The 45,328-nt window shown below is 58.9% G+C and carries 39 protein-coding genes, 6 tRNA genes and 1 pseudogene; 24 read left to right on the top strand and 22 right to left on the bottom strand.

Annotated features, from left to right (window positions below; translation table 11 throughout):
- From BN1117_RS19240 to nfo, 5 genes and pseudogenes are all read left to right on the top strand, one after another.
- Nucleotides 1-203: pseudogene (locus tag BN1117_RS19240) on the top strand (DUF454 domain-containing protein); the annotation flags it as partial.
- Between the two features lie 132 nt (nt 204-335).
- Nucleotides 336-881 carry an adenine phosphoribosyltransferase gene (apt, locus tag BN1117_RS17630; protein ID WP_005352403.1) on the top strand — a complete coding sequence of 182 codons (546 nt, stop codon included), beginning with the start codon at nt 336-338 and terminating at the stop codon, nt 879-881.
- 172 nt (nt 882-1,053) lie between these two features.
- Nucleotides 1,054-3,615: a DNA polymerase III subunit gamma/tau gene (gene dnaX / locus BN1117_RS17625; protein ID WP_040099493.1), complete on the top strand. Its 2,562-nt coding sequence runs from the start codon at nt 1,054-1,056 to the stop codon at nt 3,613-3,615.
- A 114-nt stretch (nt 3,616-3,729) separates the two neighbouring features.
- Entirely contained in the window at nt 3,730-4,059 is a 330-nt protein-coding gene (locus tag BN1117_RS17620; RefSeq protein ID WP_005333445.1) for a YbaB/EbfC family nucleoid-associated protein, read from the top strand.
- Between the two features lie 319 nt (nt 4,060-4,378).
- Nucleotides 4,379-5,221 carry a deoxyribonuclease IV gene (nfo, locus tag BN1117_RS17610; protein WP_040099489.1) on the top strand — a complete coding sequence of 281 codons (843 nt, stop codon included), beginning with the start codon at nt 4,379-4,381 and terminating at the stop codon, nt 5,219-5,221.
- A gap of 102 nt (nt 5,222-5,323) precedes the next feature.
- Here nfo and BN1117_RS17605 read toward each other — a convergent pair whose 3' ends face one another.
- Complete coding sequence (locus tag BN1117_RS17605; protein WP_040099488.1) at nt 5,324-6,229, bottom strand: LysR substrate-binding domain-containing protein; 906 nt, start codon at nt 6,227-6,229, stop codon at nt 5,324-5,326.
- Nucleotides 6,230-6,331: 102 nt separating this feature from the next.
- Here BN1117_RS17605 and BN1117_RS17600 point away from each other — a divergent pair, with 102 nt between their 5' ends.
- The 4 genes from BN1117_RS17600 (at nt 6,332) to BN1117_RS17585 (ending at nt 10,768) form a co-directional block, all read left to right on the top strand.
- The gene (locus BN1117_RS17600; protein WP_040099486.1) at nt 6,332-7,324 is read left to right on the top strand and encodes a TDT family transporter; all 993 of its coding nucleotides are present in this window, start codon (nt 6,332-6,334) and stop codon (nt 7,322-7,324) included.
- 254 nt (nt 7,325-7,578) lie between these two features.
- Nucleotides 7,579-8,568, top strand: a complete 990-nt coding sequence (gene lpxM, locus BN1117_RS17595) for a lauroyl-Kdo(2)-lipid IV(A) myristoyltransferase (RefSeq protein ID WP_040099500.1) — start codon at nt 7,579-7,581, stop codon at nt 8,566-8,568.
- Nucleotides 8,569-8,718: 150 nt separating this feature from the next.
- The gene (locus BN1117_RS17590; RefSeq protein WP_040099484.1) at nt 8,719-9,714 is read left to right on the top strand and encodes an LpxL/LpxP family acyltransferase; all 996 of its coding nucleotides are present in this window, start codon (nt 8,719-8,721) and stop codon (nt 9,712-9,714) included.
- 193 nt (nt 9,715-9,907) lie between these two features.
- The gene (locus BN1117_RS17585) at nt 9,908-10,768 is read left to right on the top strand and encodes a PA4780 family RIO1-like protein kinase (RefSeq protein ID WP_040099482.1); all 861 of its coding nucleotides are present in this window, start codon (nt 9,908-9,910) and stop codon (nt 10,766-10,768) included.
- 60 nt (nt 10,769-10,828) lie between these two features.
- Here the strand turns inward: BN1117_RS17585 and BN1117_RS17580 are convergent, their stop codons facing one another.
- Together BN1117_RS17580 and BN1117_RS17575 are read right to left on the bottom strand one after the other, a co-directional pair.
- Entirely contained in the window at nt 10,829-11,362 is a 534-nt protein-coding gene (locus BN1117_RS17580) for a GNAT family N-acetyltransferase (protein ID WP_040099480.1), read from the bottom strand.
- Nucleotides 11,363-11,857 carry a prolyl-tRNA synthetase associated domain-containing protein gene (locus BN1117_RS17575; RefSeq protein ID WP_040099478.1) on the bottom strand — a complete coding sequence of 165 codons (495 nt, stop codon included), beginning with the start codon at nt 11,855-11,857 and terminating at the stop codon, nt 11,363-11,365.
- 165 nt (nt 11,858-12,022) lie between these two features.
- On the opposite strand from BN1117_RS17575, the gene BN1117_RS17570 reads away from it, so the two are divergent.
- Entirely contained in the window at nt 12,023-14,449 is a 2,427-nt protein-coding gene (locus BN1117_RS17570; protein WP_040099476.1) for a DNA polymerase II, read from the top strand.
- A gap of 87 nt (nt 14,450-14,536) precedes the next feature.
- Complete coding sequence (locus tag BN1117_RS17565; RefSeq protein WP_040099475.1) at nt 14,537-14,788, top strand: DinI family protein; 252 nt, start codon at nt 14,537-14,539, stop codon at nt 14,786-14,788.
- A 175-nt stretch (nt 14,789-14,963) separates the two neighbouring features.
- Here the strand turns inward: BN1117_RS17565 and BN1117_RS17560 are convergent, their stop codons facing one another.
- From BN1117_RS17560 to dcuC, 5 genes are all read right to left on the bottom strand, one after another.
- The gene (locus tag BN1117_RS17560; RefSeq protein ID WP_425283272.1) at nt 14,964-15,809 is read right to left on the bottom strand and encodes a DUF2927 domain-containing protein; all 846 of its coding nucleotides are present in this window, start codon (nt 15,807-15,809) and stop codon (nt 14,964-14,966) included.
- Nucleotides 15,810-15,835: 26 nt separating this feature from the next.
- Nucleotides 15,836-16,339, bottom strand: a complete 504-nt coding sequence (locus tag BN1117_RS17555; protein ID WP_040099473.1) for a M48 family metallopeptidase — start codon at nt 16,337-16,339, stop codon at nt 15,836-15,838.
- A 145-nt stretch (nt 16,340-16,484) separates the two neighbouring features.
- Nucleotides 16,485-18,128, bottom strand: coding sequence for a hypothetical protein (locus tag BN1117_RS17550; protein ID WP_040099471.1), 1,644 nt, complete (start codon nt 18,126-18,128; stop codon nt 16,485-16,487).
- A 190-nt stretch (nt 18,129-18,318) separates the two neighbouring features.
- Nucleotides 18,319-19,965 (bottom strand): bifunctional metallophosphatase/5'-nucleotidase, encoded by a 1,647-nt coding sequence (locus tag BN1117_RS17545; RefSeq protein WP_040099469.1) that lies wholly within the window; start codon nt 19,963-19,965, stop codon nt 18,319-18,321.
- A 90-nt stretch (nt 19,966-20,055) separates the two neighbouring features.
- Complete coding sequence (dcuC, locus tag BN1117_RS17540; RefSeq protein WP_040099468.1) at nt 20,056-21,408, bottom strand: anaerobic C4-dicarboxylate transporter DcuC; 1,353 nt, start codon at nt 21,406-21,408, stop codon at nt 20,056-20,058.
- A gap of 71 nt (nt 21,409-21,479) precedes the next feature.
- Between dcuC and BN1117_RS17535 the strand changes: the two genes are divergently transcribed.
- Both BN1117_RS17535 and BN1117_RS17530 read left to right on the top strand, forming a co-directional pair.
- Complete coding sequence (locus BN1117_RS17535) at nt 21,480-22,067, top strand: hypothetical protein (protein WP_244463563.1); 588 nt, start codon at nt 21,480-21,482, stop codon at nt 22,065-22,067.
- A 183-nt stretch (nt 22,068-22,250) separates the two neighbouring features.
- Entirely contained in the window at nt 22,251-22,844 is a 594-nt protein-coding gene (locus BN1117_RS17530; protein ID WP_040099464.1) for a DUF922 domain-containing protein, read from the top strand.
- Nucleotides 22,845-22,964: 120 nt separating this feature from the next.
- Here the strand turns inward: BN1117_RS17530 and mnmC are convergent, their stop codons facing one another.
- Entirely contained in the window at nt 22,965-24,983 is a 2,019-nt protein-coding gene (gene mnmC / locus BN1117_RS17525; protein WP_209435252.1) for a bifunctional tRNA (5-methylaminomethyl-2-thiouridine)(34)-methyltransferase MnmC2/FAD-dependent 5-carboxymethylaminomethyl-2-thiouridine(34) oxidoreductase MnmC1, read from the bottom strand.
- Between the two features lie 90 nt (nt 24,984-25,073).
- Between mnmC and fabB the strand changes: the two genes are divergently transcribed.
- Entirely contained in the window at nt 25,074-26,285 is a 1,212-nt protein-coding gene (gene fabB, locus BN1117_RS17520) for a beta-ketoacyl-ACP synthase I (RefSeq protein ID WP_040099460.1), read from the top strand.
- Nucleotides 26,286-26,556: 271 nt separating this feature from the next.
- Here fabB and BN1117_RS17515 read toward each other — a convergent pair whose 3' ends face one another.
- Nucleotides 26,557-28,242, bottom strand: a complete 1,686-nt coding sequence (locus tag BN1117_RS17515) for an aspartate:alanine antiporter (RefSeq protein WP_040099458.1) — start codon at nt 28,240-28,242, stop codon at nt 26,557-26,559.
- Nucleotides 28,243-29,015: 773 nt separating this feature from the next.
- Nucleotides 29,016-29,091, bottom strand: a tRNA-Asn gene (locus BN1117_RS17510).
- A gap of 134 nt (nt 29,092-29,225) precedes the next feature.
- Here BN1117_RS17510 and uvrB point away from each other — a divergent pair.
- From uvrB to BN1117_RS17495, 3 genes are all read left to right on the top strand, one after another.
- Complete coding sequence (gene uvrB, locus BN1117_RS17505) at nt 29,226-31,244, top strand: excinuclease ABC subunit UvrB (protein WP_040099456.1); 2,019 nt, start codon at nt 29,226-29,228, stop codon at nt 31,242-31,244.
- The gene (locus BN1117_RS17500) at nt 31,241-31,489 is read left to right on the top strand and encodes a YkvA family protein (protein ID WP_040099455.1); all 249 of its coding nucleotides are present in this window, start codon (nt 31,241-31,243) and stop codon (nt 31,487-31,489) included. The genes uvrB and BN1117_RS17500 overlap by 4 nt, the downstream gene beginning before the upstream one ends.
- 160 nt (nt 31,490-31,649) lie before the next feature.
- Nucleotides 31,650-32,297, top strand: coding sequence for a DedA family protein (locus BN1117_RS17495; RefSeq protein WP_040099453.1), 648 nt, complete (start codon nt 31,650-31,652; stop codon nt 32,295-32,297).
- Nucleotides 32,298-32,372: 75 nt separating this feature from the next.
- Here the strand turns inward: BN1117_RS17495 and dsbB are convergent, their stop codons facing one another.
- Complete coding sequence (gene dsbB, locus BN1117_RS17490; RefSeq protein WP_040099451.1) at nt 32,373-32,894, bottom strand: disulfide bond formation protein DsbB; 522 nt, start codon at nt 32,892-32,894, stop codon at nt 32,373-32,375.
- Between the two features lie 97 nt (nt 32,895-32,991).
- Nucleotides 32,992-34,572, bottom strand: a complete 1,581-nt coding sequence (gene nhaB, locus BN1117_RS17485; protein ID WP_040099449.1) for a sodium/proton antiporter NhaB — start codon at nt 34,570-34,572, stop codon at nt 32,992-32,994.
- 333 nt (nt 34,573-34,905) lie between these two features.
- On the opposite strand from nhaB, the gene fadR reads away from it, so the two are divergent.
- The 6 genes from fadR to BN1117_RS17460 all read left to right on the top strand — a co-directional run bounded on the left by fadR (nt 34,906) and on the right by BN1117_RS17460 (nt 40,278).
- On the top strand, nt 34,906-35,619 hold the full coding sequence (fadR, locus tag BN1117_RS17480) for a fatty acid metabolism transcriptional regulator FadR (protein ID WP_026034983.1): 714 nt from the start codon (nt 34,906-34,908) through the stop codon (nt 35,617-35,619).
- 264 nt (nt 35,620-35,883) lie between these two features.
- The gene (locus BN1117_RS19230; RefSeq protein ID WP_005345965.1) at nt 35,884-36,024 is read left to right on the top strand and encodes a TIGR02808 family protein; all 141 of its coding nucleotides are present in this window, start codon (nt 35,884-35,886) and stop codon (nt 36,022-36,024) included.
- A 189-nt stretch (nt 36,025-36,213) separates the two neighbouring features.
- A complete protein-coding gene (locus BN1117_RS17475) occupies nt 36,214-36,771 on the top strand; it encodes a YaeQ family protein (protein WP_040099447.1) in 558 nt (185 codons plus the stop codon).
- Nucleotides 36,772-36,782: 11 nt separating this feature from the next.
- Nucleotides 36,783-37,667, top strand: coding sequence for an AEC family transporter (locus BN1117_RS17470; RefSeq protein WP_040099445.1), 885 nt, complete (start codon nt 36,783-36,785; stop codon nt 37,665-37,667).
- Nucleotides 37,668-37,775: 108 nt separating this feature from the next.
- On the top strand, nt 37,776-38,216 hold the full coding sequence (locus tag BN1117_RS17465; RefSeq protein ID WP_040099443.1) for a hypothetical protein: 441 nt from the start codon (nt 37,776-37,778) through the stop codon (nt 38,214-38,216).
- A gap of 226 nt (nt 38,217-38,442) precedes the next feature.
- The gene (locus BN1117_RS17460) at nt 38,443-40,278 is read left to right on the top strand and encodes a sigma 54-interacting transcriptional regulator (protein ID WP_040099441.1); all 1,836 of its coding nucleotides are present in this window, start codon (nt 38,443-38,445) and stop codon (nt 40,276-40,278) included.
- 161 nt (nt 40,279-40,439) lie between these two features.
- On the opposite strand, the gene BN1117_RS17455 is transcribed toward BN1117_RS17460, so the two are convergent.
- The 8 genes from BN1117_RS17455 to BN1117_RS17420 all read right to left on the bottom strand — a co-directional run bounded on the left by BN1117_RS17455 (nt 40,440) and on the right by BN1117_RS17420 (nt 43,869).
- Nucleotides 40,440-40,516 (bottom strand) — tRNA-Val (locus BN1117_RS17455).
- Nucleotides 40,517-40,554: 38 nt separating this feature from the next.
- A tRNA-Val gene (locus BN1117_RS17450) sits at nt 40,555-40,631 on the bottom strand.
- A 118-nt stretch (nt 40,632-40,749) separates the two neighbouring features.
- Nucleotides 40,750-40,826: transfer RNA gene (locus BN1117_RS17445), tRNA-Val, on the bottom strand.
- A gap of 18 nt (nt 40,827-40,844) precedes the next feature.
- Nucleotides 40,845-40,921 (bottom strand) — tRNA-Val (locus BN1117_RS17440).
- A 13-nt stretch (nt 40,922-40,934) separates the two neighbouring features.
- A tRNA-Val gene (locus BN1117_RS17435) sits at nt 40,935-41,011 on the bottom strand.
- 118 nt (nt 41,012-41,129) lie between these two features.
- The gene (locus tag BN1117_RS17430) at nt 41,130-42,188 is read right to left on the bottom strand and encodes a DUF3080 family protein (RefSeq protein WP_082032624.1); all 1,059 of its coding nucleotides are present in this window, start codon (nt 42,186-42,188) and stop codon (nt 41,130-41,132) included.
- A complete protein-coding gene (locus BN1117_RS17425) occupies nt 42,163-43,515 on the bottom strand; it encodes an MATE family efflux transporter (protein WP_040099440.1) in 1,353 nt (450 codons plus the stop codon). Before BN1117_RS17425 ends, BN1117_RS17430 begins: the two co-directional genes overlap by 26 nt.
- Before the next feature lie 147 nt (nt 43,516-43,662).
- Nucleotides 43,663-43,869, bottom strand: coding sequence for a YaeP family protein (locus BN1117_RS17420; RefSeq protein ID WP_040099438.1), 207 nt, complete (start codon nt 43,867-43,869; stop codon nt 43,663-43,665).
- 133 nt (nt 43,870-44,002) lie between these two features.
- Here BN1117_RS17420 and BN1117_RS17415 point away from each other — a divergent pair, with 133 nt between their 5' ends.
- Nucleotides 44,003-44,620: a riboflavin synthase gene (locus BN1117_RS17415; protein ID WP_040099436.1), complete on the top strand. Its 618-nt coding sequence runs from the start codon at nt 44,003-44,005 to the stop codon at nt 44,618-44,620.
- Between the two features lie 205 nt (nt 44,621-44,825).
- Here BN1117_RS17415 and BN1117_RS17410 read toward each other — a convergent pair whose 3' ends face one another.
- The gene (locus tag BN1117_RS17410) at nt 44,826-45,029 is read right to left on the bottom strand and encodes a CPXCG motif-containing cysteine-rich protein (protein WP_040099434.1); all 204 of its coding nucleotides are present in this window, start codon (nt 45,027-45,029) and stop codon (nt 44,826-44,828) included.
- Nucleotides 45,030-45,328 lie beyond the last annotated feature (299 nt).

Below are 45,328 nucleotides of genomic sequence, written 5' to 3'. Positions count from 1 at the left end.
AAGGGGGTAGTCGGCAGCAGTATCGCGGTATTCGTCGTCAGGCCAGACGGCGCGCCATTATCTTCATTTTGCTCACTTTCTCGGTGTCGCTGGCGGTGGTGCCACTGCTCTGGGTAAAGGGATTGCTGGTGGTCATAATGGTGATCCTGCTCACCTGGTTAATGCGTCTGCCGGTGCTGGAGTCAGTTGCAATGGCGAAGTGAAGTCCCTAAGCTATTGCAGCAATAATGCTATGGAGTCGGCCTGTCATTTTTGCGTGACAGGCTTTTTTTATTTCCCGCAGACGGGAATTGAGAAAACTGGCCACCCTGGGTCAAAAAATAAGCGGTCAACACATGAATCCGGAAACCCTGAAATTTATCGAAGCAAGCATCAAGACCATTCCCGACTATCCAAAGCCGGGCATTCTGTTTCGTGACATCACCAGCCTGATCGAGAACGCCGAGGCCTTCAAGGCCACCATCGATCTGCTGGCCAATCACTATCGTGATCAAGGGATCACCAAGATTGTTGGTACCGAGGCTCGCGGCTTCATCTTTGGCGCGCCGGTTGCCTATGCCATGGGGCTGGGCTTCGTGCCGGTCCGCAAGCCGGGCAAGCTGCCGCGCGAAGTGATCGAGGAGTCCTATGCCCTCGAGTACGGCACCGATACCCTGCAACTGCACACCGATGCCATCGTGCCCGGTGACAAGGTGCTGGTAGTGGACGATCTGCTGGCAACCGGCGGTACCGTTGATGCGACCGTCAAGCTGATCCGCCGCGCCGGTGGTGAAGTTGCCGATGCGGCTTTTATCATCTCCCTGCCGTCTCTGGGCGGCGATGCCCGTCTGACTGCCGCTGGCATCAAGGTGGTCTCACTGGTCGAGCTGGCCGGCGAGTAATGCCTCTTCGGCCCGATCCTCTGCATCGGGCCTGCGTTGAACCGGTGCCCTTGCGGGCATCGGTTTGAAAAGCAAGCGATCCCTCCCGCTCTGACCGATAGCCGATACAGCCAGCCCGCCATTTGTGTTAGCATCCGGCCTCAATGCCCTGTCTTCCCTGCATGATGGATTTATGAGCTATCAGGTTCTGGCGCGTAAATGGCGCCCCCATACGTTTGAACAAGTGGTAGGCCAGCAACATGTGCTGACCGCCTTGACCAACGCCCTGGATCAGGGACGGCTGCATCACGCCTATCTGCTGAGCGGTACCCGCGGGGTCGGCAAGACCACCATCGCCCGTATTCTGGCCAAGAGCCTCAACTGCGAGCAGGGGATCAGCAGCCATCCGTGTGGCGTCTGCGATACCTGCCGCGAGATCGATCAGGGCAACTTTGTCGACCTGCTGGAGATTGACGCGGCGTCCCGCACCAAGGTGGAAGATACCCGCGAGCTGCTCGACAACGTGCAGTACCGCCCGGCCCGTGGCCGCTTCAAGGTCTACCTTATCGATGAAGTGCACATGTTGTCGCGCCACAGCTTCAACGCGCTGCTCAAAACCCTGGAAGAGCCGCCCCCCTATGTGAAGTTTCTGCTGGCCACCACGGATCCGCAGAAGCTGCCCATTACCATCCTCTCGCGCTGCCTGCAGTTTCATCTGAAGAGTCTGGATCAGAGCCAGATCGCCAAGCAGCTCGAATGGGTGCTGGATCAGGAGGGGCAGCCCTTCGAGCCACGCGCCCTGCTGGCTTTGGCCAAAGCCGCTGACGGCAGTATGCGCGATGCCCTGAGCCTGACCGATCAGGCGCTGGCCCACGGCAATGGTAGCGTGCGCCTTGAGAGCGTGCTGGCGATGCTGGGCACCCTCGATCACCATCATCTGCACCAGCTGCTGGAGGCCATCTTGCGGCAAGATGCCCCCGCGACCATGGCCAAGATCACCGAGATCGCTACCCTGGGCCCCGATTTTGATCAGCTCCACGCCGAGCTGGAAGGCTTGCTCCATCGCATCGCCATGGCGCAGCTGCTGCCTGCCAGTGTGCAGGAGCAGGGGGCGGATGCTGATTCCCTGCTGCAACTGGCCAAGGCGATGAGCCCGGAAGAGGTGCAGCTTTGCTACCAGATTGTGCTGGGTGGCCGTAAAGATCTGCCCTGGGCTCCCGATGGCCGCACCGCGCTGGAGATGACCTGCCTGCGGATGCTCGCCTTCTCCCCACGGCGCGATGCCCTGCATCCGGCCAGTCTCACCGTGTTGCCTCCGTCAATGACGAGCAGTGTGGCGAGCAGCGCCACGCCGGTTGGCACCTTGCCGGGAAAGCGCCCGGCCGCTGAATCGGCCGCAGTGGCACCGATCAGCGGCGCCGTGCCAGCGGTTGATGCCTCCCAGCCTGCGATGGTGGATGATACTGCTAACGCTGCCAACAGCGAGGAGGAGGCGCAAGCCGCCGAGCTGTTCAGCCAGCAGGATGAGTTGCTGCGCGAAGCTGCGGGTATGGGATATCAACCCGAGCCCGCGTTGACCCATGCGCAGCCCGATGTGTCTGCGCACTCAGCCGCACAGCCTGCGGATGATGGCAAGCATGCCGCGGTCGATAACGACTATGCCCGTGGTGAGCCGCAGACCGCCCCCTTCGAGCAGGCACTCGAAGCGACAGCAACGCCGGTTGCCGCGGCTGAGCCGGTATCAGCGGTATCGAGCATGCAGAGCCTGCTTGGCAAGCGAAACATGCTGCGCAGCCGCCAGCGTGGTCAGGATGCCCCGGCGGCGCCCGCACCGCGCGCGGTGCCGGTTGCGCCTGCTCGCCCTGTCGCGCCCGCAGCTGCACCGGTCGTCACCCAACAGCCAGCCTCGGTCAGCCAACCGGCCGGGCAGGGGATGGCGACGATGGGTCACTATGATGAACTGCCGCCACTGGATCTCTATGGCGACGGTTACGAGCTGCAGGGTGACAGCGGGGCATACGAAGAGTACCTCAATCAGGGCTTCGCGGATCCGGGCTTTGCCGAGCAGGCTCCGGCGATGAGTCACGCCCCCGTCACGGCACCGGCCCAGCCAACCGATCTGCCACCCTGGGATCTCGACGGGCAGCCGAGCTATCGACCCGGTGAGCGCAGCGCTGCGGCGCCTGCAGTGACGCCAGCACCTGCGACCCAGCCGCCCGTTGCCACCACGGCGGTGGCTGTGGCTCCCCTGATGCAGAGTGAACCTGCTCAGCCGGTGATGGAGACCATCGATTGGGATGAGCTCGAAAGCGATAACGAACCGCAAGAGGGAGAGGTGACCCGCCTTATCCCCTCCTCGCTGCTCAATGGTTGCGGCGATGCTTGGGCCGAGTTGATTGCCCACACCCAGGTGGGTGGCCGGTTGCGCCAGCTCGCCATCAACTCGGTGATGACGCGGGAAGGGGACAAGGTACTGTTGACCCTCAAGCCCGAGCAGCGCCATTTGGTGAGCGACAAGGCGCGCGCCGATCTGGCCGAGATCATCGGGCCAGCGTTGGGACAACCGGTGCAGGTCGAGGTAACGCTCGGTGTGGTGCCTGACAAGGAGACCCCCCTCGAGATCGAGCATCGCCTTTATCTCGGGGTGCGCGAGCAGGTGACCCGAGATCTGGAGCAGGATCCCAACGTGCAGTTTTTAGTTCAGCGGTTTGGTGCCGTGCTTCATCACGAGAGCATCGAGCCCCTCAACCGCTAAATTCCGTGGCCGGGAGCTCGCTTCCGGTTGAAAAGCAGTTTGGCTGTCCCCATCTAGGACAGACAAGCCCACAGCCCGGCGCTGGATGCCGGATTTCAAGACGAGAGACGACATATGTTTGGTAAAGGTGGAATGGGGAACCTGATGAAACAGGCCCAACAGATGCAAGAGCGTATGCAGAAGGCGCAGGAGCAGCTGGCTCAGATGGAAGTGACCGGTGAAGCCGGTGCTGGCATGGTCAAGGTCACCATGACCGGTAGCCACAGCGTCCGTCGCATCGAGATCGACCCCTCCCTGATGGAAGATGACAAGGAGCTGCTGGAAGATCTGGTTGCCGCCGCTTGCAACGATGCCGTGCGCCGTGTGGAAGAGCAGAACAAGGCCAAGATGGGCGAACTGACCGGTGGCATGCAACTGCCGCCAGGCTTCAAGATGCCGTTCTAAGGCGACTCTCCCCGCGCATTCTTGCTCCCTTGTCGCTAGCCATTCTGGCAAGGGCAAGGGGGACGGCCGAGAGAGCCAAAGACGCAGCCGTTATCGCTCAGGCGATACGCTGCGTTTTTTTTATGGGCGCCATGCTGGCGTGGACGAGCTCTAATCATCCCTTCTGGGGAGAGGTTGCTACTGCGCAGGCCGATTGCGCCATGAAACGCAGCACCTCGCTAAGGCGGCGTTATTTGTCGATACCCGCTATCGGATATCCCGGTTTGGCGTGGCCGGGCGGGAGCGGCATAATAGCCGCTTGCCGTATTGAGGAGATTGTATGAAATATATCGGAGCCCACGTCAGTGCGGCCGGCGGGGTGGAGAATACCATCGCCCGCGCCCAGGCCATCGGGGCCAACGCGTTTGCCCTCTTTACCAAGAATCAACGTCAGTGGCAGGCGGCCCCCTTGTCGGATGCCACCATCCGCGCCTTCAAGGCGGCCTGTGACAAGGCCGGTTTTCTGCCACAGCAGATCCTGCCCCACGACAGTTACCTCATCAATCTGGGCCACCCGGATCCCGACGGTTTGGCCAAATCCCGCGATGCGTTTCTCGACGAGATGAAGCGCTGCGAGCAGTTGGGGCTCTGTTATCTCAACTTCCACCCCGGTAGCCATCTCAAGCAAATACCCGAGGCGGCCAGCCTCAAGCTGGTGAGCGAGTCCATCAACTGGGCGCAGGAGCGCAGTCAAGGGGTGACGGCGGTCATTGAGAATACCGCCGGGCAGGGGACCAACCTCGGCTGGTCGTTCGAGCACCTCGCCACCATTATCGAGGGGGTGGAGGACAAGAGCCGGGTCGGGATCTGTTTCGATACCTGCCACGCCTTTGCCGCCGGCTACGATCTGCGCACCGCCGAGAGCTGCGCTGCCGTCTTTGCCGAGTTCGACCGCACGGTGGGTTTTCACTATCTCAAGGGGATGCATATCAACGGCGCCAAGTGCACCTTCGGTAGCCGGGTTGACCGCCACCACAGCTTGCGGGAGGGCAATCTGGGAGAGGCGGTATTCCACCACATCATGAATGATGATCGCTTCGATCGGATTCCGCTGATCCTCGAGACCATAGACGAGTCCATCTGGGGCGAGGAGATCAGCTGGTTGCGCAGTCTGGCGCAGTGATACCGAACAAGCGGATCAAGGAGAGGGAGCCGTGGCTCCCTCTCTGCTTTGTGCCTTTCAGCCGTGGGGGGGACGGTTTGTCTGCGGTGTTATGATTGTGCATTAATCCGCGTTGAACACTCCGGCATCCTTCATCTGAGCCCGGCAGAAGTGGATAAAGTGGCGCAGGGAGGTGGAGTGGTACTTCTGCTTGTGCCAGATCAGGGAGAGCTGGCGTGGGAAGCGGCGGGAGAGGGGCAGGGCGACCAGTCGTCCATCTTTGAGCCGGTCGGAGACGGCCAGCCGGGAGATAAAGGAGATACCCAGTCCCTTCTCCACCGCCAGCATCACCGCCTCCAGGGTGTTGAGTTCAAGCCCTGGTTGCCAGCGGGGCAGTTTTGGCTGGATCTGCTGGATAAACTGCTCGCGGCTGCCCGATTGCGCTTCACGCAATACCCAGGTCTCGCCCCCCAGTCGGGAGAGGGAGAGCTCCTTCTTGCTGGCAAGTGGGTGGCCGGGTGGGGCCACCACCAGCATCTCGTCCTGCAGCCAGGGTTCGGCAAGCAGGTCGGGGTGGTGGTTCTCCCCCTCGATCAGTGCCATATCCAGCTCGAAGTTGGCCAGCGCATGGCAGAGCAGTTGAGTGTTGTTGATGGTCACCTTGGGGGGGAGCCCCAGCTCCTGTTTGCTGCTGGCGAGCAGGGTCGGCAGCAGGTAGTTGCCGATGGTCTGGCTGGCGCCAAGGCGCAGCTGGCCACTCGGTTCGGCATCGGGGCGAAACAGGTTCTCGATATCCAGCATCCGGGTCAGCAGCTCTTCGGCGGCCGGTTGCAGCAGGCGCCCCTCGTTGTTGAGCTGCAATCTGGGGTGAATACGGTCAAACAGCGGGGTGGAGAGCTGGCGCTCCAGCTCCTGCAGCGACTGGGAGACTGCCCCTTTGCTCAGGCAGAGCTCGTTGGCGGCAAGGCCAAGGTTGCCGTAGCGGGCAATGGTGGCGAACACTTTCAGCTGCTGCAGGGTCAGTTTCATCGTGTTTGGTTTTCCTGAATGATTGATTTAATTCATTTAGATATCGTAAACGATAAGGGGCCATTATCCTATCGCCATAGTCATCAATAGAAAGGTGTCATCATGATCGCAAGAACCCGTAAATCACTGGCTGCCGCGCCAACCCCCATGGCGGGTCTGGCGCTGGGCATCGCCAGCCTTGGTTGGTGTTGGGAAAATGCCGGTCACTTCGATGGCCGGATGCAACTGCTGGGCGCTGCCATTGCGGCCGTGCTGCTGGTGATCCTGACCTTCAAGTTTCTGCTTCACCCCCGCCTGCTGTTGCAGGATCTCGCTCACCCCGTGGTGGGCAGTGTGGTTCCGACCTATGCCATGGGCACCATGGTGGTCTCCAAAGCGCTGGGTATGATTGCGCCGCAAGCGGGCGAGGCACTCTGGCTGTTTGCCGTGGCAGTTCACCTGCTGTTCCTGGCCACCTTTATCTGGCATCGCGCCAAAGAGTTTGAGATCCACCACATGGTGCCGAGCTGGTTCGTGCCGCCGGTGGGGATCATCGTGGCTGACGTCGCCTTCCCGGGCGGTCAGTTTGCCCCGCTGGCCAACGGCCTGCTCTGGTTCGGGATCACCTGCTACGGCCTGATGCTGCCGCTGATGCTCTATCGCCTGATCTTCAGCCATGAAGTGCCGGATGCCGCCAAACCGACCATCGCCATTCTGGCGGCCCCTGCCAGCCTCTCTCTGGCCGGTTACCTGACCGTCAATGACGAGCCGTCACTGCTGCTGGTGGCCGTGCTGCTGGGGATCGCCATCCTGATGACCGGTATCATCTATCTGGCCTTCATCAAGCTGCTGCGTCTGCCCTTCTCGCCCGGTTATGCCGCCTTCACCTTCCCGCTGGTGATCGGTGCCACCGCTCTGTTCAAAGTGGCTCATCTGGTGGAAGGGTTTGCCCAAGGCAGTCACTACGCCGAGCAGATCAGAGTGCTGGCCCAGTTCGAGCTGGGGGTTGCTACCGTGATCGTCGGGTATGTAGCACTGCGTTACCTGATGTTTTTTCTGCCGCAGCGTAATGCCGAAGTGAACAACGGCATGGCCCACCAGGGTGCTCACCGTTAAATCTTGATGATGTGACATCGGGAAATGGATAAGCAGTGCGCTCCGAGAGCGACGGGATAAACGACCAGTCATACGATGGATGGACAAAGATCCCCACCCTGGTTGTGTAACGAGCAAGATGCCCCGCTGTGCGGGGTATTTTTTGATGGTTTGTTGCTGTTGTGCCAGTGGCGGGCTATTTGCCATGGATTTAACTGGTATTACCTGTCAGGACGTCTACAATGCAGCACCACTTTTTCGCTCGACCCCAATACATGTCGTCCCAAGATCCCGTATTTGACTCCTCTTTTGAAACCCGTTTTCTGCATCCCCGCTACTGGTTCAGCTGGCTGGCACTCGGTGTGCTGATGCTGCTGGCCTTTGTGCCGGTGCGATTGCGCGACCGGTTGGCCGAAGCCTTGGCACCACTGGTGTTTCGTATCTCGAAAAAACAGGTTTATATCGCCAGAACCAACCTGGAGATCTGCTTCCCGGACAAGAGCCCGGAAGAGCGTGATGCCATTGCACTGAGCTCGATCCGGATCGGCCTCAAAAGTCTGCTGGGATTTGGCGAGTTCACCATGCGCAGCCAGCGTTATCTGATGAGCCGAATGCAGGTAATAGGTTGGGAGCATATCGAGGCTGAACACGCTGCCGGTCGTCCGGTGATCCTGGTGGTGCCCCATACCTGGCCGGTGGATGCCGCCGGGTACTGCTTTACCCAGCGTGGGGTGCCCATGTGCACCATGATGAAACGGGCGCGCAATCCGGTGTTTGACTGGCACCTCAATCGGGCGCGGGCCAACAACGGTTGCCGTGTCTATGAGCGTAGCGCCGGGATCAAGGCGGTGATCAGAACCATCAAGAGTGGTCGCAGTTTCTTCTACCTGCCGGATCAGGATCATGGCCGCGAGAAGAGCATCTTTGCCCCCTTCTTTGGCTACCCCAAGGCGACCCTGCCAGCCTTGCCCCGTCTGGTAGAGGTGAGTGGTGCCAAGGCGGTGCCGCTGCTTGCCTGCTATGACGAAGCGAACCATTGCTACCGGTTGGAGATTGAGGCACCGTTTGACAACTATCCTACCGCGGATGTGATGGCGGATACCTGTCGGATGAACGACATGGTGCAGCAGCAGCTGACGCGCCATCCGGACCAGTACATGTGGTTCCTCAAGATCTTCGATACCCGTCAGGATCAGGAGGGGCCGGATGGTCTCTATGAAGAGGGAATACGTCGGATCCGCAAGGGGTTGTCGCCTCACGGCTGATCCTGAATCTGAATTGATTGAAATGGCCCCTGGTGGGCCATTTTTTATGATAACTCGTCTGATCTGTGTTTTGTTGGTCGGCAGCGAGCCTGCACAGGGTAGAAAAAAATGTCAGGATAACTACAATAACCGTTTGTTTTTGATGACTTGATGGCTGCCATGTCCCCGTTAGATCCGGTATTTGATACCTCATTTCATACTCGCCTGCTGCATCCTAAATGGTGGGGCAGCTGGTGCGCGCTGGGCCTGCTCTCCCTACTGGCATTTATCCCGGCGAGGCTGCGAGATCGCGTTGCCAATCTTGTCTCACCGCCCCTGCTGCGTTTTTCGAAAAAGCAGGCCTATATCGCCGATACCAACCTCAAGATCTGCTTTCCCGAGCTGGATAGCACCGCCCGGCAGGCGCTGCTGCTCAAATCGATCCGGGTCGGGCTCAAGACCTTTATGGGCTTTGGCGAGCTCAGCTGGCGCAGCAAGGCGCGGCTGACCCGCCGCATCAAGGTCACCGGCTGGGAGCATGTGCAGGCGGAGCAGGCTGCGGGCCGCCCGGTGATCCTGGTGGTGCCTCACACCTGGGCGGTCGACATGATTGGTCGCTACTTCTCCATGATGGGCATCGAGATGTGCACCATGATGAAGAGCCCGAAAGATGAGGTGTTCGACTGGTACATCAACCGCGAGCGGGCCAAAGCAGGCAAGGTCTATGAGCGCAGCGCCGGCATCAAACCGGCGATCAAGTCGATCCGTGCCGGTGCCAGTTTCTTCTATCTACCGGATCAGGATCACGGCCGCGAGGCGAGCGTGTTTGTACCCTTCTTTGGCCGCCCCAAGGCAACTCTGCCCGCGCTGCCCAAGCTGGTGAAGCTGACTGGCGCCAGAGCCGTGCCCATCTTCGCCAGCTATGATGAGGATGAGGGGCGCTATCTGCTGGAGATCGAGCCGCCGTTTGACCCTTATCCCACCGCCGATCTGCTGGCCGATGTCAACGCCATGAACCGGGTGGTGGAGAGGCAGGTGGCCCGTCATCCCGAGCAATACATGTGGTTTCTCAAGATCTTTGAAACCCTGGAGCATCAAGAGGGGGATGACGGCCTCTATGAAGCGGGTATTCAGCGTATTCGTCAGGGCTTGCCGCCCGAACCTTGAAATGTGGCCCGCTTGCGGGCCATTTTTGTTGAGACAGGGACCTCACGCGCGGCCTGCTGCTGGTGGTTTTTAAGGCGAACGGGTGGACAAAAACAGCGCAAACAGGGGATAACAGGGTCTCTTATGACAGGGAGAGGCAGGTGAGCATGCACAGAGCTATCTTCGAGAGCGGAAATAGGGTAAAAGGGCGGCCATGAAAATTCCAAATCGAATCCAACCTCTGGTTGATGACGGCCTGGTCGATGAGGTCGTCAGCCGGTTGATGAGCGGCAAAGAGGCCGACGTCTATGTGGTGCGCTGCGGTGACGAGATCCGCTGCGCCAAAGTCTATAAAGAGGCCTCCAAGCGCAGCTTCAAGCAGGCCGTGGTCTATCAGGAGGGGCGCAAGGTGCGGGGCAGCCGCGATGCCCGCGCCATGGAGAAGGGCTCCAAGTACGGCCGCAAACAGCATGAAGAGGTGTGGCAGAACACCGAGGTCGACGCCCTGTTCAAGCTGGCGGCGGCCGGTGTGCGGGTGCCACAGCCCTATGTCTGCCTCGATGGCGTCCTCTTGATGGAGCTTATCACCGATGAGGATGGCCATGTCGCGCCGCGCCTCAACGATGTGGCACTCACCCCCGAGCAGGCGGTTATCGATCACCACCAGGTGATCCGCTATGTGGTGCGGATGCTCTGCGCTGGCCTGATCCACGGCGATCTCTCGGAGTTCAACGTGCTGGTGGATGAACAGGGCCCGGTCATCATCGACCTGCCCCAGGTGGTGGATGCCGCCGCCAACAACCAGGCCAAGGCGATGCTGGAGCGGGACGTCAACAACATGCGCAACTACTACGGCATGTATGCCCCCGAGCTGCTCAAGACCCGTTATGCCCAGGAGATGTGGGCCTTGTTTGAAGATGGCAAACTTACCCCCGAGAGCGAGCTGACCGGTCACTTTGAAGAGAGCCGCGCCGCCATCGATCTCGATTCGGTGCTGCAGGAGATTGAGAGCGCCGAAGAGGAGGCCTATGCCCGTCAGGCCCGGATGAAGGCGGAGCAGGAAGACAGCTACTAACAGTGCTGCCACGTTCGCAAAAAGAGCGCCTTCGGGGCGCTCTTTTTATTACTGCTGCGGCTATGGTCGGCTGGGGCAGGGGGCCAGCTGGTACATCTCCAGCCAGCTGCGATCCCCCGGATGGAAGCGCCGCCCCAGCAACACGCCACCGGCGGCCGTAATGAACTTGCGGGAAACCAGATTATCTTCGCCGCAGCTGATCAGCACCGGCGCCGCCAGCACCTGTTGTTGTACCCAGCGCAGCAGCATGGTCGCGGCCCCTTCGCCACGGCGAGAGGGGCGGGTTTCGTAACCGATATGGCCCAGCCATTGGTGGATTGCTTCATTGTCACTGTGACGCAGGCGAAGGGTGGCGATGATCTCCTCGCCATCGAGGGCAAAATAGGTGGTGGTCGGCAGGTATCCACTGGGCAAGTTGCGCCCTTCGGCGTGGTCCAGCAGGCTCTGTAGCCAGCCATCCGGGTCAAATAGCGCTACCTGATAGAGCGGCTGCCCGTCCTCGGCGCATTCGGCGACATAGCGGCGGTAGGCCGGGGCATCTGTCAGCCTGGCCGAGCAGCATGCAAAGCAGGGTTGTGGGGTGGTGTTGGCCATTTAATTTGTCATCACGGTAGGCAATCGTATGACGGTGGCCTTCCTGCCGAGGTGGGTCAGCAGACGGCGCACGTCGTCGAGGCGGACGATCAGGGTAGCGGTGTTGACCAGCGGATGGCACTGCACCTGTTCGGCCTGCCAGATGGCCTCGTCCACCACCAGCTCTACCGATTTTTCCCTGTCGCGCACCATGGCGAGCAGGGTCACCGAACCCGGAGTAAGGCCGAGTGCTGCATCGAGCCGCTCGGGGGAACCAAAGCTAAGTCGTTTGACCCCAATCATTGCTGCCAGCCTTTTGAGATCGACCCGGCTCTCCTCCGGCGTCACTACCAGAAACAGTCGTTCGCTTTTCGGGTCGCGCAAAAAGAGGTTCTTGGTCTTGGCCGCGGGCAGGTCTGGCAGCAACCTGCTCGCCTCCTCACAGGTAAACACGGGGGGATGATCGAAACGCTGGTAGGGGATGGCCAGTTGATCCAGCAGGGAATAGATTGCCACAGAGACTCCTTTTGTCGGCGAAGAGTGGTCAGAGCGGGATGGGCGGGCATCACGATCGGATCGAGCTTACCAGTTTGACTCTCTCCTCGCAGCCAGCGTGACGATTGCGAGCCGGCACTGTATGAACGTACAATAGTCCCATTCTCGGCCAGCCCTTTACGCTTCATGACTGCGACTCTGCTCACTGTATCCACCACCCCACCACGGGATGGCTTTATCCTGACCCGCCATAGTCGGGATGTGCGAGGTCGCAACGGGCAGCCTGCTACCACCGAAATCGTGATGTGGCTCTGGAGTGCACAGGGGCCGGTGCGACTGGTGGTGCCGGGGCAGGAGCCGGTGTTCTTTTTGCCACAGAGCCACATGGCAGAAGCCGCCGAACTGTTCAAAGGTGCCGGGGTGAGCGGGCGGTTTCGCCGCCTGCCGATGCACACCTTCGACGGTCGCCCTGTGGTGGGCTGCTATTTTGCGACCCTGAGTGCTTTTCACCGTGCCATTGAGCTGCTGCTCATTCGCGGGCTGGAGCACTTCGAGGCAGATATCCGGCTATCGGAGCGTTTTCTGATGGAGCGCTTCATCACCGCCGGCATGCGCTTCGAGGGGCGGGCGGTGAAGAAGGGGGGCAAGCAGGGCTACTGGGAAGTCAATGAGGCCCGCTGTGCGCCGTTGGCGGTGACGCCCACCCTCTCCTGGGTGTCCCTCGACGTGGAGTGCGCCATGGATGGGACCCTCTTCTCGGTCGGTCTCTACAGCGAACAGGATGCGCGGGTCATCATGATAGGCACCCCGGAAGCCGATGCCGACAGCTGGGGCACCCGGGTCGAGTGGGTGGCAGACGAGAGCGCCCTGCTGAGTGCGCTGGAGCGCTGGTTCAGCCAGCACGACCCCGATCTGGTCATCGGCTGGAACGTGGTTAATTTTGATTTTCGCCTGCTGCTACGCCGCGCCGAGCTTAACAAGCGGCGACTGCGGCTCGGGCGGGGGCGCGAGCTCTGCTTCTGGCGCTCATCACGCAGTGACCCCCAGAGTGGCAGTGTCATCGTCCCGGGACGCATGGTGCTGGACGGCATCGACACTCTCAAAAGCGCTACCTGGCAGTTTGCCAGCTACAGCCTGGATGCGGTGGCGAGCGAACTGCTTGGCCGCGGCAAGGATATCGAAGATGTAGCCAATCGGGGGGAGAAGATCACCGAGCTGTTCCACTCCGACAAGGAGGCGCTGGCCCGCTACAACCTGGAAGATTGCAAACTGGTGTGGGAGATCTTCGACTACTGCCACCTGATCCCCTTTGCCAGCGAGCGCGCCTCCCTCACCGGCCTTGAGCTGGACCGGGTGGGGGGCTCGGTGGCCGCCTTTACCAACCTCTACCTACCGCGGCTGCATCGTGGCGGTTACGTGGCCCCCAATCTGCCGGCCGACGGGGGGCTGGCAAGCCCCGGCGGCTATGTGATGGACTCCAAACCCGGTCTCTATCGCCATGTGCTGGTGCTCGATTTCAAGAGCCTCTATCCCAGTATCATCCGCACCTTCTGCATCGACCCCATGGGACTTATCGAGGGGCTTGCTCATCCCGAGCACGCCATTCCGGGCTTTCGCGGCGCCCTGTTTTCCCGCGAGCGGCACTTCCTGCCGGGTCTCATCGCCACCCTGTGGGCGGCGCGGGATCGGGCCAAGGCTGCCAGCAACAAGGCACTCTCCCAGGCCATCAAGATCATCATGAACTCCTTCTACGGGGTGCTGGGCTCGGGAGGCTGCCGCTTCTATGATCCACGACTTGCCTCATCCATCACCTTGCGCGGTCACAGCATCATGCAGCAGACCCGAGAGTGGATTGAAGCGCAGGGGTTCGAGGTGATCTATGGTGATACCGACTCCACTTTCGTCCATCTTGGCAAGGAGAGCAGCCCGGATGAGGCGGACCAGATCGGTCAGCTGCTGGCCAAGATGATCAACGACAACTGGGCTGCGCTGATCAAGCAGGAGTTCGACCTGCCGAGCTATCTGGAGATCCAGTATGAGACCCACTATCGCCGCTTCCTGATGCCCACCATCCGCGGGCTGGAGAAGGGGAGCAAGAAGCGCTATGCCGGGCTGGTCGGCAAGGCCAGTGAGGGGGGGGAGCAACTGGTGTTCAAGGGGCTAGAATCGGTACGCACCGACTGGACGCCCCTTGCCAAGGCGTTTCAGACCCACCTCTATGAGTTGGTGTTTCACGATGAAGATCCCGCCAGCTATGTGCGCACCATGGTGGATGAGACTCGCGCCGGCCAGCACGACGAGCTCTTGGTCTATCGCAAGCGGCTGCGCCAGAAGCTGGAAGAGTATCAGAAGAATGTGCCCCCCCATGTGCGGGCGGCGCGGCTGGCCGATGAGGAGAACCTGCGCCGCGGGCTGCCCCAACGTTACCAGCATCGGGGTTCCATCGCCTATCTGATGACCCTCAATGGCCCAGAGCCGCTGGAGTACCGGCGCAGCGCCATCGATTACGAGCACTACATAGACAAGCAGTTGCGGCCCATTGCCGATGCGATCCTCCCCTTTATCGGCGAGTCGTTCGATCGGATCTGCGGTCAGCAACTCGACCTTTTTTAGCGGGCATGCGCCTCTTTCTCTCTCGCGTACTTTACTTTCCAAATGCACTGTATAAAAATACAGTCATTCATCATGGAGAAGTACCCTATGCGCCTGGAAATCATTATCGACAAAAAACATCAGATCCCGACCTCGACCATGGAAGCGCTGCGTCAGGAGCTGCTCAAGCAGCTTGGCGAAAAATTCCCCGACATCCATGTGCGGGTCGCACCGGGCAGTGCCATGGCCCTGACCGTCAGCCGGGCCAGCAAGGAAGAGAAAGATCTGGCTGAAGCCATGGTGCAGGAGGTGTGGGAGAACGCCGAGAGCTGGATGCCGGAAGAGAACGTCGCCTCCTGATCCCGCACTGTCAGTGGATAGCTCGGGCGTTGGATGAGTTGGCGGCGGATAAACAGGCATGCACGCGACTGATCCGTTGATCCTTGGACAACAAAAAACGCAGCCAAGTGGCTGCGTTTTTTGTGGGTGGTGAGAGGCTTTCGGTGGCTTCCGGCTCTGTGTTGAGTCTGGCCCGTTACAGCCCGGCCCAGCTCTTCAGGCTCTGTTGCTGTACCCGTAGCGCCGCCTGAGCGATCTCTCCCTTGGTCCGCAGATCTTTGAGGGCGATGGGGAGCGCTGCGCGCACCTCGTCGCTGCTCATCCCCGGTTTGAGGGCCGGATGATAGGCGAGCTTGAGCAACACATAATCGAGGCCGGTCAGAAAACTGTCGATGCTGTTGTCATTGAAGATGGAGGGGAACACCTTGTCCGAATCGTTGGGCAATCCCATCACCTGGGTGAGCTCTTCCACCACGCAGTCGAGAAAACGTCCCTTGGCGCGGCTGTAATCCACCGGAATGATGATGGTGGCCCGGACGATCTCATGCTTGCCGTTGACGACGAAGTTGGCCAGGCAGAGCCCCTCTTTGAGCGCCATCCTGACCGCAGGATCGTCTCCCATGGTGCGGTTGGCCCAGCTCTTCATCTTGCTGTAGTCGGTCATGATCAGGGTGAGATTGGGTTTGCTGGTCACCATACTGATGGGGTGGCCGGTGATGCGGGCCAGATGGGCCGCTTGTACCTTCACCACATCGGCCTGCAGCGGCTTGTCACCCGACTCGTTGATAAGCTGCAGCCGGATCGGCTGTTGCCAGCGGGTAAAACGGGTCTGCCGGGCATCACCATACTCCCGCTCCATGGCGATGGCCATAAAGCTCTCGGTCAGATAGCCGTCGCTCTGCCAGCGCTCATCGGCCCGGGCACCGTGGCCTGCGAGCAGAAGCAGCAGGGCCAGCAGTCCGCGTGACGCTTGGCGGGAACGGGTAATGACCATATTGGCAATCAAGGGTTTGGTGCTAAAGAGGGGGGTGGCAGATGACATGTCTCCTCCTTGAAACGGTTGTCAGCCTAGTTGCTAGCCTTGTCGATATCGCGCCAGGTGAGCCAGAGCCGGAGATCAAACTCCAGTTGATGATAGTCCGGCTCCATGTGCTGACAGAGCTGGTAGAAGCTCTTGTTGTGATCCTTCTCTTTGATATGGGCCAGCTCGTGCACCACGATCATTTTCAGAAACGGGGGCGGTGCCTCCTTGAACAGGGCGGCGATGCGGATCTCGTTCTTGGCCTTGAGCTTGCTGCCCTGCACCCGGCTGACATAGGTGTGCAGGCCAAGGGCATCCTTGATCACGTTGATTTTGCCGTCGAACACCACCTTTGACAGGGGGGCAGAGCTCTTGAGGTAGCGGTTCTTCAGCGCCATGGTGTAGGCGAGCAGTGCCTTGTCGCTCTGGATCTGGTGGCTCTCGGGGTAGCGTTTGGCCAGCATCTCCCCCAGCTTGCCCGCCGCAATCAGCTGCTGTACCTGTGCCTTGAGGGGATCGGGATAGCCGCCCAGATAAGTCAGTTCCGCCATGGTGTCACTCGTCACATCAAAAAGAGCGTCATTGTAGTTATCTCGGGCAGGCTTGCCTACTGTGAGTGGCCACGCTAAGAGGTGTTGGCGCACTAAAAAGGGCGGCCATTGCAACAATGGCCGCCCTGCGGGGCGCGCTTGACGATCAGCGTCGGCGATAGAGACCCGGATCCACCTCTTGGTAGTGGCGGGTCAGGTATTGATAGAAGGCGAGATGGGAGGGCGAACTGGGGGCTTTCAGCTCCTCGCTCACCCGCTCCGGCTTGGCGATGATGAACTTCGGGCTCTGGCGCTGGATATCGGCCAGCACCCGCTCGCGCACATCATAAGGTGGCTTAACGTTGGCAAAGAAGAGGTAGGCAGACGCCGGCTGGCGATCGGTCCAGAGATAATATTGCGGCTGGATGCCATCGACCCAGATCTTGTCGCTCGGGCTGGTCTCGGCTTTGATACGGTCGACCCGTACCTGCGCCGCCGGATTGAAGGGACGCCCCTTGAGGGTCCCTTCCCAGGCGTTGTTGATCATCAGCAGCAGCATGGCCAGCGTTGCCAGCCAGGGGGTGGCACTGCGCACATCCCAAGCCCGCCAGAGGGGGAGCAGGATCAGTACTGGCAGCGCCCACAACAGGCTGGTACCGAGCACCTCGTTGACTCGCTCGAGGGACCACTCCTTGGTGCTCCAGCCAAATAGCAACTGCTGTGCCAGCAGCCAGCTGGCGGCCAGTACCACCAGCGAGATGCAGAGCAGGCCGACCCCGTCCACCTGCTGTTCGCTGCGATCCAGCAATACTGCCAGCGGTAGCATCGCCAGTGGCAGATAGAGCACATCGTAATGATCGAACACATGGCCGGAGACCGAATTGGCGATCAGGGTAAACAGCACCCCAAACAGGGTCACCAGCAGGACGGGCAGATACCACTCCTGCCGGCGACTCAGCATCAGAATGATAAAGGCGGGCAGCAGCATGATGAGACCAGTGCGCAGCAGGCCAACGGCACCCACCATGAGGGAGAAGCCATTGCCATAGCTCCCCTCAAAGAAGATATCGAAGGCGTAGTATTTGAAGGCCGCCAGCAGATCATGTTGCAGGAAGTAGGCGTAAAGCGGACCGCCAATCAGCGCCAGTCCCAGCAAGCTGGAGATGAGCAGCAAGATGGCGTCACGCCACTTCTCGTGCAGGCACCAGTGGCAGAACAGCACCAGATACCAGGCCCCCCAGACGGCGCCGTTGTTGGTGCGCATCCAGGCGACGATGGCGAAGGTGAGGGCCGCCACCAGCGCCGGCCACCAGCGAAATCCCTTGTCCAGCAGCAGGGTAATGAAGGCCCACTGGGCGATGAGGGCGAGGTGGAAGGTCCAGTCCTCGGTCATGTTGCCGTAGTAGTAACGGGTGCCGTAGAGAGCAAGCACCGCCAGCATGGCGCCAAGGCGCGCCTTGAACGAGAGTCCGAGCTGGGCAAACGCCTGCCAGCTGGCCAGCAGCCCGAGCCAGCAGAGCACCCACTCCAGCGCCCAGATCCCGACAAAGCCCCCCAGACTGTAGCCCAGCGCATCGAGGGCGAAGATCATCGGCCCCTTGATGTCGATCATGTCGCGATAGAGCACCCCCCCTTCGCTCCACATCTTGCCCATTACCGCAAACAGTGAGGCGTCAAATCCTGGCGCCATGGCGTAAAAGAGCGGATTGCGCAGACAGAAGAGCAACGCCAGTAGCGCGGTCAGCAGCACGATGGCAGGCGGTATCGCCGGATTAACGCGCGGAGGGGTGAAACGGATGGAGTGATTCATGCAATCGCCTGTTCCTGCAGCTGATCTTGAAAGCGGGCCTATCTTGCCGAGCTAGTGAGTGTGATGCAATGGGGTGGGCCCGTATGAGGAAAATATTGTCGAAAAAGCCCGGTTCTTGCAGGGAACCGGGCGCTGGCTGCGGCAATATTGGCCATCATGGGGGATGTGGCACAGCCATTCCCCCTCGACATCAACTGATGTACTCAAGCAGGGGCGGCTGTGCTTCCAGTGTCGGCAGATGGCGGGCCCAGCGGATAAAGGCATCCGCCAGGGTGATGCCGAGCTCCTGATTGTGCTGGGTCAGGGTGCGGGCCAGGGCGGTGTAACCCTCTTTGCCTGAGGCGGTATAGGCGCTCGATACCCCGCGGTAGACCTGTTCGGCATTGACCGTTTGCCACTGGCCGGGGGCGGCTTCCCACTCCAGTCGGGTGATTCGCTGGCCCTTGGGCAGATTGGCTTGATAGGTGAATCGCACCCCTGCGGTGTAGGGGAAGCTGCCGTTGCCATTGCCGACCACGCCGTTGTTGGTGGCGTTGTCGATGGCATTCTCCAGCGCTTCCGCCAGTTCGTGACCATGAACCCGATAGAGAGTAAGGGGGATGGCAAAGGGCAGCAGGCGACCGGCGATATCGGCCTCGCTCAAGGGGCCAGGCTCCAGCGAGCAGCGCACGCCACCGGCGTTGTGCAGGGCAAAGTCCACTTCACCCACCTGTTCACGGGCAGCGGTCAGCATGGCCTGGGCCACCAGCGGAGCGAGCTGGCTGCCGTGGGGCAAGGTGGCATCCGGCAGCCGCTGATGGTGCAGTGGCGCCGCCAGTCGGGTGACGATGCGCTGGCTCATGGTTTCGATTTCCGGCCGATATCGTTTGGCCAGATGTTGTTCAAGCTGTGGATCCGGCTCGCAGAAGGTGAGCCCGGCGGGCGGGGTGGAGGCGAACGGCCAGGGTTGCCAGGGGAGCCACTCCAGCTGTCCCTGACGCTGCACAACACGGCCCGCCTCATCGAAAGTGAGCTCGCAGACACCGAGGCAGAGGGCGCTGTGGCCTGCGTGCAGGATAGCTACCCCGTTGTTCATCAGCGGATAGCTGCCTTCGCTTGGCAGACCCAGCGGCGCGAGATCCCCCAGCAGGCTGTGAGTATGGCCGCCGATGATGAGGCTGAGTTCGGGGAAGCGCTCGGCCAGCAGTTTGTCCTGATCCAGCCCGAGGTGGCTCAGCAGCACGATATGGTGGATCCCTTCGCCCTTGATCTCCCGCAGCACCCGGGTGAGGGTGTCAGCGACCGCGTGGAAACGGGTGTGGGGATCCGGGTTGGCGATGGCGGCCATCTGGGCGAGGGTGATGCCGAGCAGCGCAAAGGGAACCCCGTCGATCACCCGGCGATGCCAGGGCTGATGAGCATCGTAGAGGTGGGGGATATCCCACAGCCCGAGGGTTGTGTCGGCTGGCTCCTGACTGTTGTCCAGATTGGCGGCCAGTACCGGAAAATCGAGCTGGCGCAAGAACTCCACCAGCGGGCCGTTGCCCAGATCGAACTCGTGGTTGCCGAGCACCATGGCATCGGGTGCCAGCATGGCGAGCAGGTCGGCATTGGCGCGCCCTTTGAAGCGGTTGAAATAGAGCGAGCCCTGAAAGGAGTCGCCCCCGTGCAGAAAAAGACAGCACTGGCCGGTTGATGCTGCTTTGGCGCGCAGTTGGGTCAGTCGGGTCAGGATCCGGGCATAACCGCCGCACTGGGTACGCCACTGGCTTTCACCGAGAGGGGAGAAGCTCATGGGCGCGCCATCGAAGTGGGAGTGGCAATCACTGAAATGGGCAAGTTGAACCGTAATACTCATCTCGGTCCTCCTTAGGGGGAAAATGAGCAACGAGTCTACTGCAAAGGGGGGGGAGGATACCAGCCCGGCTGGCGCCGGGCTGGTCAGCGATCAGGCGGGTACCATGATCTGGGTGGCGATGATCACCACCAGCAGGCCAACAGCGACCGGCATACTGGTACGTTTGACCACCTCGAACGGTGAAAGATTACCCATCCCCGCACAGGCGACCACCACCCCGGAGACCGGTGAAATGGTACGACCCAGGTTGGAGGCTTGCAACATCGGGATCACCAGATAGGCCGGGTTGATGCCAAGGCTGCTGGCCAGGTTGGGGATCAGCTCCACAAAGGCGTAGAAGGGGGCATTGCCCGAGCCGGTGGTAAAGGCGGCCAGGGTGGTGATCACCACCAGTGACAGCATCATGACCAAGCCACCGGAGCCGAGATCCTGCGCATGAGCCAGCAGGGTATCGATAAAGCCGATGGTCATCAGACCCTGGGCAAAGACACCGGCACCTACCAGCAACATCACCACCCCTGCAAAAGCATCAGCCATGTTACGCCAGCATACCTGCAGGCCGTCCAGCAGCTCCTTGCCATTGCGGGTCCGGACAAGTTCCAGCAGGCTGGCCAGCACCATGCACATCACGATAATGGTGACGATATCCAGCTGCGGGCCCCATTTACCGTCAAACACCAGCACCCCGATGATGGGGGTGAAGGGCAGGATGGCGTAGAGGGCAGGCGCAGTCGTCACCAGATCACCCGGCGCGACCGGCTCGTTGTGCTCACCGGATTTTTGGTCAAGGTAGCGTTGCCAGAAGAAGTGGGTCACCGCCATACAGGCGATTGCGATCAGCGAGATGGGCAGGGTCAGCTTGAAGGCAAAGTCCAGCAGCGGCATATTGGCGGCCTGGGCGGCCATCACCACGTCACCGGAGGTGGGTGCCAGAATGATAGCGGCTGGTGAGGCGCACACGGCCGCCGCGGCGCCGCGGGAGATCCCCATGTTGACCATCAGCGGGAACAGGGTGGCCATCAGCAGCACACCGAGGCCGGTAGCAGAGCTGACTGCCAGCGACATGGCGCAGGCCACCAGATAGGCGGCTACCAACAGAATGTAAGGGGACTTGATGATGCCGAGTGGCTTGCTGGCCAGCTTGACCAGAATGGTGTTAGCGCCGATATGGCTCATGTAACCGGCGAAGCCGCACAGCACCATGATCAGCATCCCCAGTCCACCGCCACGGTCATTGAGCAGGAAGCGGATGTATTCGAAGATATCGGTCGCGATATAACCGGTGCTGACTACCTTGCTCGGCAGTACCGGCTTGCCCATCATGGCGGTGATGACCAGCAGCAGCAAGCCGCCGCTCAGCAGCACCCCGGTCGCTGAGTATCCTTTGAAAATGGCACGGCCCACCACCAGGGTGACCAGGGTGCCAATAATGAGTTCCAGCATATTTGCCTTCTGATTGAATGAGAGTGGCGGAAGTCTATTCCTATAGGGGTAGAGTGGCGACAGGAAACAGGATGTTGTGTGAGCTAAATCAATGTTTCATCCTGTCAACAGAATTAAAGAAAGGTAAAGGCGCTTTACCCGGCGGGTTTGGCTACCTACCCTTGCCATCCTTGGTTGTCTTTTTAGGTTTTTATATGGCGACTGGTGGTTTATTGGGCATTAAACGCTCTATTTTTCTGATTGTGATGCTGTTTTCACCTACTTGCGTATTGGCAGTCATCAATGACGGGTTTCAGCAAACCGGTCCTCATCAGGCGGTCGCCATGCGGCGTCTCATGGCCCCTCACTCTTACGGCGTACTGGTGGTTGCCGAGGGGAACAGACCTCGTTTTGCCGCGCTGGCATCCAACACCACCGAAGCGAACTGCCTGGCCCGTCACGCCATCCGGGTAGATGGGGTCGTGCTGCTGGTCACCCCGAGATTCTATGCCAAAGAGGGAAAACGGGGACTTTGCGAGCTGTGGCTCAAGGAGGGGGCAGATCAGGACTTTTTTGCCAACCGCCTTAAAAATGATCATTTTATTCAGATAGATGGTCATGACATCAATGTGAAAAACTACCACCTCGACTGGCAGCGCATCAGCCGTCATGCGCAATAAAAATACAGTTTTGGCCTTGTGCCATACTCTGCTCACGCAACCTGTGAGCCTGCTCTGATTTATGGGCGCATCGTGGTATTGCGCCGCGTCGTGCTCACACATAGGCTATAGCCGTCATCTGTGTGGCGGTGGGTTTCACCAAGGTTGGTACTCCGCCCGTGCAATCAAGGAAGGTAGTCTGGCATGGTCAGCAAGGTTTATGGAGTCGTATGGGTTGTGTTGTTGCTGTTGCCCCTGAGCAGTCAGGCTCAGCCGAGCCGGCCACAAGTAGTGCCTGAGTCCCGCATTAATGTCCGCTTTTATGACGTCAATGCCGTCAGCTCAAGTCAGCTTGCCGCTGCGCTGGCCCAAAGTGCTCCCAAGGTGAATGGTAAACCTGTGCTCGGCAAGGCGAGTTATCAGATGGACTGGCAGCTGGAGACTGAGCAGTTACCAGGCCAGTGCCAGCTTAAACGGGTCACGGTGATCACTCACGGGACTATTCTGCTACCCCGTTGGCGACAAGGGGCGGGCAGCGATCCTGCCCAACTGCGCTGGGGGCGGCTGCTCTCCAGTATGTTTGACTACGAATCCCGAATGAAAGAGATGGTGCTGCAAGGGGCCAATCAAGTCGGTGGTGCCATTGCAGCGCTACCCGGACATGCAGATTGTCAGGCGTTGCGCTATGCCGCGTGGGCTGCGGGCAGTGGTGAGCTGGGCAGCATCAGAGCGCGTATTGATGGCTTTGAGCGGCAGAGTGGTTATGGTGAGCAGCTTGGAGTGCAGTGGCCAAAGTGAATTACGTGAGCGGTCTTAATATTGCGAGGCCTCTGCCATCCCTCTCCCAGCGACCTTTTGCATATACGAGATGACCGCCAGTCTGGCGGCCATGACATTCAGTGTTAGCCTGCCTCTGCTTTACCCCAGTGCTTTGCCTTTAAGCAGCTTGCGTACCCAATAACGGGCTGGGTGGAGCGATTCCAGCAGATCGGCGGCCAGCGGCAGGGGCTCGCCGCAGATCTCGCTGGCGAGCAGCTCGCCACAGAGCGGCGCCGAGCACAGACCCCGCGAACCGAGCGCCCCCAGCACATAGAGGCCGGGGTGAAGGGGGAGCGGCTGGGCGTTGTGCTGATCATGCTGCAGATCCGCATAGTGATCCGCCAGACCTTGCAGTCTGGCCACTGGCCCCACCACCGGCAGGTGATCCCGACTGGCACAACGCACCCCGACCCGCGCCTCGTTGCCGCTCACATCCACCTCGGCGGGCCAGGTTTGCTCCGGCAGGCAGGTTTGTAACCGTGCCTGATTCTGGATTTGCTCCTCGGCCCGAAACTCAAGACCGATCTGGTTGCGGCCATAACTGGCACCGATGCAGTGTTGATCGTTGTGCATCGGTGTGAGGTAGCCATCGTAGCAGAGCACACTCTTGAGCTGACGCAAGCTGGCGGTGGTCGGTACATGGCTCACCTGACCGCGCACCGGATAGAGCGGCAGCTCGGCAAAGGGGAGCAGTGCTGGCAACTGGTGACCGGCAGCGACCACCAGATGGGGGGCCTGCCAGTGGCGGCCATCCTGGCTCTCTACTTGCCAGCCATCGGCCTGCTCGGCAATGGCCACCACCTCGGTCTTGAACACCACCTCCAGCAGGCCGCTGGCTTGTGCTTCTTTGATCGCTGCGCGGGTGAGATCGGCCGGGCAGAGCCAGCCCCCCAGCGGGTAACTGACGCCGCTGTGGCCGCAGGGCAGGCCAACCACCTGCTCTACCTCTGCTGTAGAGAGGGGATGCATCAGCTCGGGGGGGAAGGGGCCCTGACTCATTTTCGCCAGCTTGGCTGCCGATTTGTCGTCATAACCGAGCTGGGTCACTCCGCATAATTCGAAAGCGATAGGATGGCGTTCGGCCAACGCCAGCAGCCGCTGGCGGGCATAGCCAAAGGCGAGCGAATAGAAACGCGACAACGCATCGTGCTCGCCGTTGAGCAGGGGATAGAGCGCCCCCTGGCGGTTGCCGGAGGCGCCGGTGGCCGGTTCGCCATCTGCACACAGCAACGTTACCTTGCGACCTCGCTCCACCAGAGAGAGCGCCGTCATGGCCGAGGCGATGCCGCCGCCGATGATCACCACCTCGCCAGCGCGTCCGGCAGGACGGGCATACCAGGGGGCGATGGTCTGCTGCGGCGGCTTGTCGGTGCGATCACCCACCAGCATCTCCCGCTTGCTACCGTGGCCCTTCACCTTCTTCATGGCAAAACCGGCGGCAATCAGGCCGCGCCGGACAAAACCGGCGCAGGTAAAGGTGGCGATGGTGCAATCTGGACGGGCGAGGCGAGCGAGACCGTCAAACAGCCCCTGTGTCCACATCTCCGGGTTCTTGGCCGGGGAGAAACCATCCAGATACCAGGCATCCACCAGACCCTCTGCCCGGTGAGGCACCTGCGGCAGCATATCCTTGATATCGCCAAACCAGAGATCGAGGCGAATGCGGCCGCCCGCAAAATGCAGGCGGTGGCAACCGGAGATCGGCAGCGGCCATTGGGCGATAAGGTCCTGACTCAAGTGGCCAAGTTCAGGCCAGGCCGCCAGCGCCTTGCGCAGATCGTCTTGGGTCAGGGGGTATTTCTCGAAACTGATGAAGTGCAGACGGGAGCCGTTGCCGGATTGGGGTGCCTGTTCCAGGAAGGCTTGCATTGTCGCCAGAAAGTTAAGGCCTGTGCCGAAACCTGTTTCACCTATCACGAAACTGTCGTTATCGTGGTGCGAAAATCGCGCAGGTAGCCGGTTTTGCTGCAAAAAGACGTAGCGGGTTTCACTTAGACCGTTATCATTGGAAAAGTACACATCCCCGAAGTCACTGGAGACCGGAGTTCCCGCTTCATTCCAGTCCAATCGGGCATGATGTAAGGATGTTTGACTCACGTTTTCCTCGGCTCGCGTCACAAAATCGCGGGCATTCTACGTGAAAGCAGACCAGTTTGGCAGCCGAAAGCGGGTAGACTTGGCGCCAGTTTTTCCAGACGAGATGAATTAATGAGAAGAGCAGTGATCACCGGTATCGGCGTCATCTCCAGTATCGGCAACAACAAGGAAGAAGTGCTGGCCTCCCTGAAAGCAGGTAAATCCGGCATCACCTATTCCGAGCAGTTCGAGCAGCACAACCTGCGCAGCCGTGTCTGGGGTAACATCAAACTCGAACCGTCTGAACTGATCGACCGTAAAGTCATGCGTTTTATGGGTGACGCTGCGGCCTACGCCTACCTCTCCATGCAGCAGGCCATTGCAGATGCCGGTCTGGCGGAAGATCAGGTCTCCAACGAGCGGACCGGCCTGGTGGTCGGTTCAGGTGGTGCCTCCGGCAAGAACACCTCGGAATCTGTGGATATCGCCCGCGACAAAGGGGTCAAGCGTGTGGGTCCTTACATGGTGCCGCGCACCATGTCCTCCACCACCTCTGCTTGCCTGGCGACCCCGTTCCAGATCAAGGGTGTCAACTACTCCATCAGCTCAGCTTGCGCCACCTCTGCGCACTGCATCGGTCACGCGCTTGAGCTGATCCAGCTTGGCAAACAGGATGTGGTCTTCGCCGGTGGCGGTGAAGAGCTGGACTGGTCCTCTACCATCCAGTTTGACGCCATGGGCGCCCTCTCCACCAAGTACAACGACACGCCTGAAAAAGCCTCCCGTACCTATGATGTGAACCGCGACGGTTTCGTTATCTCCGGTGGCGGCGGCATTCTGGTGATTGAAGAGTTGGAACATGCGCTGGCCCGTGGTGCTCACATTTATGCTGAGCTGACCGGTTACGGTGCCACCTCCGATGGCTATGACATGGTCGCGCCGAGCGGTGAAGGCGCGGTGCGTTGCATGAAGATGGCGATGCAAGGTGTGGGCAAGGTTGATTACATCAACACCCACGGCACCTCCACTCCGGTGGGTGATACCAAAGAGCTGGAAGCTATCCAGACGCTGTTTGGCGCCAACGGTCCCAAGATCTCTGCCACCAAGGCGATGACCGGCCATGCGCTGGGGGCTGCAGGTGTGCACGAGGCTGTCTACTCCCTGCTGATGATGGAACATGGCTTTATCGCCCCCAGCATCAACATCGAGACCCTGGACGAGAAAGCGGAAGGTCTGCCCATCGTGCGCGAGTACGAAGCTACCGAGCTCAATACCGTCATGTCCAACAGCTTCGGCTTTGGCGGTACCAACGCCTCTTTGGTGTTCAGCAAGTTCAAAGCTTGATCATCCGGTTGATATGAAAAAAGCGCCTCAGGGCGCTTTTTTTGTTTCCGTGATCTGCCATCACTCATTGCAGAGCAGAGCAGAGCAGAGCAGAGCAGAGCATCGGCCATTGTGGAATAGGAAGAGTGGGTTTGTGGCAGAGTTTAGTGCAGATGATGGGGGGGAGGTGGCGCCACACCAATAAGCCTGCTCTACATCTCTCTAGCGGGGCAGATAGCAAGAAGGGAGCCTGAGGCTCCCTTCTTTGTTAGCGGTAATGTGATGGTACTGGCTAGAACCAGAAGCCGATGATAAAGGAGCCCGCCAGGGTCAGCATCACGTTGGCCACCGCATAGGTACCGGCATACCCGAGCGCCGGAATGGAGCTGTTGGCTGCCTCGTTGACCACATCCATGGCCGGAGCACAGGTGCGGGCACCGGTAATGGCGCCGAGCAGCAGCGCCGGGTTCATTTTCAGCACCCAGACCCCGAACAGATAACCCACCAGCACCGGTAGGGTGGTCACCAACATGCCTGAGAAGAGCACGACCATACCTACCTCGCTGAGGTGGTCGAGGATGCCGCCACCGGCTTTCAGGCCCGTGCTCACCATAAAGACCGCCAGACCCAGATCCTTGGCCAGCCGCAGGGCGCCGGGTGGTACATAGCCGACAGTCGGGTGGTTGGCCCGCAGGTAACCCATCAGGATGCCTGCCAGCAGCAGGCCGACGGCGTTGCCGAGGCCAAATTCGATCTGACCGAACACCAGCGAAACGGAGCCGATCAGCAGGCCGAGTACGAAGAAGGTGGTGAACGCTACCAGATCCGTGGTCTGGCTGTGGATGCTGATAAAGCCGATCTTGTTGGCCAGCAGTTTTACTCGCTGCTTCTCGCCACTGATCTGCAACACGTCGCCTTTTTGCAGCATGATGTTGCGATCAAACGGCATCTCGATTTGGGAGCGCACCACCCGGTTGAGGAAGCAGCCCTTCTCGGTGAGATTGAGCTCCACCAGATGACGGCCTACCACTGAGTCATTCTTTACCACGATCTCTTCGGTGACGATCTGCAGGTCGAGCAGGTTGCGATCAAACACCTCTTTACCGTTGCGGTAATTAACATCCAGCTTCTCGTGACTCTCGGGATAGCCCACCAGGGCGATTTCGTCCCCTTCCTGGATGACGGCATCACCATCGGGGCTCGCCAGGATGCCGTTGCGGCGGATCCGCTCCACATAGCAGCCGGTGTGGGGGTAGATGCCGGTTTCGCGCAGGGTACGTCCTCCAATCCAGGCGGCCAGCTCAGGCCCGACCCGATAGGCGCGGATGATGGGCAGATAGGTCTTGCGATTGTCGCTGTCGGAGAGACCCCGCTCTCGGGCAATCTTCTGTGCCTCGGTATTGAGGTCGAGTCGTGCCAGCGAGGGGAGATAGCGCACCACCAGCATCAGGCCCACCAGACCGACCAGATAGGTCAGGGCGTAGCCGATGCCCATGTTGTCCAGCACCGCTTGCATGTTGGTCTGGTGGGGTAGATTAAGCAGCCCGCTGCGCAGCGCATCTTGTGCACCGACCAATGCCGGTGTGGAGGTGAGGGAGCCAGCCAGAATGCCGGCCGCCATGCCGGGGCCCAGATTGAAGAACTTGGCCAGCCCGACGGTGAGAAACAGGGCGGTCAGCAGGATCACCAGGGTCAGCGTGATGTAGTGAATACCATCGCGCAGGAAGACGCTGAAGAAGTGGGGCCCAGCTTCAATGCCGACACAGAAGATGAACAGCATAAAGCCGACGTTTTCAGTGGTGGCAGTAAACTCGAAGCCCATCTGGCCGAACAGCAGGGCCGTGAACAACACGCCTATGGTGTTGCCAATTTGAAAGTTGCCAATACGCACCTTGCCAAGCAGCAGGCCAAAAGCCAGTACCACGAACAGCAGCAGGGAGTCGCTTTGATGTAGCAGTGTCACGAAATCTATGGTCATGCCCGGAAAAACCGAGGAAAAAAGTGGGGTCGATATTGTGCCGGATCTCTCCCCAATAAAGAAGCGCCAAGGGGTGATTAATCGGACGTTATCGAACGCAATTTGTGGACCTGGCGGCGTAATAGAGAGCCAAGCCGATGAAAGCAGGTCTTTTTTGCTGTTGTTGTCGCTGTCAATTAGTGAAATATGCTGCCCGCTAGCGAAGCGTGCTGGCGCAGCCCCATATGTTAGATTCTGCTGTCCAACCGCTTGGTTGGGAGCTGTTTCAGCAGATTCAACCGATGGCTGCCATGGTTGGCAGAGCGGCAAATTAGCTTGATATTTAGCCGCTTGCCCATGGGGCAAGGGTTGGCAAAAAGATGCGTCTTAAAAGTGTAAATAGCGCCTGTCACCCGGCTGTTCCGGAGGGGGCCAAAAAACAGCATAAAATCAGGTTGGCCAGCAAAATGACTGTTTGCCGGGCACCATCACGGGCAATCCCGCGTCCTGACAAGGCTTGCTGCAGTTACCCACAGAATCTGTGGATAACCCTGTTTATGAATCTTGTTTATCGCCCTGAAAGCCGCGCCACTACTGGGATGCAAGGGCTGTTCAAAAAATACCGGAAGAAAAATGTTTGTATAAAAATCAAATAGTTAGGCGCGACAGGAGAAAACTCTGTCGAGCCGGAACGGGTAACAAAAGGGAGCGTTAGCAGCAAGCAGGATCTTGTGCATTAAAATTGGCAGGAGAGGGCACTAAAGTGGATAACTTGCACCGAGATGGTGAGGAATTGGCTCCCCCGACTGGACTTGAACCAGTGACATACGGATTAACAGTCCGCCGTTCTACCGACTGAACTACGGGGGAACATCAGGCAAGGAGGAGCATCATACAGAAGGTGTCCGGGGTGGTCAAGCCATTCGCGGGATGATGGCACGGGTGTACCGGTTGAGATCACTCGGTTACACTGCGCTACTTGCTGTTTTGTGTCGGGAGTGTTCATGAGCAAATTGTTCAAGTTAGCCAGCCAGTTTCAACCTGCCGGGGATCAGCCCACGGCGATTGCTCAACTGCTGGATGGCATCGAGTCGGGGCTGGCTCACCAGACCCTGCTCGGGGTGACCGGTTCGGGCAAGACCTTCACCATGGCCAACGTCATCGCTACCCTGAACCGCCCGACCATGATCCTGGCGCCCAACAAGACCCTGGCGGCCCAGCTCTACGGTGAGATGAAGGCGTTTTTTCCCGACAACGCAGTGGAGTATTTCGTCTCCTACTACGACTACTACCAGCCCGAAGCCTATGTGCCGACCACCGACACCTTTATAGAGAAGGATGCCTCCATCAACGATCACATCGAGCAGATGCGATTGTCGGCCACCAAGGCGCTGCTGGAGCGGCGCGATGTGGTGATCGTTGCCTCGGTGTCGGCCATCTATGGTCTGGGGGACCCCCAAGCTTATCTGAGCATGATGCTGCACCTCAAAGTGGGGGATGTGATCAATCAGCGGGATATCCTGCGTCGTCTCGCCGAGCTGCAGTATACCCGCAACGATATGGCCTTCCAGCGCGGTACCTTCCGGGTGCGCGGAGAAGTGATCGACATCTACCCGGCCGAGTCGGACAAGCTGGCCCTGCGGGTTGAGCTGTTTGATGAAGAGGTGGAGCGCCTCTCCCTGTTCGACCCGCTAACCGGTGCCATCGAGCAGACGGTGGTGCGTTATACCATCTACCCCAAGACCCACTACGCCACCCCGCGCGAGACCATTCTCGGCGCCATCGAGCATATCAAGGAGGAGCTCAAAGGGCGCCGCGAGCAGCTGTTATCCCTCAACAAACTGGTGGAGGAGCAGCGCATCAGCCAGCGCACCCAGTTTGACATGGAGATGATGCAGGAGCTGGGTTACTGCTCCGGCATCGAGAACTACAGCCGCTACCTCTCCGGCCGGGCGCCGGGGGAGCCGCCGCCCACCCTGTTTGACTACCTGCCGGGGGATGGCCTGCTTATCATCGACGAATCCCATGTCACGGTGCCGCAGATCGGCGCCATGTTCAAAGGGGACCGCTCCCGCAAGGAGACCTTGGTGGAGTACGGCTTCCGGCTCCCCTCGGCACTCGATAACCGGCCGCTCAAGTTCGACGAGTTCGAGGCCCTGATGCCGCAGACGGTGTTTGTCTCGGCCACCCCCGGCCCTTATGAACTGGAGAAGTCCGGCGGCGATGTGGTGCAGCAGGTGGTGCGCCCAACCGGTCTGCTCGATCCGGAGATCGAGGTGCGTCCTGTGACCATTCAGGTGGACGATCTGCTCTCGGAGATCCGCAAGCGGGTCGCCGTGGAGGAGCGGGTGCTGGTCACCACCCTGACCAAGCGAATGGCTGAGGATCTGACCGAATATCTGGCGGAGCACAACGTCAAGGTGCGCTACCTCCACTCAGATATCGATACGGTCGAACGGGTGGAGATCATCCGGGATCTGCGCCTTGGCAAGTTCGATGTGCTGGTGGGCATCAACCTGTTGCGGGAAGGTCTCGATATGCCGGAAGTGTCGCTGGTGGCGATTCTGGATGCGGATAAAGAGGGCTTTCTGCGCTCGACCCGCTCGTTGATCCAGACCATCGGCCGGGCGGCGCGCAACCTTAACGGCAAGGTCATCCTCTATGGCGACACCATTACCAACTCGATGAAGGTGGCGATCGAGGAGACCGAGCGGCGCCGAGCCCTGCAGCATGCCCACAATCTCAAGCACGGCATCACTCCCAAGGGGCTCAACAAATCTATTGGCGATGTGATGGACACGGGGAGTAGCCGTGGCGCCGGTACAGGTAAAGCAGGCAAGGGAACGCGCAAGGCGGCCGAGCCACAAGGGGAGTACCATGTCCGCTCTGCCAGCGAGATTGCCAAAGAGATCAAGCGGATGGAGGAGCAGATGTTCCAACATGCCCGGGATCTGGAGTTCGAACAGGCGGCGGCACTGCGGGATCAGATCCAGCGGCTGCGCGGTGAGTTGATCGAGTCATGAGCCGTAAACGCTGGCTGATTTGGCAACGACTTCGTCGTCTCTATCAGGGCTTTCGCCATCCCGGGACCCCCTGGTGGGCGAGGGGCCTGGTGATCCTTATTCTGCTCTATGGCATCAGTCCGGTGGATCTCATCCCCGATGTGATGCCCTTACTGGGCTGGCTCGATGATGTGTCCCTGTTGTTACTCTTGCTTTGGGGTTGGGAGCGCTGCCTGCCTACTCACGTGCGCAAGGATCTCTCCTGAGAACAGCCCGAGCGGTTCGCTGTCGGCACCAGAATCATGAGCTCGCCGGGTGGTCTCATACGGGTTTTTTCTCTTGATTAAATAAGAGGCGTGAGGAGCGATTGTGAGCGGCATGGCATTGGCGTAGACTCCATGCCGTTCACTTTATGGGGATGGGAAAATGGATCTGCTTCTCTTTGCAATCGACTTTATTTTGCATGTTGACGTTCATTTGAAAGAGCTGTTCGAGAACTATGGCGTCTGGGTTTACGCCATTCTGTTTCTCATCATCTTCTGTGAAACCGGCTTGGTCGTCACGCCGTTCCTGCCTGGTGACTCCCTGTTGTTTGCCGCCGGTGCGCTTACCGTGGGCAGCGTGCTGGATGTCCACACTCTCGCAGGTGCCCTCATCATCGCAGCCGTGCTCGGCAATGTGGTGAACTACACCATTGGCCACTTCTTCGGCGAGCAGCTATTTCGCAATCCGGACTCCAACATCTTTCGCCGCGACTATCTGGAGAAGACCCACGCCTTCTATGCCAAGCATGGCGGCAAGACCATCATTATTACCCGATTCCTGCCTATCGTGCGTACGTTTGCGCCGTTTGTGGCAGGGATGGGGGCCATGACCTATCCGCGCTTTTTGGCGTTCAACCTGGTAGGCGGTCTGTTGTGGGTCGTCTCTTTCGTCTATGCGGGCCACTTTTTCGGCAATCTGCCGATGGTGCGTCACAACTTCACCTTGCTGATCTTCGGGATCATCGGTATCTCCCTGCTACCTATGGTGGTAGGAGCCGCAAAGGCGAAAATGAGCAGTGCCAAAGCCTGATGATACAGCCAAGCTGACATGAAAAAGGGGGAGCCATGATGGCTCCCCCTTTTTATATCCACACGGGCATGATGATCAGTTGCAGCAGCGTCCTTTTACCAGATTGCCGATGGCCACTACGGTGAAGACCAACAGGTAAGCGGCGAAGATGACGACCAGCCACTGGGGCATGGAGTAACCGAAGAACTGCCAGGTGATCTCGGCACAATCCCCTTCCGGCATAAAGAGCCAGGGAAGCCACTGATCGAGCGGGGCCCAGGTCGGGAAGTCAGCAAACGGACTGCAGACGTTGAACGGGGAGGGGTTAACCTGATAATCAACGTGCTTAAGTGCCAACTGGAATCCACGGAAGGCGCTGTAACCCCACAGTAGTATGGCGCTCCAGCGAAGATACCACTTATCCGGTGCCATCATGCCGAGTAGACCGGCGGCCAGCACACCCAGGGTCGCCAACCGCTCATAAACGCACATCACACAAGGGTGAAGGCCCAGCACATGCTGGAAGAAGAGAGCGCACAACTCGAGGAACAGGGCTGATGCTGCCAGCAGACCCCAGGCCAGTCGATGGGCTGCTACACGGCGGAGAAACTCGATCATCTTATTGATCTCTCAGAAAAAACAGTGGCTGAATTAGAGCAGAGCGGGAGAGAAAAGAAAAGGGCCCTGACGGGCCCTCGGGATCCGTTGCAACGGATTAGTGCAGCGCCGGTTGCACCGCTGGCAGTGTACTTTCCATCACCAGCCAGCCGTGTTGATAGAACCACTCGGTAGTCGGGGCGAGCAGTAATTCGACGGAAAAGAAGCCGACCAGCCCCAACACAATGGTGTAGGGTAGCGCCATCAATACCATACGGCCATAGGAGAGGCGCAGCAGTGGTGCCAGTGCCGAGGTGAGCATAAACAGGAAGGCAGCCTGACCATTGGGAGTGGCGACGGATGGCAGGTTGGTTCCCGTGTTGATGGCCACCGCCAGCATATCGAATTGGGCGCGATCGATAGCCCCATTGATCAGCGCCGTCTTCACCTCGTTGATGTAGACGGTGCCGACAAAAACGTTATCACTGACCATGGAGAGCAGGCCGTTCGCGATATAAAAGAGGGCCAATTGTTGATCCTGTTCTGCCGATAGAACCCACTGGATAACCGGTTTGAACAACTGTTGATCGATGATAACGGCCACGATACTAAAAAATACGGCCAGCAGGGCGGTAAAGGGAAGTGCCTCTTCGAAAGCCTTACCCAAAGCATGCTCTTCGGTGATCCCGGTAAATGAGGTCGCCAGCACGATGACCGACAGGCCAATCAATCCTACCGCCGCCAGATGCAGCGCCAGGCCGATGATCAGCCAGACAGCGATCAGCGCTTGTACCAGCAACTTGGCTTTGTCCTGCTGGCTGCGTTTGGCATTTTCATGCAAGTTGTACTCTTCCATGATCTTGCGTACCGAGTCCGGCAGCTTGGCACCATAGCCGAACCATCCCATCTTTTCGACCAGAACACAGGTCAGCAGGCCACAGATAAAGACGGGCAGCGAGACGGGAGCCATGCGAATGGCGAACTCGCCAAAGTGCCAGCCAGCCTGCTCGCCGATAATCAGGTTTTGCGGCTCTCCCACCAGGGTGCAGACACCGCCCAATGCGGTACCTATGGCGGCATGCATCATCAGGCTGCGCAGAAACGCACGAAACTGTTCAAGCGCCTGATGGTGATCTTCTTTTACCTCCTGATCATGGGTGTGGTCATGTGCATGTCCGAACCCCTTGCCGGAGGATACTTTGTGATAAATGGCATAAAAGCCGGTGGCAACGCTGATCACCACGGCAATCACGGTCAGTGCATCGAGGAAGGCGGACAGAAAGGCAGATACCAGGCAAAAGGAGAGAGAGAGCAGGGTCTTGGAGCGCACCCCGATCAGCAGCTTGGTAAAGACATAGAGCAGCAGTTGCTTCATGAAATAGATGCCTGCCACCATAAACACCAGCAACAGCAGCACTTCGATATTAGCGACCAGCTCATGTTTGACCTGATCGGCAGAGGTCATGCCGATCAGCACAGCTTCAATGGCTAGCAGACCACCAGGTTGCAAGGGATAGCACTTGAGGGCCATTGCCAGGGTGAAGATAAATTCGACAACCAGCAGCCAGCCGGCAGCAAAGGGATCGAGATAGAAGGCGATCGGGTTAATCACCAGAAATAACAGAATGGCGCTCTTGTACCACTTTGGCGCATTGCCCAAGAAGTTCTTGGCAAATGCGTTCCCTAAGCTGATTGGCATATAATGGGTCTCTGTTTCGTTTATTGGTATCTGTTGTAATGCAGTCAGGACTGGACCTGCCTGAATGGCCGGATGCTGTCCTATATCAGATTGATTCTTCATGATTTTAATCAAAAAGAGTCCTAACTATAAATAACACAGTGAAAGATACCCAAGATAGTGTTCATTTTGTCTCCTGATGCAGGGGATGATTGGTGCTTATTGCATCCAATTGGATGTTTTATACATATGGTTGAGCGGTTATGTGAGCAGAGGACTGACCTTATGCTTGCCAGCCATCATCGCTTTGATATCATTCGTCAGCCTTTTTACGCATCACAACAGAGTCAATTCATGGTTATAAAAGCGCAGAGCCCAGCAGGGTTTGCCGAGGAATACATCATCGAGTCCATCTGGAACAATCGCTTTCCTCCCGGATCTATTCTGCCCGCCGAGCGTGAATTATCCGAGTTGATCGGGGTGACGCGAACCACCTTGCGCGAAGTGCTGCAGCGACTGGCCCGAGATGGCTGGTTGACTATCCAGCATGGCAAGCCGACCAAGGTGAACAATTTCTGGGAAACCTCCGGCCTCAATATTCTGGAGACCCTGGCTCGTCTGGATCAGGACAAGGTACCTGATCTGATCGCTCAGCTGCTCTCCGCCCGAACCCACATCTGCACCATCTTTATCCGCGGGGCGATCCGTCACAATCCCGAGCAGGCTGCCGAGATCCTGCGTGGTGCCGATGGGGTCGAGAACAACGCCCAGGCTTATGCCGAGTTCGATTATCGCCTGCACCACCAGCTGGCATTTGCCTCCGGTAATCCGATCTACGCTCTGATCCTGAACGGTTTCAAAGGGTTGTACAGCCGCGTCGGCAGCTACTACTTCTCTGACAAGCAGGCTCGCGAGACCGCAGATGCTTACTACAAGACCCTGCTCAATCTGGCGGAGACCAAGAACCACGAAGCCGTGTTCATGACGGTGCGTCAGTACGGTATCGAGTCCGGCAAGCTCTGGACCCGCCTGCGTCAGGACATGCCAAGCGATCTGTGCGACAACTGATCCCTTGCCTGTGCTGCCCACGAAACGCGCCATCCGGCGCGTTTTTTTATTCTGCCGTGTTTGTGTCTATTCTTGATTAGTGGTGGTAATTGCTTGAACTGCATGGATATTTGGCCAAAAGCTTGATCCAGCGCAAATGAACCCTGCATTTATCACTTTGGTGGCATAGGACCCAACCGCTGATTGAGGTCAAATGGAGGCATCAAGAGCGGAGCCAATATCCGCCAGAAGGAACACACCTTTCACCGGATGAAGGACACAACGATGAGTCTTCTTGAACACACCATCTGGACAGTACTGGGATACGGGGCCATGCCCTTTATCTTTTTGAGCGGATTCGTGGCGGTGGCAGTGACCTGTTGCATGCTGCTGAATGCGTTCGGGGTACAGTCCGCCGAGAAGTGAGTCGCTTCTCCATGCCGCCAAATGCCAGTCTTCGGACTGGCATTTGTTTTTTGTGTCTTTTAAAGCACTTATCCCGGCAGGGAAGGGGAAATCTATGGTCAGGATGGTCGAACCTGCCGCCGATTTTGATTACACTGGCGCCCGTATTTCCCACTCACCCTTCTCTAATCCAGGTGTTCAAGGTTTTCTATGGCTCTCAAGGCAACCGTATTCAAGGCCCAGATCAGTTTGTCTGATATGGATCGCAATCTGTATCAGGATTTCTCCCTCACGCTGGCGCGCCACCCCTCCGAAACCGATGAGCGGATGATGATCCGGCTGGCAGCCTTTGCCTGGCACGCTGCCGAGCGACTGGAGTTCACCAAGGGATTGAGCGCCGATGACGAGCCCGAGCTTTGGTGCAAGAGTTACTCCGACGAAATAGAGCTCTGGATCGAGCTGGGCCAACCCGATGAAAAACGGCTGAAAAAGGCCTGTAACCGGGCCCGTCAGGTGGTGCTCTATCTCTACGGTGGGCGTGGTACCAGCGTCTGGTGGAAGCAGAATCAGGGCAAGCTGAGCCAGCATGACAACCTCAGCATCATCGAACTCTCCGACAGCCAGACCCTGCCGCTCACCGCCATGGTCGAGCGTACCATGCAGCTCACCTGCACTATCTCTGATGGCCAGCTCTGGGTCAGTAACGGCGCACTGGAAGTGACGCTGGATCCGGTGGTGCTGATGGGCAAACCGGCCCGCGAACTGTAACGGACGCCCCCATGTTCAGTGCCTTGCTCAATATCGTCATTCCGGTGTTCGCGGTGGTCGGGCTCGGCGCACTCTACGGGAGGTTGCGACCGGGGGCCGCCCTCGGTTACGTCAATCGGGCCAATATCGAGCTGTTTACCCCGGCGCTGGTCTTCTCCGCGCTGGTCAAATATCCGCTGGCGCTGGCGGAGCATCTGCCGCTGATTGCGGCGGGGGCGCTGGTTATTCTGTTACCCGGTCTGCTGCTTGCGCAGCTTAAACTCAAAGGCATTGAGCGGGCCGCGCTGATCTTGCCCGCCATGTTCCGAAATACCGGCAATCTTGGTATCCCCTTGATGGTGCTGGCATTTGGCGAGCAGCAACTGGGGGCTATCGTGATCCTCTTTGTGCTCTCCAATCTGCTGCACTTCTCGGTCGGCATGTTTATTCTCTCGGCCAATACCTCCCGCTGGCTGTGGCTGCGCAGCCCTGTGCTGTGGGCCGCGCTGGCCGGTTTGCTGGTGGCCAACCTGCACATTACGCTGCCGGAATATGTGGTGACCACGGCCTCGCTGCTCGGCCAGATCTCGGTGCCCCTGATGCTCTTTGCGTTGGGCATTCGCCTGATGGAGGGAGAGCTTGATCACCTTGGCCTCGCGCTCAAGTGCAACCTGCTCTATCTGCTGGCGGGGGGATTGTCGCTGTTGCTGGCGATCTGGCTGTTGCCCCTCAAGACGGAGTGGATCCCGCTGTTGATGTTGTCGGTTTCGCTGCCGCCAGCGGTGTTGAATTACATGCTCTGCGAGCAGTATCACTGTCAGCCGGACAAGGTGGCCAGTATCGTGCTCGGCGGCAATGCCCTCTCTGTGCTGGTGATCCCGCTGGCGGTCTGGCTGGCGCTGCACTCGCCATTCTGAGCATTCGCATCCCGGGAATGTTTGTTCCGCGTTTTCGCTATCCCCTGGGCGTATTGATGGCGCAGATATTGCTGTGTTCGCCGTTGAGGTGAACATGGAGAGCGAACAATGATCATTGGTGCAGCCCGATATCAATTAGTACAGCCAGCGCTGGGGGCGACCCGGATGAGTGAATATGCCGCAACGCAGCAGAAAAGTATCCAGCTTGCTGACGACAAGGTGACCTTGAATGCAAGTCGGGATGCATTTAATGCGACCTATGAACGACCTGTGTTGGCTCGCAAGGAGCCGGAGCGAAGCCTGACCCAGATTGCCTGGGATAACCTGGTGGCGCAGCGTGTCGGGCTGAGCCGGGAAAAGCTTGATGAGCTGGAGCAGCAGAAAAAAGAGGTTGAGCATAACAGCGAGCTCTCCGATGAAAAGAAGCAGCAGTTATTGGCGGATCTCGACAAGCAGAAGGAGGAGCTCATCAAGGAAGCAATCGAGCGGCGTCAGGCGCGTGGAGACGAAGAGCGCCAATCCAATCCTGACTCAGGCTCACCCAGTTAAAAATTGCTATTGGCGGCAACAGGTTGCCGGCTGCCAGGCAGCCCTTTGCCGTTTATAACGCACCATCTTCTTTCCCCGGACCTGCCTGCACATAGTGCGAGCTGTAGCGACACGCCATTTCCCTTTTCGTGATCCCCCCCGAAGTTGTTCCCCCTGATATCCCTTAGTATCTGGCCAGCATGACTCCCTTTAGGGGGAGGATAACAAGAACAAAAAGGAATGATGGATGAGATCCGTGAGCAACCAATGTCTGTTGATGCAGATCCAGCCAACCATCTTGCATTTTGCCAAGATGCTGGCGAGTGTGCTGCAGCTTGAGGTCGAGATTGTGGATGCCGATATGGTGCGGGTGGCTGGCACCGGGCCCTATGGCAAGTTCTTCGGACGTCAGCTGGAGGGAGATTCCCGCCTGCTGCGCTATGTAATTGATAACCAGCGGGAGAAGATCGTTACCCATACCAGTGATGATCCTGTCTGTGACGGCTGTACCTGCAAGGGGAGCTGCCGTGAGCGCGCCTTCCTCGGGGTGCCCATCATGGTGGACGAGCGCTGTATCGGGGTGATCAGTCTGGTGGCCTTCAGTGACGAGCAGCAGGCGCGCCTCAATAACAATCTGCAGGATGTGTGTGACTATGTGCGCCACATCTCCACCATCTTTGTAGCCAAGTTGCTCGATTCGCGCGGGCTATCGGATGGGGTCAACAAGGTGTTCCTCAATCTGATGACTCACATGGATCAGGGTTGCCTGCTGCTCGATGACAAGAGTCAACTGCTCTACGCCAACGATGCGGCGCTCCATCATCTGGGTTGCCAGCAGGAACAGCTGCAGGGGCGTGAAGTGGGGATCCGCCCGCTGACCTTCTCCCGACAGGGGTTGAGCGGCCATATCCAGCACATCATCACCTTTGAAGGTTGCCAGGAGCTGATCATTGGTCAGCTGCACCATGTGCAGGGGCAGCTGCTCTTTCTGATGGCCTTTCACCAGTCCCACTCCGGTCAGGTGCAGGAGCCGGATCCGGACGTGCGGATCGATCAGTTGATCGGCGAGAGCAAGCCGATGCGCACCCTCAAACGGCTGCTGCACCGCATCGCCCAGAGTCCCTCCAGCGTGTTGATCTGTGGCGAGAGCGGCACCGGTAAAGAGGTGGTGGCCCGTGCCGTCCATCGCCTCAGTCCGCGGCAGGATAAGCCGTTCATCGCCATCAACTGTGCCGCCATTCCCGAACAACTGCTGGAGAGCGAGCTGTTTGGCTATGTGAAGGGATCCTTTACCGGCGCGGCCAGCGGGGGCAAACAGGGCCTGATCCAGGCGGCCCATCAGGGCACCCTGTTCCTTGACGAGATTGGCGACATGCCGCTCACCATGCAGGCCAAGCTGCTGCGGGTGCTGGAGCTGCGGGAGGTGACCCCCATCGGGGCCAGCCGACCGGTGCCGGTGGATATTCGCATCATCGCCGCTACTCACCAGCATCTCGATCAATACATCGCCGAAGGGAAATTTCGTGAAGATCTCTTCTACCGCATCAACGTTATCCCCCTCAACCTGCCGCCACTGCGGGAGCGGGAAGGGGACGTGGAGCTGCTGACTCATTACTTCCTCAACCTGCACACCAACCGCATTGGCATCGTCTATCCCGGTCTGGCGCCCGAGGTGATGGCGCTGCTCAAGGGGTATCGCTGGCCGGGCAATGTGCGTGAGCTTAGCAACCTCATCGAATATCTGGTCAATGTCAGTCAGGCGGGCGAGGTGATTGACGCCAGCCTGCTGCCCCCCAATATCATCCGCAATCAGGAGCCCCATCGCGTGGCGGCCCAGTCGATCCCGGTGACCAATCTGGATGCGTCGTTCAATGTGGCTGCCACAGCTCCGCTCGCCGCCATGCCGGAGAAGCTGCCTGAACCCGTTCCGGGTGAGAGCGGCCTTGAGAGCATGGAAAAACAGATGATTGAAGAGACCCTGCAGCGGCTTGGCAACAAAAAACTGGCCGCACAGGCGCTGGGGATTGGGATTGCCACCCTCTATCGCAAGATAAAGAAGTACGAGATTGCCGTGCAGAGCTGAGGTGCTGGCGGCATCTATCCGGCCCGTGTCGTTTATCGGATGAGACGGGCTTTTTATTGGAACAAGGTTCTGCACCATTGCCCGGTCGGTGATGAACTGATTGGCGGGGAAGGGGGGGACAGAATGCAAAAAGCCCGCTCGATGAGCGGGCTTTTTTAATCTGGTGCGTCCTAGTGGATTCGAACCACCGACCCCCACCATGTCAAGGTGATGCTCTAACCAGCTGAGCTAAGGACGCAGGGTGCGCAATGCGACTTTTATTTCTTTATGCAGAAGTGGTGGGTTTAATTGGATTCGAACCAACGACCCCTACCATGTCAAGGTAGTGCTCTAACCAACTGAGCTATAAACCCACATCTCTATTCAACTGGACTCGAACCAACGACATCCTATATGCCATGTCAAGGTAGTGCTCTAACAAACCGAGCTATAAACCCACATCTGGAATATCTGCATTTCTTTCAAACTGAATGGTGCGTCCTAGTGGATTCGAACCACCGACCCCCACCATGTCAAGGTGATGCTCTAACCAGCTGAGCTAAGGACGCATAATCAGTATTTTGTAATGGTGCGTCCTAGTGGATTCGAACCACCGACCCCCACCATGTCAAGGTGGTGCTCTAACCAGCTGAGCTAAGGACGCATCACAGAAAAAGTGGTGGGTTTAATTGGATTCGAACCAACGACCCCTACCATGTCAAGGTAGTGCTCTAACCAACTGAGCTATAAACCCACTTCACTACGCCAGCATTGCTGGCGTGGTCGGCATACTACCCATGGCCCCCAAGGCTGTCAACAAGGGACATGCACAAAGCAGACTGTTTGCCCAGTTCTTGCGCAGCCTGTTGATTTTACAGGCTCACATCTTCCGGGACGGGGGGAGCGAAGATCACCGCAGGGGCCTGGTTGCAGCGGCTAAATACGGCTTGCCAGGCATGGGCGTGACGCAGAGTAGCCGCCCGAAAATCCTGCCAGACCAGGCTATCGAGTCGAGCGGCATAGGTGAGGCGCCAAGGAGCAAGCGCCGGACTGTAGTCATCGGCAAACAGGGCTGCCAGGGGGGATTCAATCAGACGATACTGGCGTTCAAGGTGTGCCAGCCAGGGTTGCAGTGACTTGCCATAGTAGTGGGTCATGGCGCCGCGCAGTCGACCCAGACGCTGCGGATCCGTTGTCGGACAGAGCCGAGATGCGGGCATGTCCTCCAGTTGTGCGCTGATCTGGTTGAGCCAGGCCGCAGCCAGTGACAGAGAGTAGAGCAAGCGGGGCAGCGCATCGGAGCGGTAGAGCGGCTCGAGGATCAGTGCCAGGGATGGTAATGACTCTGGGGGATGGCTCGGGTTATTGACGGCCAGTTGCCACTGGTGCAGCTGTTCGAGTGCCAAGCGGCTTGCCTGCACGGAGCGATCCAGAGGGAGCGGTTGGTGCCTGGGATTGAAGGTACGACGCAATTCAGTAGTGCTGACCAGCAGGTTCCAGAAACGGTCCGGCAGCATGTCAGACTTTTGCCTGGCCAGCTCCTGAAGCCAGCGAGCTTGTTCCGGGTCGGCAAGCCGGCAGCGCTGCAGCCCCTGTACCAGTTGCCACTCATAGGCAAGCTGATTGACGTGGTCACCGCTGCGGCCGAGAGAACCGTTGCGTTCTGCGATCAGGGCGCCAAGTCCGCACTGATTGAGAGGCAGTATGTCGAGCAGACCGATCCTGAGGTCCGGCAGCGGCCGTTGCAAGTGCCGTTGTGCTGGCAATGGGATAACAGGCACGGTTGGAGGCGGTGGGTCTGGCTGCTCGAGGAGATGGTTGAGCCTGGTTTGATAGGTGGCGAAATCGGCAGGAATATCGGGGGAACAGCCTGCCAGCAGCCCCCCCAGTAGCACGCATATCAAATTACGAACGGGTGCCGAAACGGCCATATATCACCTTGAGGCGAGCCCCCAGCATCAGAGCCGCACCGGTTAAACCAACGATAAAGCCGATCCAGAATCCCTGTGGCCCCATCCGTGGCACTACCCAGTCGGTCAGCCCCAGGATCATGCCGCTTGGCAGCCCCATGCCCCAATAAGCGATGATGGTGATGTAAAAGATCGCCTGGGTATCCTTGTAACCCCTTAGTGCGGCAGCCGCGATCACCTGTACCGAGTCGGAGATCTGATAGATGGCTGCAAAGAACAGCAAGATGGCGGCCAGGGCGATCACCTGCCGATCATCGGTATAGATGGCGGCAATCTGATCGCGCAGCAGCACCGTCAGGGCAGCCGTTCCGGCGGCAATCGCCATCCCCAGCATCAATCCGGTTCGGGCGGCGACCCGGGCATGATCAGGCAATCCTTCGCCGATGCTGTGGCCGACCCGGATGGTGACGCCGACACCGATGGAGAGGGGCAGCATAAACACCAGGCTGGAGAAGTTGAGGGCAATCTGGTGGCTTGCCACTGTTTCGGCGCCGAAGGGGGCTAGCATCAGGGCCACCACAGTAAACAGGGTCACCTCGCAGAAGATCGCCATGGCGATGGGGAACCCCAAGCGAAACAGTCGCCAGATCCGGCTGCCGTTGGGGCGAGCCAGCTGAGAGAAGAGGCGTATTTCGGTGAAGTGACGGGAGAGCTTCACATAGAGGATCATCGCCAGCAACATGGCCCACAGCACGATGGCGGTGGCCACGCCACAGCCGACACCGCCGAGGGCGGGCATGCCAAAGTGGCCATAAATGAAGATGTAGTTGGCGGGAATATTGACCGCCAGCCCCACAAAACCTATCACCATGGTGGGCATGGTGTGGGAGAGCCCCTCGCTGAAGTTGCGCAGCACCTGGAACAGCACGAAGGCGGGTAGTCCCCATAGAATGGCGTGCAGATAGCCCGCCGTTTTGGTCGCCATCAGGGGATCGACCTCCATGAACAGCAGGGCCAGCGGACTGAAGTAAAGGGCGACCATGGCCACCGGTGTGACCATGAGTGCAAGCCAGAAGCCCTGATGCACAGCTGGACGCACTTCGTTCCGTTTACGTGCGCCATTGAGTTGGGAGACGATGGGGGTGAGCGCCATGATGATCCCCTGCACCAGCAGGATCACCGGCAACCAGAAGCTGGATGCCACCGACACAGCGGCGAGATCCACTGCACTGACTTGTCCCGCCATCACAGTGTCGACAAAGTTCATGGCGATCTGGGCCACCTGAGCGACCAGAATGGGGCTGGCTAGACGAACGAGTTGCCTCGCCTCGGACCAATAACGTTGCACTGACACCTCCGAGTGGATCAGATAAGAGCAAAAAGAGCGGAAATGGGGGAGAGCCTCTGCACTTTCGGACGAAAGTGCAGAGGGTGGGGGAGGCATTCTAGCCTGAAAACGATACAGGGTGAAACGTTTGGCTTTGAATGTGGTCGATCAGGCGTCTTGGTGATCGCTGATCAGCAGGTTGGCGGCGGCATAGGCTGCCTGCTCGCGCAGCTCGGCGGGCACCCGCTCATCGGCGGCGACCGCGTCGAGGGCACGGATGGTGGCGGCGATGGCGTTAGGTACATAGCCCTGCTCGCCGGAGCCAATCTGGTTATAGGCGATGCGGATCGCTTCACAACATTGATATACCAGCATGTCTTGTTTCCTTGTTTACCCGGATGTGAACGGCGTCACTATAGCGATCGGCCGCGAGCTTGTCAGCCAGTACCCTTGTCTCACCCTCTGCCCGAGGTTAATCTGCCCTTTTTGTCGTAGCAGGAGAAACCAGATGTTCACTGGCATAGTGCAGGGGACCGCCGAACTGGTGGCCATCGAGGAGCAACCCAACTTCCGTACCCATGTGATCCGCATGCCAGACCCGGCGTGGGGGGCAGGGTTGACCCTCGGTGCCTCGGTTGCCCACAACGGCTGCTGTTTGACTGTCACCCGGGTTGAAGGGGAGCGGGTCAGCTTCGATCTGATGCAGGAGACCCTGCGCCTCACCAACCTCGGCCAGCTGCAGATAGGGGACAAGGTCAATGTGGAGCGGGCCGCCCGCTTTGGTGACGAGATCGGCGGTCATGCCATGTCTGGCCATATCATCGGCATGGCAGAGGTCACCTCGGTGATAGACACCCCCAACAACCGCCAGGTGTGGTATCGCCTCGCTCCCGAGTTGATGAAATATGTGCTGACCAAGGGCTACATCGGCATCGATGGTATCAGTCTGACCATAGGTGAGGTGCGCGAGCGGGAGTTTTGCGTCCATCTGATCCCCGAGACGCTGGCCCGCACCAACCTGGGTTGGGTCAAGGCGGGCTGGCAGACCAATATCGAGATCGATCCCCAGACCCAGGCCATCGTCGATACCGTGGAGCGGGTGCTGGCGGCACGCGGAGGCAACTGAAGGGAACGGTACGGTTTCAAGCGTCAATAACAAGGGCCTGCAGTGTGCAGGCCCTTGTTATTCATGTGGTGAAAATATCCACTCAACTTTCTATGACTCGCAGTCAAAACAGTTACTCGTCCTTTTGCGACTCACAGTCAAAACAGCTGCTCGTCCTTTTGTGACTCGCAATCAAAACAGTTGCTCGTCCTTTTGTGGCTCGCAATCAAAACAGTTGCTCGTCATCCGCATCCACAAAGAGTTGCAGGCGGTCGTGCTCCTCATCCCGATGAAGCCGCAGGTGGATCGGATTGCAACAAGCCATGCAATCTTCGTAAAACTCCTGATCACCCTGGCTGGCATCCAGCTCGACCCGGGTATGGTGGCCACAGTGGGGGCAGACGATGCGCTTGCTGGTGTACTCGATCATGATAACCTCCTTGGGCCCAGAGGCCGCCTATCTACCCTGATTCTAGTCGGGCAGCAGGGGGTTAACCGCGAGCAAACGCACGTTTATGACAGAGATCAAGCCTGAGGGATGGCAAGGTGCAACCGGTTCGACTGGTCGTGTGCGAGAGGGGCAATCTGGTTGTGAATGACCAGTGAAAATAGATGATTGCCAACGGATGGTTAGCAATTGCAGGGAGCTGGAGCCCCCTGCGGATATGAGAACGCGAGCGCAGCAAGGCGCCTATAGGCGCTACTTGGTCCAGCTGGCCAGCATCTCGC

This window comes from Aeromonas australiensis (genome assembly GCF_000819725.1).
GTDB classification, from domain to species: domain Bacteria; phylum Pseudomonadota; class Gammaproteobacteria; order Enterobacterales; family Aeromonadaceae; genus Aeromonas; species Aeromonas australiensis.
The sequence above is the reverse complement of the archived record's forward strand: the minus strand, read 5'-3'. Positions and strand labels throughout refer to the sequence as shown.

Bases quoted from the DNA above. Each gene is read 5' to 3' on its own strand.
- BN1117_RS17590 (WP_040099484.1), top strand. From the start codon at position 8,719: ATGGCTGCCATGTCCCCGTTAGATCCGGTATTTGATACCTCATTTCAT.
- BN1117_RS17560 (WP_425283272.1), bottom strand. From the start codon at position 15,809: ATGTCATCTGCCACCCCCCTCTTTAGCACCAAACCCTTGATTGCCAAT.
- nfo (WP_040099489.1), top strand. From the start codon at position 4,379: ATGAAATATATCGGAGCCCACGTCAGTGCGGCCGGCGGGGTGGAGAAT.
- BN1117_RS17555 (WP_040099473.1), bottom strand. From the start codon at position 16,339: ATGGCGGAACTGACTTATCTGGGCGGCTATCCCGATCCCCTCAAGGCA.
- BN1117_RS17470 (WP_040099445.1), top strand. From the start codon at position 36,783: ATGTTCAGTGCCTTGCTCAATATCGTCATTCCGGTGTTCGCGGTGGTC.
- BN1117_RS17430 (WP_082032624.1), bottom strand. From the start codon at position 42,188: ATGGCCGTTTCGGCACCCGTTCGTAATTTGATATGCGTGCTACTGGGG.
- BN1117_RS17535 (WP_244463563.1), top strand. From the start codon at position 21,480: ATGTTGTGTGAGCTAAATCAATGTTTCATCCTGTCAACAGAATTAAAG.
- dcuC (WP_040099468.1), bottom strand. From the start codon at position 21,408: ATGCTGGAACTCATTATTGGCACCCTGGTCACCCTGGTGGTGGGCCGT.
- BN1117_RS17620 (WP_005333445.1), top strand. From the start codon at position 3,730: ATGTTTGGTAAAGGTGGAATGGGGAACCTGATGAAACAGGCCCAACAG.
- BN1117_RS17420 (WP_040099438.1), bottom strand. From the start codon at position 43,869: ATGCTGGTATATCAATGTTGTGAAGCGATCCGCATCGCCTATAACCAG.
- BN1117_RS17550 (WP_040099471.1), bottom strand. From the start codon at position 18,128: ATGAATCACTCCATCCGTTTCACCCCTCCGCGCGTTAATCCGGCGATA.
- BN1117_RS17530 (WP_040099464.1), top strand. From the start codon at position 22,251: ATGGTCAGCAAGGTTTATGGAGTCGTATGGGTTGTGTTGTTGCTGTTG.
- BN1117_RS17460 (WP_040099441.1), top strand. From the start codon at position 38,443: ATGAGATCCGTGAGCAACCAATGTCTGTTGATGCAGATCCAGCCAACC.
- uvrB (WP_040099456.1), top strand. From the start codon at position 29,226: ATGAGCAAATTGTTCAAGTTAGCCAGCCAGTTTCAACCTGCCGGGGAT.
- BN1117_RS17515 (WP_040099458.1), bottom strand. From the start codon at position 28,242: ATGACCATAGATTTCGTGACACTGCTACATCAAAGCGACTCCCTGCTG.
- BN1117_RS17500 (WP_040099455.1), top strand. From the start codon at position 31,241: ATGAGCCGTAAACGCTGGCTGATTTGGCAACGACTTCGTCGTCTCTAT.
- BN1117_RS17475 (WP_040099447.1), top strand. From the start codon at position 36,214: ATGGCTCTCAAGGCAACCGTATTCAAGGCCCAGATCAGTTTGTCTGAT.
- BN1117_RS17415 (WP_040099436.1), top strand. From the start codon at position 44,003: ATGTTCACTGGCATAGTGCAGGGGACCGCCGAACTGGTGGCCATCGAG.
- dsbB (WP_040099451.1), bottom strand. From the start codon at position 32,894: ATGATCGAGTTTCTCCGCCGTGTAGCAGCCCATCGACTGGCCTGGGGT.
- fabB (WP_040099460.1), top strand. From the start codon at position 25,074: ATGAGAAGAGCAGTGATCACCGGTATCGGCGTCATCTCCAGTATCGGC.
- BN1117_RS17600 (WP_040099486.1), top strand. From the start codon at position 6,332: ATGATCGCAAGAACCCGTAAATCACTGGCTGCCGCGCCAACCCCCATG.
- BN1117_RS19230 (WP_005345965.1), top strand. From the start codon at position 35,884: ATGAGTCTTCTTGAACACACCATCTGGACAGTACTGGGATACGGGGCC.
- BN1117_RS17605 (WP_040099488.1), bottom strand. From the start codon at position 6,229: ATGAAACTGACCCTGCAGCAGCTGAAAGTGTTCGCCACCATTGCCCGC.
- apt (WP_005352403.1), top strand. From the start codon at position 336: ATGAATCCGGAAACCCTGAAATTTATCGAAGCAAGCATCAAGACCATT.
- BN1117_RS17585 (WP_040099482.1), top strand. From the start codon at position 9,908: ATGAAAATTCCAAATCGAATCCAACCTCTGGTTGATGACGGCCTGGTC.
- BN1117_RS17495 (WP_040099453.1), top strand. From the start codon at position 31,650: ATGGATCTGCTTCTCTTTGCAATCGACTTTATTTTGCATGTTGACGTT.
- BN1117_RS17570 (WP_040099476.1), top strand. From the start codon at position 12,023: ATGACTGCGACTCTGCTCACTGTATCCACCACCCCACCACGGGATGGC.
- BN1117_RS17580 (WP_040099480.1), bottom strand. From the start codon at position 11,362: ATGGCCAACACCACCCCACAACCCTGCTTTGCATGCTGCTCGGCCAGG.
- BN1117_RS17545 (WP_040099469.1), bottom strand. From the start codon at position 19,965: ATGAGTATTACGGTTCAACTTGCCCATTTCAGTGATTGCCACTCCCAC.
- BN1117_RS17410 (WP_040099434.1), bottom strand. From the start codon at position 45,029: ATGATCGAGTACACCAGCAAGCGCATCGTCTGCCCCCACTGTGGCCAC.
- BN1117_RS17465 (WP_040099443.1), top strand. From the start codon at position 37,776: ATGATCATTGGTGCAGCCCGATATCAATTAGTACAGCCAGCGCTGGGG.
- dnaX (WP_040099493.1), top strand. From the start codon at position 1,054: ATGAGCTATCAGGTTCTGGCGCGTAAATGGCGCCCCCATACGTTTGAA.
- BN1117_RS17565 (WP_040099475.1), top strand. From the start codon at position 14,537: ATGCGCCTGGAAATCATTATCGACAAAAAACATCAGATCCCGACCTCG.
- nhaB (WP_040099449.1), bottom strand. From the start codon at position 34,572: ATGCCAATCAGCTTAGGGAACGCATTTGCCAAGAACTTCTTGGGCAAT.
- lpxM (WP_040099500.1), top strand. From the start codon at position 7,579: ATGTCGTCCCAAGATCCCGTATTTGACTCCTCTTTTGAAACCCGTTTT.
- fadR (WP_026034983.1), top strand. From the start codon at position 34,906: ATGGTTATAAAAGCGCAGAGCCCAGCAGGGTTTGCCGAGGAATACATC.